Annotated in this window: 60 protein-coding genes, 1 tRNA gene and 1 riboswitch (2 of these 62 cut by a window edge); of the genes, 24 read left to right on the top strand and 37 right to left on the bottom strand. The window is 65.1% G+C overall.

Annotated features, from left to right (window positions below):
• Window positions 1-238, bottom strand: the beginning of a protein-coding gene (ribH, locus tag MFF62_RS19345) for a 6,7-dimethyl-8-ribityllumazine synthase (protein ID WP_238264736.1). The gene continues 272 nt to the left of window position 1, outside the view; only the first 238 of its 510 coding nucleotides appear in the window; its start codon is at window positions 236-238; its stop codon lies beyond the left edge, outside the window.
• Between the two features lie 59 nt (window positions 239-297).
• A complete protein-coding gene (gene ribBA / locus MFF62_RS19340; protein WP_238264735.1) occupies window positions 298-1,413 on the bottom strand; it encodes a bifunctional 3,4-dihydroxy-2-butanone-4-phosphate synthase/GTP cyclohydrolase II in 1,116 nt (371 codons plus the stop codon).
• Window positions 1,414-1,638: 225 nt separating this feature from the next.
• Here ribBA and MFF62_RS19335 point away from each other — a divergent pair, with 225 nt between their 5' ends.
• Window positions 1,639-2,670 carry a CaiB/BaiF CoA transferase family protein gene (locus tag MFF62_RS19335; protein ID WP_238264734.1) on the top strand — a complete coding sequence of 344 codons (1,032 nt, stop codon included), beginning with the start codon at window positions 1,639-1,641 and terminating at the stop codon, window positions 2,668-2,670.
• Window positions 2,671-2,803: 133 nt separating this feature from the next.
• Entirely contained in the window at window positions 2,804-2,992 is a 189-nt protein-coding gene (locus MFF62_RS19330; RefSeq protein WP_238264733.1) for a YjfB family protein, read from the top strand.
• Between the two features lie 60 nt (window positions 2,993-3,052).
• Here the strand turns inward: MFF62_RS19330 and MFF62_RS19325 are convergent, their stop codons facing one another.
• From MFF62_RS19325 to MFF62_RS19310, 5 genes are all read right to left on the bottom strand, one after another.
• Window positions 3,053-3,679, bottom strand: coding sequence for a riboflavin synthase (locus MFF62_RS19325; protein ID WP_238264732.1), 627 nt, complete (start codon window positions 3,677-3,679; stop codon window positions 3,053-3,055).
• 65 nt (window positions 3,680-3,744) lie between these two features.
• Complete coding sequence (gene ribD / locus MFF62_RS19320) at window positions 3,745-4,866, bottom strand: bifunctional diaminohydroxyphosphoribosylaminopyrimidine deaminase/5-amino-6-(5-phosphoribosylamino)uracil reductase RibD (protein WP_238264731.1); 1,122 nt, start codon at window positions 4,864-4,866, stop codon at window positions 3,745-3,747.
• Window positions 4,867-4,944: 78 nt separating this feature from the next.
• A complete protein-coding gene (locus tag MFF62_RS30840; protein ID WP_309295911.1) occupies window positions 4,945-5,211 on the bottom strand; it encodes a hypothetical protein in 267 nt (88 codons plus the stop codon).
• 5 nt (window positions 5,212-5,216) lie between these two features.
• The gene (locus MFF62_RS30835; protein ID WP_309295910.1) at window positions 5,217-5,441 is read right to left on the bottom strand and encodes a hypothetical protein; all 225 of its coding nucleotides are present in this window, start codon (window positions 5,439-5,441) and stop codon (window positions 5,217-5,219) included.
• A 37-nt stretch (window positions 5,442-5,478) separates the two neighbouring features.
• Entirely contained in the window at window positions 5,479-5,913 is a 435-nt protein-coding gene (locus tag MFF62_RS19310) for a type IV pilin protein (protein ID WP_309295912.1), read from the bottom strand.
• An 83-nt stretch (window positions 5,914-5,996) separates the two neighbouring features.
• Between MFF62_RS19310 and MFF62_RS19305 the strand changes: the two genes are divergently transcribed.
• Together MFF62_RS19305 and MFF62_RS19300 are read left to right on the top strand one after the other, a co-directional pair.
• Window positions 5,997-6,206, top strand: coding sequence for a hypothetical protein (locus MFF62_RS19305; protein WP_238264729.1), 210 nt, complete (start codon window positions 5,997-5,999; stop codon window positions 6,204-6,206).
• A gap of 426 nt (window positions 6,207-6,632) precedes the next feature.
• Complete coding sequence (locus MFF62_RS19300) at window positions 6,633-7,049, top strand: hypothetical protein (RefSeq protein WP_238264728.1); 417 nt, start codon at window positions 6,633-6,635, stop codon at window positions 7,047-7,049.
• A 19-nt stretch (window positions 7,050-7,068) separates the two neighbouring features.
• Here MFF62_RS19300 and MFF62_RS19295 read toward each other — a convergent pair whose 3' ends face one another.
• The 12 genes from MFF62_RS19295 to glyA form a co-directional block, all read right to left on the bottom strand.
• The gene (locus MFF62_RS19295; RefSeq protein ID WP_238264727.1) at window positions 7,069-7,248 is read right to left on the bottom strand and encodes a hypothetical protein; all 180 of its coding nucleotides are present in this window, start codon (window positions 7,246-7,248) and stop codon (window positions 7,069-7,071) included.
• Between the two features lie 310 nt (window positions 7,249-7,558).
• A complete protein-coding gene (locus MFF62_RS19290; RefSeq protein ID WP_238264726.1) occupies window positions 7,559-7,828 on the bottom strand; it encodes a pilus assembly protein in 270 nt (89 codons plus the stop codon).
• A 268-nt stretch (window positions 7,829-8,096) separates the two neighbouring features.
• A complete protein-coding gene (locus tag MFF62_RS19285) occupies window positions 8,097-9,026 on the bottom strand; it encodes a PilW family protein (protein ID WP_238264725.1) in 930 nt (309 codons plus the stop codon).
• On the bottom strand, window positions 9,023-9,373 hold the full coding sequence (locus tag MFF62_RS19280) for a hypothetical protein (RefSeq protein ID WP_238264724.1): 351 nt from the start codon (window positions 9,371-9,373) through the stop codon (window positions 9,023-9,025). Before MFF62_RS19280 ends, MFF62_RS19285 begins: the two co-directional genes overlap by 4 nt.
• 209 nt (window positions 9,374-9,582) lie before the next feature.
• Window positions 9,583-10,128 (bottom strand): GspH/FimT family pseudopilin, encoded by a 546-nt coding sequence (locus MFF62_RS19275; protein WP_238264723.1) that lies wholly within the window; start codon window positions 10,126-10,128, stop codon window positions 9,583-9,585.
• A gap of 5 nt (window positions 10,129-10,133) precedes the next feature.
• A complete protein-coding gene (locus MFF62_RS19270) occupies window positions 10,134-10,598 on the bottom strand; it encodes a type IV pilin protein (protein WP_404990785.1) in 465 nt (154 codons plus the stop codon).
• A gap of 5 nt (window positions 10,599-10,603) precedes the next feature.
• Window positions 10,604-14,461: a pilus assembly protein gene (locus MFF62_RS19265; protein WP_238264721.1), complete on the bottom strand. Its 3,858-nt coding sequence runs from the start codon at window positions 14,459-14,461 to the stop codon at window positions 10,604-10,606.
• A gap of 42 nt (window positions 14,462-14,503) precedes the next feature.
• On the bottom strand, window positions 14,504-15,130 hold the full coding sequence (locus tag MFF62_RS19260; protein ID WP_238264720.1) for a pilus assembly PilX family protein: 627 nt from the start codon (window positions 15,128-15,130) through the stop codon (window positions 14,504-14,506).
• Window positions 15,124-16,062: a PilW family protein gene (locus MFF62_RS19255; RefSeq protein WP_238264719.1), complete on the bottom strand. Its 939-nt coding sequence runs from the start codon at window positions 16,060-16,062 to the stop codon at window positions 15,124-15,126. The genes MFF62_RS19260 and MFF62_RS19255 overlap by 7 nt, the downstream gene beginning before the upstream one ends.
• Window positions 16,059-16,676: a type IV pilus modification protein PilV gene (gene pilV, locus MFF62_RS19250; protein WP_238264718.1), complete on the bottom strand. Its 618-nt coding sequence runs from the start codon at window positions 16,674-16,676 to the stop codon at window positions 16,059-16,061. The genes MFF62_RS19255 and pilV overlap by 4 nt, the downstream gene beginning before the upstream one ends.
• A 209-nt stretch (window positions 16,677-16,885) precedes the next feature.
• Window positions 16,886-17,353 (bottom strand): transcriptional regulator NrdR, encoded by a 468-nt coding sequence (gene nrdR, locus MFF62_RS19245; protein ID WP_238264717.1) that lies wholly within the window; start codon window positions 17,351-17,353, stop codon window positions 16,886-16,888.
• 151 nt (window positions 17,354-17,504) lie between these two features.
• Window positions 17,505-18,752, bottom strand: a complete 1,248-nt coding sequence (glyA, locus tag MFF62_RS19240) for a serine hydroxymethyltransferase (RefSeq protein ID WP_238264716.1) — start codon at window positions 18,750-18,752, stop codon at window positions 17,505-17,507.
• Between the two features lie 180 nt (window positions 18,753-18,932).
• A riboswitch (ZMP/ZTP riboswitch) is annotated at window positions 18,933-19,036 on the bottom strand.
• A gap of 169 nt (window positions 19,037-19,205) precedes the next feature.
• Here glyA and ybgC point away from each other — a divergent pair.
• From ybgC to MFF62_RS19180, 12 genes are all read left to right on the top strand, one after another.
• Window positions 19,206-19,610, top strand: coding sequence for a tol-pal system-associated acyl-CoA thioesterase (gene ybgC, locus MFF62_RS19235; protein ID WP_238264715.1), 405 nt, complete (start codon window positions 19,206-19,208; stop codon window positions 19,608-19,610).
• Window positions 19,607-20,290, top strand: a complete 684-nt coding sequence (gene tolQ / locus MFF62_RS19230; protein WP_238264714.1) for a protein TolQ — start codon at window positions 19,607-19,609, stop codon at window positions 20,288-20,290. Before ybgC ends, tolQ begins: the two co-directional genes overlap by 4 nt.
• Window positions 20,291-20,311: 21 nt before the next feature.
• On the top strand, window positions 20,312-20,749 hold the full coding sequence (tolR, locus tag MFF62_RS19225) for a protein TolR (RefSeq protein WP_238264713.1): 438 nt from the start codon (window positions 20,312-20,314) through the stop codon (window positions 20,747-20,749).
• Between the two features lie 18 nt (window positions 20,750-20,767).
• A complete protein-coding gene (gene tolA, locus MFF62_RS19220; protein WP_238264712.1) occupies window positions 20,768-21,835 on the top strand; it encodes a cell envelope integrity protein TolA in 1,068 nt (355 codons plus the stop codon).
• A 212-nt stretch (window positions 21,836-22,047) separates the two neighbouring features.
• Window positions 22,048-23,388 (top strand): Tol-Pal system beta propeller repeat protein TolB, encoded by a 1,341-nt coding sequence (gene tolB / locus MFF62_RS19215; protein ID WP_238264711.1) that lies wholly within the window; start codon window positions 22,048-22,050, stop codon window positions 23,386-23,388.
• A 20-nt stretch (window positions 23,389-23,408) separates the two neighbouring features.
• Complete coding sequence (pal, locus tag MFF62_RS19210) at window positions 23,409-23,918, top strand: peptidoglycan-associated lipoprotein Pal (protein WP_238264710.1); 510 nt, start codon at window positions 23,409-23,411, stop codon at window positions 23,916-23,918.
• A gap of 18 nt (window positions 23,919-23,936) precedes the next feature.
• Window positions 23,937-24,692, top strand: coding sequence for a tol-pal system protein YbgF (gene ybgF / locus MFF62_RS19205; protein ID WP_238264709.1), 756 nt, complete (start codon window positions 23,937-23,939; stop codon window positions 24,690-24,692).
• Between the two features lie 217 nt (window positions 24,693-24,909).
• Complete coding sequence (gene queC, locus MFF62_RS19200; RefSeq protein ID WP_238264708.1) at window positions 24,910-25,593, top strand: 7-cyano-7-deazaguanine synthase QueC; 684 nt, start codon at window positions 24,910-24,912, stop codon at window positions 25,591-25,593.
• A gap of 85 nt (window positions 25,594-25,678) precedes the next feature.
• A complete protein-coding gene (locus MFF62_RS19195) occupies window positions 25,679-26,794 on the top strand; it encodes a YeeE/YedE family protein (protein WP_238264707.1) in 1,116 nt (371 codons plus the stop codon).
• Window positions 26,795-26,854: 60 nt separating this feature from the next.
• A tRNA-Lys gene (locus MFF62_RS19190) sits at window positions 26,855-26,930 on the top strand.
• Between the two features lie 134 nt (window positions 26,931-27,064).
• Window positions 27,065-27,922, top strand: a complete 858-nt coding sequence (locus tag MFF62_RS19185) for a hypothetical protein (RefSeq protein WP_238264706.1) — start codon at window positions 27,065-27,067, stop codon at window positions 27,920-27,922.
• Between the two features lie 127 nt (window positions 27,923-28,049).
• Window positions 28,050-30,062, top strand: coding sequence for a diguanylate cyclase domain-containing protein (locus MFF62_RS19180; protein WP_238264705.1), 2,013 nt, complete (start codon window positions 28,050-28,052; stop codon window positions 30,060-30,062).
• A 13-nt stretch (window positions 30,063-30,075) separates the two neighbouring features.
• On the opposite strand, the gene MFF62_RS19175 is transcribed toward MFF62_RS19180, so the two are convergent.
• The 3 genes from MFF62_RS19175 to MFF62_RS19165 all read right to left on the bottom strand — a co-directional run bounded on the left by MFF62_RS19175 (window position 30,076) and on the right by MFF62_RS19165 (window position 31,421).
• A complete protein-coding gene (locus tag MFF62_RS19175; protein WP_238264704.1) occupies window positions 30,076-30,594 on the bottom strand; it encodes a DUF3318 domain-containing protein in 519 nt (172 codons plus the stop codon).
• Window positions 30,591-30,968, bottom strand: coding sequence for a phage holin family protein (locus tag MFF62_RS19170; RefSeq protein ID WP_238264703.1), 378 nt, complete (start codon window positions 30,966-30,968; stop codon window positions 30,591-30,593). The genes MFF62_RS19175 and MFF62_RS19170 overlap by 4 nt, the downstream gene beginning before the upstream one ends.
• A gap of 177 nt (window positions 30,969-31,145) precedes the next feature.
• On the bottom strand, window positions 31,146-31,421 hold the full coding sequence (locus MFF62_RS19165) for an ElaB/YgaM/YqjD family protein (RefSeq protein ID WP_006162945.1): 276 nt from the start codon (window positions 31,419-31,421) through the stop codon (window positions 31,146-31,148).
• A 342-nt stretch (window positions 31,422-31,763) separates the two neighbouring features.
• Between MFF62_RS19165 and MFF62_RS19160 the strand changes: the two genes are divergently transcribed.
• Entirely contained in the window at window positions 31,764-32,402 is a 639-nt protein-coding gene (locus MFF62_RS19160; RefSeq protein ID WP_238264702.1) for a peroxiredoxin, read from the top strand.
• Between the two features lie 147 nt (window positions 32,403-32,549).
• Here MFF62_RS19160 and MFF62_RS19155 read toward each other — a convergent pair whose 3' ends face one another.
• Window positions 32,550-33,743, bottom strand: coding sequence for an acyl-CoA dehydrogenase (locus MFF62_RS19155; protein WP_238264701.1), 1,194 nt, complete (start codon window positions 33,741-33,743; stop codon window positions 32,550-32,552).
• A gap of 197 nt (window positions 33,744-33,940) precedes the next feature.
• On the opposite strand from MFF62_RS19155, the gene MFF62_RS19150 reads away from it, so the two are divergent.
• Window positions 33,941-34,750: an IclR family transcriptional regulator gene (locus MFF62_RS19150; RefSeq protein ID WP_238264700.1), complete on the top strand. Its 810-nt coding sequence runs from the start codon at window positions 33,941-33,943 to the stop codon at window positions 34,748-34,750.
• Window positions 34,751-34,832: 82 nt separating this feature from the next.
• On the opposite strand, the gene kynA is transcribed toward MFF62_RS19150, so the two are convergent.
• The 3 genes from kynA to kynB are packed head-to-tail and all read right to left on the bottom strand — an operon-like array spanning window position 34,833 to window position 37,654.
• Window positions 34,833-35,699, bottom strand: coding sequence for a tryptophan 2,3-dioxygenase (gene kynA / locus MFF62_RS19145; RefSeq protein ID WP_238264699.1), 867 nt, complete (start codon window positions 35,697-35,699; stop codon window positions 34,833-34,835).
• A gap of 12 nt (window positions 35,700-35,711) precedes the next feature.
• The gene (kynU, locus tag MFF62_RS19140; RefSeq protein WP_238264698.1) at window positions 35,712-36,968 is read right to left on the bottom strand and encodes a kynureninase; all 1,257 of its coding nucleotides are present in this window, start codon (window positions 36,966-36,968) and stop codon (window positions 35,712-35,714) included.
• A gap of 32 nt (window positions 36,969-37,000) precedes the next feature.
• A complete protein-coding gene (kynB, locus tag MFF62_RS19135) occupies window positions 37,001-37,654 on the bottom strand; it encodes an arylformamidase (protein ID WP_238264697.1) in 654 nt (217 codons plus the stop codon).
• A gap of 157 nt (window positions 37,655-37,811) precedes the next feature.
• Here kynB and MFF62_RS19130 point away from each other — a divergent pair, with 157 nt between their 5' ends.
• A complete protein-coding gene (locus tag MFF62_RS19130) occupies window positions 37,812-38,300 on the top strand; it encodes an Lrp/AsnC family transcriptional regulator (protein WP_238264696.1) in 489 nt (162 codons plus the stop codon).
• On the opposite strand, the gene MFF62_RS19125 is transcribed toward MFF62_RS19130, so the two are convergent.
• On the bottom strand, window positions 38,297-38,857 hold the full coding sequence (locus MFF62_RS19125) for a flavin reductase family protein (RefSeq protein WP_238264695.1): 561 nt from the start codon (window positions 38,855-38,857) through the stop codon (window positions 38,297-38,299). The genes MFF62_RS19130 and MFF62_RS19125 overlap by 4 nt on opposite strands.
• A gap of 326 nt (window positions 38,858-39,183) precedes the next feature.
• Here MFF62_RS19125 and msrA point away from each other — a divergent pair, with 326 nt between their 5' ends.
• Complete coding sequence (gene msrA / locus MFF62_RS19120; protein WP_238264694.1) at window positions 39,184-39,726, top strand: peptide-methionine (S)-S-oxide reductase MsrA; 543 nt, start codon at window positions 39,184-39,186, stop codon at window positions 39,724-39,726.
• Between the two features lie 15 nt (window positions 39,727-39,741).
• Here msrA and MFF62_RS19115 read toward each other — a convergent pair whose 3' ends face one another.
• The 5 genes from MFF62_RS19115 to MFF62_RS19095 form a co-directional block, all read right to left on the bottom strand.
• Window positions 39,742-40,800, bottom strand: coding sequence for a DUF72 domain-containing protein (locus MFF62_RS19115; RefSeq protein ID WP_238264693.1), 1,059 nt, complete (start codon window positions 40,798-40,800; stop codon window positions 39,742-39,744).
• Between the two features lie 15 nt (window positions 40,801-40,815).
• Entirely contained in the window at window positions 40,816-42,057 is a 1,242-nt protein-coding gene (locus MFF62_RS19110; protein WP_238264692.1) for an SAM-dependent methyltransferase, read from the bottom strand.
• Between the two features lie 228 nt (window positions 42,058-42,285).
• Window positions 42,286-42,924 (bottom strand): pyridoxamine 5'-phosphate oxidase, encoded by a 639-nt coding sequence (gene pdxH / locus MFF62_RS19105; protein ID WP_238264691.1) that lies wholly within the window; start codon window positions 42,922-42,924, stop codon window positions 42,286-42,288.
• A gap of 121 nt (window positions 42,925-43,045) precedes the next feature.
• Window positions 43,046-44,260, bottom strand: coding sequence for an MFS transporter (locus tag MFF62_RS19100; RefSeq protein WP_238264690.1), 1,215 nt, complete (start codon window positions 44,258-44,260; stop codon window positions 43,046-43,048).
• A gap of 316 nt (window positions 44,261-44,576) precedes the next feature.
• Entirely contained in the window at window positions 44,577-46,910 is a 2,334-nt protein-coding gene (locus tag MFF62_RS19095; RefSeq protein ID WP_238264689.1) for an AsmA family protein, read from the bottom strand.
• 182 nt (window positions 46,911-47,092) lie between these two features.
• Here MFF62_RS19095 and tcdA point away from each other — a divergent pair, with 182 nt between their 5' ends.
• Window positions 47,093-47,944, top strand: coding sequence for a tRNA cyclic N6-threonylcarbamoyladenosine(37) synthase TcdA (gene tcdA / locus MFF62_RS19090; RefSeq protein ID WP_404990784.1), 852 nt, complete (start codon window positions 47,093-47,095; stop codon window positions 47,942-47,944).
• 15 nt (window positions 47,945-47,959) lie between these two features.
• Here the strand turns inward: tcdA and MFF62_RS19085 are convergent, their stop codons facing one another.
• Window positions 47,960-48,538, bottom strand: coding sequence for a P-loop nucleotide/nucleoside kinase family protein (locus tag MFF62_RS19085; protein WP_238264688.1), 579 nt, complete (start codon window positions 48,536-48,538; stop codon window positions 47,960-47,962).
• 117 nt (window positions 48,539-48,655) lie between these two features.
• Between MFF62_RS19085 and MFF62_RS19080 the strand changes: the two genes are divergently transcribed.
• Window positions 48,656-49,129: a bacteriohemerythrin gene (locus tag MFF62_RS19080; RefSeq protein ID WP_238264687.1), complete on the top strand. Its 474-nt coding sequence runs from the start codon at window positions 48,656-48,658 to the stop codon at window positions 49,127-49,129.
• A gap of 47 nt (window positions 49,130-49,176) precedes the next feature.
• Here MFF62_RS19080 and trxA read toward each other — a convergent pair whose 3' ends face one another.
• Window positions 49,177-50,016: a thioredoxin gene (gene trxA, locus MFF62_RS19075; protein ID WP_238264686.1), complete on the bottom strand. Its 840-nt coding sequence runs from the start codon at window positions 50,014-50,016 to the stop codon at window positions 49,177-49,179.
• 267 nt (window positions 50,017-50,283) lie between these two features.
• On the opposite strand from trxA, the gene MFF62_RS19070 reads away from it, so the two are divergent.
• A complete protein-coding gene (locus tag MFF62_RS19070; RefSeq protein WP_238264685.1) occupies window positions 50,284-51,987 on the top strand; it encodes a long-chain fatty acid--CoA ligase in 1,704 nt (567 codons plus the stop codon).
• A 26-nt stretch (window positions 51,988-52,013) separates the two neighbouring features.
• On the opposite strand, the gene MFF62_RS19065 is transcribed toward MFF62_RS19070, so the two are convergent.
• Together MFF62_RS19065 and MFF62_RS19060 are read right to left on the bottom strand one after the other, a co-directional pair.
• Window positions 52,014-52,814, bottom strand: a complete 801-nt coding sequence (locus MFF62_RS19065; RefSeq protein ID WP_238264684.1) for an ankyrin repeat domain-containing protein — start codon at window positions 52,812-52,814, stop codon at window positions 52,014-52,016.
• Between the two features lie 21 nt (window positions 52,815-52,835).
• A complete protein-coding gene (locus MFF62_RS19060) occupies window positions 52,836-53,633 on the bottom strand; it encodes a gamma-glutamylcyclotransferase (protein WP_238264683.1) in 798 nt (265 codons plus the stop codon).
• Window positions 53,634-53,842: 209 nt separating this feature from the next.
• On the opposite strand from MFF62_RS19060, the gene MFF62_RS19055 reads away from it, so the two are divergent.
• Window positions 53,843-54,160, top strand: a complete 318-nt coding sequence (locus tag MFF62_RS19055) for a hypothetical protein (RefSeq protein ID WP_238264682.1) — start codon at window positions 53,843-53,845, stop codon at window positions 54,158-54,160.
• A 67-nt stretch (window positions 54,161-54,227) separates the two neighbouring features.
• On the opposite strand, the gene MFF62_RS19050 is transcribed toward MFF62_RS19055, so the two are convergent.
• Window positions 54,228-54,240, bottom strand: the final stretch of a protein-coding gene (locus tag MFF62_RS19050) for an FKBP-type peptidyl-prolyl cis-trans isomerase (RefSeq protein ID WP_238264681.1). It continues 335 nt past the right edge of the window; the window shows 13 of its 348 coding nt (coding positions 336-348); the start codon falls outside the window, past its right edge; its stop codon occupies window positions 54,228-54,230.

Here is a 54,240-nt window from a genome sequence, read left to right as displayed (position 1 = left end):
GCGCCACCAGGGCGTCGAACTGGCCGCTTTCGGCCATCTTCTGCAGGGCCAGCGGCACTTCCAGTGCGCCGGGCACGGTCACCAGCAACGTGTCTTCACCTTCGACACCCAGCTTTTCCAGTTCCGCCAGGCAAGCCTCGCGCAGTTCGTCGCAGACAGGCTCGTTGAAACGGGCTTGCACAATACCGATGCGCAGGCCTTCACCGTCGAGGTTGCTCTCGTAGAAGCCGTGATCCATTGTCAGTTCTCCATTGTTTCGGTCAGGCACCGGCGAAACACCGATGCCGCTTGATTCGTTCAGTCGCAGCTCGGCTCGCCGTCCATGGGCTGGCAGCCGACGATTTCCAGATCGTAGCCGGTCATGCTCGGCATCTTGCGCGGCGAACCCAGCACGCGCATCTTGCCCACGCCGATATCGCGCAGGATCTGCGCACCCACGCCATAGGTACGCAGGTCGGGCTTGCGGCGCGGACGGTCCTGCGGAGCGTCCAGCGCGGCGAACTGTTCGAACAGTTGGTCGGGAGCGTCGCCGCAGTTCAGCAGCACCATCACGCCCTGATCGGCGCCTTGCAGCACCTCCAGCGCGGCCGACAGGCTCCACGAATGGGTGGTGCGGCCGGCTTCCAGCACGTCCAGCACCGACAGCGGTTCGTGCACGCGCACCAGCGTATCGCGGTCCGGATGCGGCTGCCCCTTGACCAGCGCCAGGTGGGCGCGGCCCGACGGCTTGTCGCGGTACATCACGCTGCGGAACTTGCCCCACGGCGTCTGCATGTCGCGCTCGCCCACCCGTTCGATGATGCTCTCGGTGCGGCTGCGGTAGTGGATCATGTCGGCGATGGTGCCGATCTTGAGATCGTGCTCGCGCGCGAATTCGATCAGGTCCGGCAGGCGCGCCATCGTGCCGTCGTCCTTCATGATTTCGCAGATCACCGCCGCCGGGGTCAGGCCGGCCATCGTGCCCAGGTCGCAGCCGGCTTCGGTGTGGCCGGCACGGATCAGCACGCCGCCGGGCTGGGCCGTCAGCGGAAAGATATGGCCCGGCTGCACCAGGTCGCTGGCGCGCGCGTCGCGGGCCACGGCGGCCTGCACGGTGCGCGAGCGGTCGGCGGCCGAGATGCCGGTGGTCACGCCTTCGGCGGCCTCGATCGACACCGTGAAATTGGTGCCATGCACGGTGCCGTTGCGCGACACCATCGGGTACAGCTCAAGCTGGCGGCAACGCTCGGCCGTCAGCGTCAGGCAGATCAGGCCACGGCCGTACTTGGCCATGAAGTTGATGGCCTCGGGCGTCACGAAGTCGGCAGCCAGGACCAGGTCGCCCTCGTTTTCACGGTCTTCCTCGTCGACGAGGATGACCATGCGGCCGGCGCGGATGTCGGCAATGATGTCTTCAGTACGGGCGATAGTCATGGCTTTGGGGCGGGATGCGGATGCGAGCAATCAGGCGGGCAGGGCCGGCGCGCACGCGCGCGATACCGGCGAAATCAAGGCCGCTATTGTACGCCATGCCGCTCGCGGACGGCCCGGGCCGCCCCCAGGCCGACAGCGGGTTTTTCCGGGTGCCATTAAAGTGTTGATGGCGGCATATCTGACAGATTGCGTCGCCATACGCCACCAGAACCCGGGAGACACCGCATGAAGCCGCCATTGCAGGGCATCCGCATCGTCGAATTCGAGGGCCTCGGGCCGGGGCCGCTGGCCGGCCGGATGCTGGCCGACATGGGCGCCGAGGTGACCGTCATCACCCGCCCGAAACTTGGGGCCGTGGCCGAACAGCTTGGCGGCAGCACGCCCAGCCCACTGCGGCGCGGCAAGACCATCGTGCCGCTGGACCTGAAGCAGCCTGACGGCTTGGCCGAGGCGCTGCGCCTGGTCGGCGCGGCAGAGGGCCTGATCGAAGGCAACCGGCCCGGCGTCATGGAGCGGCTCGGACTGGGCCCGGCCGAATGCGCCGCCCGCAATCCGCGGCTGGTCTACGGCCGCATGACCGGCTGGGGCCAGACCGGGCCGCTGGCGCAGACGGCCGGCCACGACCTGAACTACGTGGCGCTGACCGGCATGTTGTCGCTGTCGGCGCGGCCCGGGCAGGCGCCGATCACCCCGCCGACGGTTCTGGGCGACGCAGGCGGCGCCCTGGGCCTGGCGTTCGGCATGGTCTGCGCCATGCTCGACGCGCGCGCCTCCGGACGCGGCCGCGTGGTCGACGGCGCCATTGTCGACATGGTGACCATGCTGGGCAGCATCGCGCTATGGGTGCGCAACAACGGCCAGCTCGATGGCCCGGCCCCCAGCCCGTTTCATCAGTCGCCGTTCTACGACGTCTATGCGTGCGCCGACGGCGGCTTCATCACGATCGGCGCGCTGGAGCCGCAGTTCTACACGTTGCTGCTGGACAAGCTGGGCCTCGCCGATGTCGATCCGGCCAGCCAATACGACCATGCCGCCTGGCCTGCCCTGAAAGCGCGGCTCACAGCCCTGTTCCTGAGCAAGCCGCGTGCGCATTGGGATGCGTTGCTAGTGGGTACTGACGTCTGCTATGCACCGGTGCTCAGCGTCGCCGAGGCGGCCGCGCATCCGCACAACGTGGCGCGCGGACTGTTCGTGGCGGCAGAGGGCGGCACGCTCGACGTAGCCGGCGCGCCAAGATTCACGGAACTGGGTGATTGATGCAGGTTGATGCGGGGTGACGAAGAGTGATTCCTAAAGCTCTTGAAATCATTGCCGACAACACGGATGCGGCGTCATGGCATGAGCAAGCGCCAAGGCGCCGCGATTCCGATCCACTTTTCAGGCAACTCTTATGGTGACTTCCCTCGTCAGTTCGCTGGGCGCGTCCGATGCTGGCGCCGATCCGGTGGCGCTGCTGATGCTGCGCAAGACGCTGGACCTGCAGGCACAGAGCATGGCCCAGTTGCTCCAGGCGACTCCGGTCGTCTCGGGCGGCAGCAATCCGCCGCACCTCGGCAACAACATCGATATCAAGGTGTAAGCCGGCTGGCGGCCCCCTGCAGGTTTTGCGGGGGCCGCTTTTTCATCGGCGACGGCCGGATTACTTGCCCGTGGCCTCGCCCGACGCCGACAGCATCCGCTCCACATAGCGTGCGATCAGGTCGATTTCCAGGTTCACGGGTTTGCCCGCGGCCAGTTCGTTGAGCGTGGTGACTTCCACGGTGTGCGGGATCAGGTTGATCGAGAACACGCAGCCGTCGGCCTCGTCGCTGACACTGTTGACGGTCAGCGAGACGCCATTGACCACCACCGACCCCTTGTACGACAGATAGCGGCCCAGCTCGCGCGGCGCGCGGATGCGCAGTTCGTGCGATTCGCCCACGGGGGCAAACCGGACCACTTCGCCCAGGCCATCGACGTGGCCCGACACCAGGTGACCACCAAGCCGATCCGCCAGGCGCAGCGCCTTTTCCAGGTTGACGCGGCCGGGCTGGTCCAGGCCGACGGTCTTGTCGAGCGATTCGCGCGACACGTCCACGTCGAAGTGGCCGGCTTCCAGCGTGACCACGGTCATGCAGGCGCCCTGGATGGCGATGCTGTCGCCAATGCCCACGTCGGACAAATCCAGGTCGCCGGCCGCCACGCGCAGGCGCACGCCGGACTGGGCGTCGCCCAGCGGGGAAACGGATTCGATGCGGCCCACTGCCGCCACAATGCCTGTAAACATGCTTGCCTCTGTCTGAATGCTTCGAATGATGTCGATGTCGATGGGAGTAGCGTTCGGATGCGGACTCAGTCCTTGCCGTCGGCCCGGCGCGCGATCAGGCGCAGGTCGTCGCCAATCTGCCGCACCTCGTGCCAGCGGAACTGCGTGGCATCTTCCAGCCTGGCCAGCGGCGGCAGGTTGAACATGCCCTGCGCGTCGCCGAGCAGCCTCGGTGCCATGTAGACCAGCAGTTCGTCGGCGCAATGCTCGCGGATCAGCGATCCATTGAGCTTGAAACCGGCTTCCACGTGAAGTTCATTGATGCCGCGCTGGCCCAGCGCCTCGAGCATGCGGCGCAGTTCCACCTTGCCGTGCCGGTTGGGCAGCACCACGACTTCGGCGCCGCGGTCTTCCAGCGCGCGCTGGCGGGCGCGGTCCTCGACGGCGCAGAACACCAGTACGGGTTTGGCGAAGTCGCCCGTGTCGCGATGCAGGATCTGGGCGTCCAGCGAGACTTCGAGCCGCGAATCGACCAGCACCCGCTGCGGCTGGCGCGGCGTGGAGATGGCGCGCACGGTCAGCGCCGGATTGTCGTCGCGTACCGTGCCGATGCCGGTCAGGATCGCGCATGCGCGGGCCCGCCAGGCGTGGCCGTCGTCGCGCGCGGCCTGGCTCGTGATCCACTGGCTGGTGCCGTCGTGCAGTGCCGTGCCGCCATCGAGCGACGCGGCTACCTTGACGCGCACCCACGGCAACCCGCGCGTCATGCGCGAGACAAAGCCGATATTGAGATCGCGCGCCTCTTTCTCCAGCAGCCCGCAGCGCACGTCGATGCCGGCGTCGCGCAGCCGCTGCAGGCCACGGCCCGACACGCTGGGATTGGGATCTTCCATGGCGGCCACCACCCGTGCAATGCCGGCACGCACCAGCGCATCGGCGCACGGGGGCGTGCGCCCGAAGTGGCTGCATGGCTCCAGCGTGACGTAGGCCGTGGCGCCGGCCGGATCGTGGCCATGCGCCACGGCGTCCTTCATCGCCTGGATTTCCGCGTGGTCCTGCCCGGCGGGTTGGGTGTAGCCCTGGCCGATGACCCGTCCGTCCTTCATCAGGACACAACCCACGCGCGGGTTTGGCGTGGTGGTGAACATGCCCCGCGCGGCAAGCGCGAGTGCCTGTTCCATGGCGGTGTGGTCGGAATCGGAGAACATGGTGTGGCGAGTCGGGCCTGAAAGGGTACGTCCGGTGAGTCGTGAGTGCGTTGGCGGCGATCCGGTGCCCGTGGACGCTCAGTCGCAATCGGCGTCGGTGCCGGGCCGGCAGATCCGGATGCGCCCCTGGGCGCCAAGCCGGACCTGGCGTTGCGCCTTGTGGCAACGCACCTCGAATGTGGCGGCCAGGAAGCCGCCACGCTCAGACCGTGAGTATCCCACAGCTGTCAGGCGCAGGCTTTGCGTGGCGCCGCCGCCTGCGGCACCGCGCAACGTGACCTGCAGGCAGCGATCGTGCAGAGCAACCACCGAGAACGGCGCCGCGTCGGGTCTGCCGTTGTCCACCAGCGTCAGTTGCCAGCCACGATGCAGCCTGGCATGCCCCGGATCGGCCCCAGCCGCACCTCGCCGCGCCGCGCGGACGCCGTCGTGCGTGCCAGCGCCAGCGACGCCGCCAGCCGGTCCGCCGTGTGGCCCGCATGGTGCTCGGCGATCAGCGTGCCAATGGCGGGCCATGCAACCACCGCGAGTAGGGCCGCAATCGCAAGCGACACCAGCAGCTCGGTCAGCGCCATGCCACAGTGCGGCGAGGAGGATGCACAGGCCATCGCGTCAGCACTCCGGCGGCAGCGGCACGGCGTCACCGTTCTGCGTGGGCAGGGAAAGCCACTCGCCACTGCTGCGTAGTACCAGGGTGCCGCATAGCGCGTCGGGCCGGACCGGGGCCACACGCACTTCGACGCAGCGGGACAGGTCGATGCCGCCGCAACTGGTGGCCGTGAGCCAGTGGCGCGTGCGAGACGGTGGCGGCGGCACGGGTTTGGGCCATTCGCCCGCAGGCATCGTGCTGCCGGGCGCTGTTGCGAAGGTCAGGTGCAGCAGCGCGTGCCGTTCGAGCGCCAGCACGGCGGACAACAGCTCGGACCGTGCCTGCATGCGCCAGCCGCGCTTGGCATGGCGCTGCCACGCGGGCACCGCCAGGATCGTCAGGACGGCGGCGATGCTCAGCACGATGAGCAGTTCCACGAGACTGAAGCCCGCGCGCATGACAGCCTGGTGGGAGCGGGGCACGGTCATTGCCCAGCCGTCCGCGACGCTGGTGCCAGCGCGCCTGCTGTTGCAACGTGGCCGTGTTGCCATTCACCTGCCAGAGATCGAGCCCGAACCCGTCGCGCGTCGACGTGCCCGGTGCTGTTGGCGTGCCCATCGCGATGGTCGACTGCACGCCGATGGGCATCACGGTGGTGTCGGTCCGGGGCAGGCCGGTGATGGCGTGGCCGGGTGTGCCCAGGTCGTCGGCAACGACTACCGATTCGCCGCTCGCGGCATCGATCAGATAGCTGCGCTGCAGCCCGTCGGCTGCCACAGTGGTGAAGCCCACATGCACGGCGGTGGCGCCATACAGGGTATCGATGCGTTCGCCTGCGTGGGGTAGCGCAAGGGTCCCGCTGTCGTCGGACGGATTGGCATCGGCTCGCGCCGCACGCAGCACCACGCCATTGCCTTTCGGCATCGCGTCGATGCGGCCGGGCGAGCCCCGGGCGCCGGGGCGGTCGGGTATCGCCGTCAGTTCGTTGCCCGTGCCATAGACCACCAGCGTCCCGATGCCCGATCGCACGACGATGGGTGCTTCCGCACGGTCGACTGCGCTGCGCTGCCGATGCAGGCACGCCGGCGGCTTGGCTTCGGCGCCCGATGATGACAGGTGATCCAGCCCGAAGCGCCACAGCCTGCCCGTCGTATCGGTGGCATAAGCCGCTTGAGCGATGCTGCTGGCGGTGCTGGCAACCGTCACCGCCAATAACCCGACAGCTACGGTGGTGGCATCGCAGCCCGATTCGGGCAATGCCATGCGCCGCACGCGCGTGCCGGCGGACCACGTGTTGGCAGGTCGATCGAGCGGCAGCAGAGCAAGCCCCGCATGTGCGCCGGTCTCGTCGTCAGGCGCGACGGTAGCGACCGCGGCCCAGCGCCGCACGCCATGTTCGATCCACATCGACGCGCCGATGGGGCCGCTTCCAGATAGCGGCAGCGCCTGGCTGGCCGCCACTTCCCACAGCAGGTCAATTGGCGTGCCCGCGTCTGGCGCCGAGACATCGAGCACGAAGACCGCGCCGGTCTGTCTGGATGACGCCGTGTCGCGCGACGGGATGCCGCAGAGCAGCATCGCACGCGGCAGATAGCCGGCGCGTTCGCGGCCGGTCACGGCGTCGAAGCCGTGTAGCAGCCCGTCGTGCGTACCCAGCCATGCCGTGGTGTGCCGTTTGATGTGGCGTTGCCGAGCCGCGTATCGCGTGGGCGCAGCGCGTGGTTCCGCAAGTCGCCACGCAGCCACGACAAGCGCGCCTCGCCGGTATCGGCTGGCGCAATGTCGTCGAGCACCCGCCGCGCGTCATTGTCGATGTGGCGGCCCAGCGCATCGGCACCATCCGGTTGCCGCTGAGGTAGAGATGGCGCGTATCGATGTTCTGACGGTCGAGCCGTTCCCCGGCCTCCCATTGCGTGAGGACGGCTGACGACGATATTGCGGCGGTCTTGAACGCCAGCGCATGGAGACGCCCGGTCCAGGGATAGGCACCGCTGGCGATGCGGTAGCCGAGCGGCAGATCGCCGGGATTCGCAAATCCGCTGGACATCGCGCCCACAGCGACGAACCTCCCCAGTAGCCAACGCATGGCGAGTTTGACAAGCGTCATGGCTGGAACTCCGTCTGCAACAGCACGCGTACCTCGGGGTCACGCTCAGCGCCTGGCGCGACGATACGCATGCGTGGCCACATGCCCGGCGCGGGAGGCTCGTCGCGGATCTCGATCAGGTAGCGCGGCAATGTGGTGGCGCCCACCACGCCGTCCGGCAGCGGCGGCAGCCGCGCGCCCGTGAACGTGCCAAGCGCGATGCCAAGCGCCGGCGCTGCGTCGCCGTCGAGCCACGGCTGCCACACGCGGCGGTCGCCATCTGCCATGCAGAGGCCGCGCTGCGCGCCATCCGCACAGGTACCCGGCGCGGGCCATGCCGCCAGCCGGTCGCCATCGGCGCGGACGGCGGCCAGGATGTCGGCTTCCGCATCGTGCAGCGCTGCCTCGGCCGCGCGGAAGGCGATCTCGCGGTCGAGCGGCTGGCTGGCCCGTTGCCGCCCAGCCAGCAGAAAGTGCGTGGCCGCCGCGCAGATATCAACAGCATCAGCATGCCGACGAAGGCCAGCAGCGCGGCGCCTTGGTTTCTGCGACGGCTCAGCATAGGCTCTCCCGACACGGCGACGGATTGCGCAGGCGAACCGTCGTGGCGAATACGCGACGTCGCAAGTGAGGATCGGTGGCCGGCACGAACACCTGGTCGTCGGCATCGTCAGGGCCGGTTGACGGCAGCAGCGTCAGGCGCTGCGAGGTAGAGGGCGCGACAGTTGGCCGATCTCCACGCACCACCAGTGCAATCTGCACGGCACGCACGCGATGCCAGCCGGCCGACCCTTGCGTATGCCAGGCACGCGCCGGCACGAAGCGATCGATGCGGCCGTCATCGTCGACGTCGACGCCGTAGCGCAACTGCATCGTCTCCACGCCTCTTACTAGCGTGCCGGCGGTCTGCGTGGCCGCGTTCACACGCCCGCCCAGACGGCTCGGATATCGGCACAGCAGTTGCGGCACACCGTCGCTGGCCCGGCCGATGTAGAAGAAGTTGGTCGACGCATGGAAGGGCAGGGCTGCGTCGCCGTGCCGAGCGGCACGCGCCGGCAGCGCATAGCCGCCACAGTCGCTCATGGTGCCGTCCGACAACGTCGGGTCCGCGGCCAAGCCGCTTCCCGACATGCGGACCAGCAATGCATCGCTCCTCAGCACACCGGCGCGCGCGCACTGCATGTGCGTGCGGAACGTCGGCTGCGCGCAGTCGTCGCGGCCTTCCAGCGGCGGCGCGGGCGTGGGATGAGCCGGCGCCAGCGCGACATGGGCCGGAATCCAACCAGCTTGGCGGATGGCGTGGGCCAGCACCGACAGAGCGCGCTGGCCAAGCTCCTCGATCAGCATGCCATCTACCACGTTGGCATACGCGTCGCGCATGAGCTGGAAGCTGGTCAGCGCGGCCAGCGTGGCGATCAACCCCAGCGCGATCCCCACCATCGTGCCGGCCAGCGTGAAGCCTCCATGGCGGCGGGACCGAATCATGGCCGGTCCCATAGCGCGATGTGCGAGATCGGCAATACGCCGTCGGGTTGCAATGACACTGGCATGGGCGGAAGACTGGCCAGTGCGATGCGATCGCCCGGCACGCACACGCCTCCGGCGGCGACGGCATCGCACCGTACCGCGCGCGTCGCGTCAGCGCCGATTGGCTGCCGGTCGTCGCCGCCTGCCTCGGCCCGCTCGGCGGCCAGCCGCAGTGTGCCGTTCAGCCGCTCGTGCTGCCCGCCCCAGCGCAACCAGCCACTGCCGAGTACTTCCAGTGGAATCGCGCCCAGGCCATGATGGCGATGCAGACCAGAGATTCGACAAGCACGTCGCCACGTGCCCATCGGCGCGATGCGCCATGGGCAGGTACTAGACGACGACAAGGGATAGGAAAAACTGCGGGAGGCATGGTGCATCGGTTCGAAGTGAACGGATGCCCACGATAGCGGCGGAAAGGACGTTAAAACGTGTCCAGATGTTGCGGAGTTGCGTCAATGTGTGTCCGATTGGGCGTCGGAGGATGCCGACGCCCGATCGGAGGGGGCTACCTGCTTCAGGGCATCACACAGGTCGACGCCTCGACGTCGGGGTTGCAGACGCGAGCGCGGCCCAGCAAGCCAATCTCCACGACGCGTTTCGATACACCGATCTGGAAGCCGACCGACATCGCCATCTGCTTCTTGTCCATCGATTGCGAATAGCCTACCGGCGAGAAAGAAATGTACTGGAGACCCTCTGGGATAGTGGTCGACGTGATCGTGACGTCCGATGGCAGCTTTTCTGATTCGACAATCAGGTTGTCGTTGTCCGTGTTGTACTCGCCATTCGGCGCTGCATGTTCATTGAACACCTGCCAGCCGTTCTGCCAGTTGCCGTCGATCGGCGCCACCGTCACATAGCTATTGGTCGCCGCTGCAATGGTCCTGGCTTTGCTGACAGCGGAGTTGAAGCTGTCGGCCGCCGTCATGACACGATTGCTTCGCATGAACGCAGACATGCTCGGAACCGCGAAGCCCACCAGCACGATACCCACTGCCATGGTGGTAAGCAATTCGAGCAGCGTAAAGCCGCCAGTGCGGCGAGGAGCGGTCCTGGGCATGTCGGTTACCAGCAGTTTGCGGTTTGCGAATAGGTGCTGCCGTTGGTCATGTTGGCCTTCTGACCATTGGTTCGCAGCACCAGCGTGCCGCACGTGGCATCGGCACGATTGGGAATCGCCTGCAGCTCGATACATTGCCCGTCAGTGGCTGCGTTCGGGCACCGTGCGGCGCGGATCGTATAGCTGCTGCCTGTGGCGCTGTCTCCCGAGTAAGTCTTGAAGCTGGGCCAGATCGTCGCGTCGGTGCTTGAGGTGTTGTACGTGTTGACCTGCGAGTAGTGCCGTTCGAACAACTGCATATTCCCCATCAACGCCGACTTTGCCTCGGTGCGTCGTCCCTTGAGAACGAACTCCTGATAGGACGGATAAGCGAACGTACTCAGGATGGCGATGATGGCCACCGTGACCATGAGTTCGGCAAGGGTGAAGCCGTACTGGCGTCGACGTGGGAATCGGTTCATGGTTGCCATCCAGGTCAGTTCGACATCTTGAAGTTCCGGACTTCGCGCCAGCTCATGCGACCGGTCGGGCCGACCGTGTCGATCGGCGGCATTGTGGTGGCAGCTCCGGAGGTGCCGAACGAGATGACCTGTGTTCGGGTCGTTTGTTGTATGCCGCCAATCGAATCGCGATCACCCGACGTCACGTTCGTGATGATGATCGACGGTGCGCCCAGCATGCCGGTGCTCGACTGGAAGCCCGAGATGCCGGTGGTAGGTGCGCCAGTCAGCGAATTGAGCGCGTAGCTGCGGCTGCCGCCGGCCGTGCCGCATGTGCCCGTCGCGGTGTAGATCGAGTTGAAGTACACGAGGCCGTTCGATACCACCGCTGCCGTGATCTGTCGCTCCGACGTATCGAGAAAGTCCATTACCCAGCCCGGCTTGCGAGGAGCGTTGTACCCCGGCGCGGCGGCATTGCCCGTGTACTGGATCGACTTGTCACCATCGATCAGGCTCATCTTCAATTGATTGAGCTTGCTGCGGTCGGATACGTAGTTGGTGCCGCCTCCATCGTAGATGCCGTAGAACGACTGGGTCTGCGACGCGGTGGTGTCCGCCAGTTCGTAGTACTTGCCCGTGCCGAACAACACCATGTAGCCGCCCGGCGCGTACACGACCTGAGGCTGCATCGTGATCGGCTGGCGCGGCCCGTTGTTCGGCGACGTCGCAACGAACATCGGCCTGCCCGGCGTACCGCCAAAGGCCGGCAAGGCGTCAGCCGCATTCCACGTCTCGGGCAGTCCGGAGAGACTGAATTTCCACAGATTGCCTTGCAGGTCGCCGGCGTACATGGCCAGACCGGCACCGCTGGCCTGGTTGATCAGTGCAGGGGTGCTCAGGCCGTTGGCCAGCGTGGCAGTGGAAGGGGAGGGGGTGACGATCTTCCAGTAGTTGCCATTGAGCGTCCATCCCGTGCCGGCCGTCTTGTCGAGCGACAGGATGAACAGCACGCCCGGCGCGTTGGTATTGGCGGAGCCGTCGGCCTGGTTGGCGTTCAGGCCGTTGCCGACGACCACATACCACTTGTAGACCGGCAGCTTCTTGCTGTCGTACCCGCTCAGCAGCTTGACGATCACCGGCGTACCCATGACGTTGCCCATGTCGGCATCGTCCTTGTCGGTGAACTCCCACAGCACGTTGGAGGCATTGAACGCGGCGCCGCTCTTGCCGCCGTCCGGATCGGTCACGTCGAGCGCATAGACGCCTTGCGCGCCGCCACCGAAGCCGCCAGTCAGCACGGACTTCCAGCTGCCATTCACCTGGGCTTCCGCAACAACTGGTGTGGCATCCACGTAGGCGCGGTGGTTGTAAGTGGTCGACGTGAGCTGGTTGAGGCTGCCCATGACCGCGTTGGGCACATACGCGAAGACTTCGTTGCCGGTGTTGGCATCGAATCCATGCAGCATGCCGTCATTTGCCCCCACATAGACCATCGGGGTGCGCAGCAGATACTTTGCGTAGAAAGTGGTGTAGTCCGTGCCGGTGCGCGAGGCCGATGGCGGGCCGACGTAGACCGGCCCCGAATTGATGATGTCGCCGAAGACCGTCTTGCGGCCGCGGAAGATGCCGCCATTGCTTCCCTGGCTGTCGGCTTCCAGGCTGCGGTCGCCACGCAGGTAATCAAGGCGCTGCTGACCGCGGCCGTCGCTCGTGTTGGTGGCCGGGTTCAGGTTCAGCAAGTCCTGCTGGGTCTTGGCCAGGCCAATCCAGTTGAAGGGGGCACCAGCGCCGCTGGATGCGTTCAGCGTGAAGAGCGAGCGCGCGGCGAACGCACGCGTCGTGAGCTTCGAGCCAGCTTCCCAGACCGGGGTGTTCGAGATCGATACCGAGCCGTCCGTACCCTTGGTCAGTGGGTAGGCCGTCAGCTTGCCGTTCCATTGCTGGTCGAAGCCGGGCGTGTACACGTTGCCGTTGTCGACGATGCGGGTGCTGCTCAGGGCCACGCCAGACAGTGTGCCGGCCGAACTCGTGATCTGCGTGAAGATCTGCTTGATTGCGCTGATCATCTGCGTCGGCTGGCTCGCCAGGAACCAGTTAGACGGAAGGTTGGACCCTGTCGGCGCGGCTTCCCATTCGGTATTGTTGGTGACGATGGTGCCGCCGGCGCCCAGCGTCTTGAAGGGATTGCCGTCCTTGTTGCCGCCGTCCAGGGTTTCTTCCTTGAAGCCGCCGTACTTGGCGGCCAGATAGATCTGGCTCTGCCGCTGGGTGCTGCCCACCGTGCCGTTTCCGTTTTCGTTCACGTCGATGCCGAACGTGGTTACGCGGGCGTTGGGCATGGTCGGGCGGAACGCGGAGGTGTGCGCCCAGTAGGCGACGCCGGCCATGTAGTAGGTCGACCAGTTCGAAGTCGGGTGATTCTTGGTGCCGAGATTCGTGAACGACGAGTCGAGCGGGTTCGAATTGCCGGCTGCCGGGCTATTCGTCTCCAGCGCGCCGACCTTGTTGGTCCAGTCCACGACGTTGAAGTTGCTCCAACTGTCCGCAGAACGGGCCGGATCCCCCTGGTTCGAGATGCCATTGCCAGGAATGTAGTGATCCTGGTGGGTGTTGATATCGCCGATGGTCAGCACATAGTTGCGCTGGCAGCTGTTCAGCAGCGGATCGGACCAAGATGTGTAGTACGCGAAGTTGTCCGCATAGGCTGTCGTGACGTTGCTGACCGCCTCGGGCGTCGGGCCGTTCGGGTGGTTCTGCAGGTAGCGGATGCTCTCGTAGTACAGCTCGCCCAGCGGGTCATACGTCTTGTAGTTGCCGACCGGGTTGTCCGTGGGCTTGCCCAGGTCCGTCACGAGGGTTCGGCCAAACTTGTTCAGATAGTTGATGACACCGCTGTTGCCCGACGCATCGTTGAGCGGGTTGGCGACCAGCACGCCATACGAATCCCATTCCTTCGTCGGATTGGTGATCGTGTTCAGCGAGCTGTTCACGGCGTTGTCGCCAAGGTACTTCATCGGCGCCCGCAACACACCGCCATAGCGTTCGTTCTGCGGGCCGCTCGAATTGTTCGTGGGATCGTTCAGGTAACCGAACGCGGCAAAGCGCACGCGGTCGGCGTTACGCTGCATCTGGCCCACCGGCTTGTAGTTCGTACCATCGTAGCTGTAGCAAAGGTCGCCGCGGGTGCTGGCTTCGGCGCTGTCGCAAACCTGCACCTGCACGCGATATCCGCGCCGTTCGGTCACAGATCCATTCTTGGTGACATCGGCGTACTTGCCCAGGCTCGAGCAGCTCGCCTTGGAATCGTCGGCATCCGAAAAGTAGATGTGATTGCCGCACGATGCCATGTACAAGGTGCCGTAGCTGAACGGCGTCACCTTGTTGGGTGCGCTGTTGGTGCCGCTGCCGTTGATGCTCTTGAGCGGAAAATAGCTGCCGCTCTTGAAGAAGTCGGCACGCAACATGGCGCGCTGCAGTACGGTCTGTGTGCGGCTGTCGACCACGCGATCGCCACCGGTCATGGCCAGACGCAGTTCGTCGATAGCCGATGCCGATGCCCAGTTCATGAAGTTGCCGCTGAATGCGCTCGAGCACTCATGGACGCTCGTGGCGGCACCGGAAATCGTGAAATAGCCTGAAGTCGCGTTGTACGTGTAGCACTTCGTGTTGTTGAAGTAGCCGACATAGTCCTGCGACTTGTCGTAGGTGCCACGGTACGCGGCGCCGGTCGTCGGAAATTCGACGGACAGCGTCAGCATCAGGTTCGGATGGATGTTCTGCGACTGGCCATAGAGCGGTGTGCTCGAGATGGAGACGGTCGGAACGGTCGCGGCGGACAGTAGCGAGCACCAGAGCATGGCGCAGGCGGCGAGTAGGCGGTGTTGGATCTTCATGAATGCGTTCCCGGATGGATGGGGGCAGACGAAGTTTCTGAATCAGGACTCGGACTTGCGGTAGACCGACTGCACGATGGCGCGCGTGGTGTCGGAGGGGCCGAAGCCGATGGCTGTGATGCGGTACTTGTATTGCGGCGTCGGCGTGCTTGCCGACTTGCCGTTTTCGTTGTCCTGCAGGATCTCGATCAGGTAGCGAGGCTTGCGCGCGGGCGTCAGGCCGCTGCCGGTCGGGAACGAGCGGCCGGTGAACGTGCCGTACTCCACGGTCTTGTTGTCGATGGCCGCGGTCCAGTCGATCGTGTTCCAGATGGGCTCGCCCGTGCGGTCGGCGGTGTTGCACATACCCAGGAATGCGGACGGCATGGTCGTGCCGGTATTGCAGTCCCCGTCAAGAAATCCGGCGGTGCTGGTTGGCAGGAACAGGCTGGAGCGCTTGATGGCTTCGCCAATGTCGAGTTCGGCGTCATACAGGGCGGCTTCGGCCGCCTGGTAGGCAATCTCGAGGTCGCGCTGGTTGCGGGTGGACCGCTTGGTATCGAGCGCCAGCCGGGCGCCACCCAGCGCCAGCAAGGTAATCACCAGCAGCATGATTACCGAGGTAATCAACGCGATACCGCGGACGTGCTGCGCGCGGCGAAGCCGGGCGGTATGGGTAATCTTTAGCACGACATACCTCCGCAAGTCTGGTAGTTACGAATCTGGATGGTCGCGTAATACAGCTTGCGCGCCGATTTGACGTCGACAGTGGGTGTGTAGGTGGCGTTGTCCCCGCTGTACAGCGGGCCGAACAGCGAGATTGCAGCCGGGGCGCCGGCGTCCGCGCTAGTGGAATCGGCACGGACAATCATGGCGACCTTGACCGTCTTGACGTTGCGCCAGTCCGCGTCGGTCGTGATGCCCGTTCCGGTGACGTACTTGTCCGGCACGTCGTCGCCATTGGTGCTCATGCCGTAGAGCAGTTGCAGGTTCTCTACCCCGGGTACCAGTTCTTGCGTCTGGTACGTGTCCGTGGTCTCCACGCCGCTGGCGGCACGTTCGCGGTACTTGCACATCAGCGATGGCTTGCCGTTGGCACCGTTGCCGATGTACAGGATCGACAACCCCCGCTGCGAGGCGGCCTTGTCGCTGTCCGTGTAGCTTGCAACGCCCTGGCCAGAACAGTCGACAACAGACTCATCGGGCTTGCTCTGGTCCGCCTGCTGGCCGACGCCAAAATAACGGACGATGATGGCGTCGCTGGCGTTGATGCCGCCACCAGCGCCACATGCCAGTGTTTCGCTGTTGTTGGGATTCGAGCAGTTGTCGATGCCGACAATCATCGGGTCTGGCACGTACATCATGCCGCCGGTGTTGGGCACAACCGGGACGTACGCGGTCTGGCGCATGAGCCGCGTCACGATGGACAGTGCGAAGTTGCCGCGCTCCTCGAGGTTGGCGCTGTCGTTGATCGTTTCGTAGCTGCTGCGGCTCATCATGTAGAAGGAGAGGCCGGCCATCAGCACGAGCAGGCTGATCACCAGCGTCACCATCAGTTCGACGAGCGTAAAGCCCGCGTCGCGACGATGTGCCAGATGTGGGGCGTTCGGACGAGTCTTCACTTGTCGACTCCCGGTGAGACGACGACGACAAGCTGGACCTTGGCCGAGCCATCGGCCAGGTTGCCATCGGCGGTACCGGTATCGCTGTCGTCGTTGAAACGTGACAGCCAGCCGATTTTCACCACGAGCGGGGTATCTTTCTGAGACCCGGTCCCACCTGGCACGGCCTTGCAGTCCCACGTGTAGCCGGTGCCTTGCGTCCAGGTGTTGGAGTCGCGGCAGATAACGGCCCGGCCGCTTGGCAGGCTCGTGATGACCCTGTGCGACCATTCCGCGAGATCGAATACCGCCGAGATGGGTCCGCAGGTTGCCGTCGAGCCTGTGCACGGGGTCTTGAAGAGATTGGTCCCGTCCGCGATCTGCGGAACGCCCTGCTTCGTATCGAAGTTGTCGAACGTGCCGGCGATAATCTGCGCGCCGTTGGCACGCATGCGATCCGAGATATCGTTGGCCAGTTGCAGGGCCACGACGTCATAAGAGGATTGCTGCGCGAAGCGGAATGACTTGATGAGAAGGTTGGCCACCGCCAGCACGCCGAAGGCGAGCACGACAATGGCGACCAATGCTTCAAGCATGGTGAAGCCAGCTGCCTCCCGGCAGCGAGATTGACCCATTTGTGACTCCCGTCCAAAAAACGACAGTTCTTTTTTCTTCTTTGCGCGGCGCGCTGGAATTCTGTGTGCGTCCGGGCCTCTGCTGGGTCCGGTTCCGCTGGCGGCTTCCTTGTATCTGCGATGCCTTGCGATTAAAACGCGCGCTCGCTCGCCGGCCTCCATACCCGAAGGAGGCTAGTGCAGATTAGACAGCTTTTTTCAGGAAGTGGCTACCCCTTTCGTGGGGTGGGGGTGGAAAACTCGTCGAGTACGTCGCGGAATTCAGACACATCCTCGAAGCTTCGATAGACGGAAGCAAAGCGGATATAGGCAATCTTGTCGAGCTTGCGCAGTTCGCGCATGACCAGTTCACCCACCTGGCTGCTGGGGATTTCCTTTTCGCCCAGTGCCAGCAGCTTTTCCTCGATGCGCAGGATGGCCTCGTCGATGGCCTCGGCCGACACCGGCCGCTTGCGGAGCGCCAGCCGCATCGAATCCTTGAGCTTGGCGCGGGTGTAGTCCACGCGGGAGCCGTTCTTCTTGACGATGGCCGGGAAGAACAGCTCGATGCGTTCGTAGGTGGTAAAGCGGCGGTCGCAGGCCTCGCAACGCCGGCGGCGACGCACGGCTTCGCCGTCCTCGGACACGCGACTATCAAGGACCTGGGTATTGGAATGACCGCAGAAGGGGCATTTCATGCCTGACCACCCGAAGAAATTTGCCAGCCCGCATTTTGCATCTTTGAATTCTGCCGCGGGGTTGTGGCGGATCAACCGGCGCCGCCACCGTGGGGGTGGCGGCGCCGTTGGTGCGTACTAACTATAGCTACGCTTCAGATCGCGTGCGCAATCAGCCGTACACCGGGAAGCGGCGCGTCAGCGCTGCCACCTGCTCGCGAACGCGGGCGATGTTGGCTTCGTCGTGCGGGTTGTCCAGCACGTCGGCGATCAGGTTGGCCACCTGGCGGGCTTCGTCTTCCTTGAAGCCGCGCGTGGTCATGGCCGGCGAGCCCAGGCGGATGCCCGAGGTCACGAACGGCTTTTCCGGATCGTTCGGGATGGCGTTCTTGTTGACCGTGATATGCGCGTCGCCCAGGATCTTCTCGGCTTCCTTGCCGGTGATCTGCTTGGCGCGCAGGTCCACCAGCATCACGTGGCTTTCGGTCCGGCCCGACACGATGCGCAGGCCGCGCGAGATCAGCGTCTCGGCCAGCACGGCGGCGTTCTTGGCCACTTGCTGCTGGTAGACCTTGAACTCGGGCTGCAGGGCTTCCTTGAAGGCCACGGCCTTGGCGGCGATCACGTGCATCAGCGGGCCGCCCTGGATACCCGGGAAGATGGCCGAGTTGATGGCCTTTTCGTGCTCGGCCTTCATCAGGATCACGCCACCACGCGGGCCGCGCAGGCTCTTGTGGGTGGTGGTGGTCACGAAGTCGGCGTGCGGCACCGGGTTCGGGTACACACCGGCGGCGATCAGGCCGGCGTAGTGGGCCATGTCCACCATGAAGTAGGCGCCAACTGCCTTGGCAACCTTGGCGATGCGTTCGAAGTCGATGCGCAGAGCAAAGGCCGAGGCGCCGGCGATGATCATCTTCGGCTTGGTTTCGTGGGCCTTCTTTTCCAGCGCGTCGTAGTCGATGTCTTCCTGGGCGTTCAGGCCGTAGCTGACCACGTTGAACCACTTGCCGCTCATGTTCAGCGCCATGCCGTGCGTCAGGTGACCGCCTTCGGCCAGGCTCATGCCCATGATCGTGTCGCCCGGCTTGAGCATGGCGAAGAACACGCCCTGGTTGGCCTGCGAGCCCGAATTCGGCTGCACGTTGGCGGCATCGGCGCCGTACAGCTGCTTCACGCGGTCGATGGCCAGTTGCTCCACGACGTCGACGTACTCGCAGCCGCCGTAGTAGCGCTTGCCGGGATAGCCCTCGGCGTACTTGTTGGTCAGTTGCGAGCCCTGCGCGGCCATCACGGCCGGCGAGGTGTAGTTCTCGGAGGCGATCAGCTCGATATGGTCTTCCTGGCGCTGGTCTTCCTTCTGGATCGCGGCGAAGACTTCGGGGTCGATCTGCTCGATGGTGAAACGGCTACGTTCAAACATGGCGTGACTCGTCTGTAAAAAGGAAAGCGGACGGCAAAATCGATATGAAGATCGGTTGCGGGTCGGCGCTTTTCGGATTGGAACGGGAATACATCGCGGGTAGGGCGCGCGGGGAAGTCAATGGCGTCCAGCACCGGTCTGCCGAATACGGCCTCCGGTGCAGGGCGCACCCTGCTTCCCATTCGCTGCCCAGGCGAGCGGCAGGCGCTTTCGAACTTCACGCCCAAAGATCTTGCGCTTCCTCGTGGTAGTACCCACTGACTTCGCCAGTCGCGCAAGGTGGAATGGTTGCGGCAGAGTTTATGCGAACGCGCCGCTTGCTGCAAGCCGGGGGCACGGGTGCCGGATGGGGCAGACGCCCTGTGCGGTCAAGGGCCTGTGGCGCATGGCTCGCAACTTGCTGTTGCAAAGTCGGCTACGGGTTAACCAGTGCGCTCCGTTACAATGCCGCCCATGCCAAATTTCGTGTGGCCGCTGCGCGTGTATTGGGAAGACACAGACGCTGGCGGCGTGGTGTTCTACGCCAACTACCTCAAGTTCTTCGAACGGGCCCGGACCGAATGGCTGCGCTCGCTCGGCATCGAACAACAGACCCTTGCCGATATGTCTGGCGTGGTCTTCGTCGTACGCAGTACCGCTGTGGAATACAATGCGCCCGCCCGGCTGGATGACCAACTGGAGATCCGTACGCGTATCGAACGGGTCGGGCCCGCGTCGGTCCAATTCGCCCAGGAAGCCTGGCGAGGTGATCTGCTGCTGGCCAGCGGCAATATCCGTGTGGGATGTGTCGATAAAAGCACGTTCCGTCCGGCCCCGATTCCTGCCCCTGTTCTTGCCACTATTAAAAACGCTCGATGAATCCGGTGACCGTCACACAAGACCTGTCGATCATTTCGCTGGTCCTTCACGCCAGCCTGCTGGCACAGGCCGTCATGGCGCTGCTGCTGGTGATGTCCCTGTTCTCGTGGACCTATATTTTCCGCAAGCACCTGGCGCTGCGCGCCGCGCGCACGCAGACCGAGGTCTTCGAGCGCGATTTCTGGGCGGGCGGCGACCTGCAGGCGCTCTATAACAGCGCCGTGAACAACCGCCACAACACCGGCGCGCTGGAACGCATCTTCGAGTCGGGCATGGGTGAATTCCTGAAGGCCCGCGAGCGCAGCAACGACGCGGGCGCCCTGCTGGACGCGGCCCGCCGCGCCATGCGCGCTGCGTACCAGCGCGAGATGGACGTGCTGGAGTCGCACCTGCCGTTCCTGGCGTCGGTGGGCTCGGTCAGCCCCTACATCGGCCTGTTCGGCACGGTCTGGGGGATCATGAACGCGTTCCGTGGCCTTTCGAATGTGCAGCAGGCGACGCTTGCATCGGTGGCGCCCGGTATTGCCGAAGCGCTGGTCGCCACGGCGATCGGCCTGTTCGCCGCCATTCCGGCCGTGATTGCCTACAACCGCTACGCCACGGAGATCGACCGCCTGGCCATCCGGTTCGAGAGCTTCATGGAAGAATTCCTGAATATCCTGCAGCGCCAGACGCGCTAACCAGACAGGGGGAGCACAGACATGGCAGCCATCCAGCGCCGTGGCGGTTCGCGCCGCCGCGCCAGCGCAGAAATCAACGTCGTGCCGTACATCGACGTGATGCTCGTGCTGCTCGTCATCTTCATGGTGGCGGCACCTATCGTGAACCCGGCCGTGGTGGACCTGCCGTCGGTGGCCAACGCCACGCCGCAGCAGCAGACCCCGCCGATCATCGTGACCGTGCATGAGGACGGCCAGTTGACCGCGCGCGGCAAGGACCAGTCGGGCGGATCGTTCGAGCGCAAGCTCGACAAGCGTGGCCTGACTGATTTCGTGCACCAGCGCCAGAACGAGAATCCGGACCAGCCGGTGGTGATTGCCGCCGACAAGGCCGTGAAATACGAAGCCGTGCTGGACGTCATGTCCGTGCTCAAGGCCGATGGCGTGAAGCGCGTCGGCCTGATGGTCAAGTCCAAGTAAGCGTTATCGCCTCCTAAAGTGGCCAGCCTCTCGTCACGTCATCCGCACCAACGGCCTTCGCGCGCGAAAGCCGCCGCCTATCCGTATCAGCCGGTTAAGGAACGCGGCACGACGCGGTCGTTCCTGCTCGCGCTGCTGATGCACCTGTTGCTCGGCATCGTGCTGTATTACGGCGTGCACTGGCAGAGCAGCACGCCGGTTGGCGCCGAGGCCGAACTCTGGGAAGAAATCCCCGACGTCACGCCCACGCCGCCGCCGCGCCCGGTGGAGCAGCCCGTACCGCAGCCGCCACAGCCCGTGGTGCGCAGCAAGGTCGAGGACGCCGCCGATATCGCGCTGGAACAGAAGAAGCGCAAGCAGGCCGAGGAAGCCGCCGCCCGCGAGGAAGCCGCGCGCCGCGAGCGCGAGCGCAAGGAGCAGGAACAGAAGGAAGCGCAGCGCAAGGAAGAGCAGCGCCAGCAGCAGCTCGACGCGCAGCGCAAGGAAGACGCGAAGAAGAAGGCGGAGAAGGACAAGGCAGACAAGGACAAGGCCACTCAGCTCGCGAAGGAAAAGGAAAAGGCCGAGCAGGAACGCAAGGACGCGCAGGCCAAGGCCGACGCGGACAAGCAGGCCAAGGCCAAGGCTGATGCCGAGAAGCAGGCCAAGGCGAAGGCCGATGCCGACGCCAAGGCCAAGCGCGAGGCTGCGGCCAATGCGCAGCGCAAGAGCGAGCTGGCCCGTCTGCAGGCGCTGGCCGGTGGCGGCAATGCGTCGTCGAGCGGTGGTGGCATCGGCAATGCGGCCGGTTCGGGCGCGGGCTCGGGCGGCAAGGCGTCGCCGGGCTATTCCGACCGCGTGCGTCGCAAGGTGAAGCCGAACATCATCTTCAACGGCGACGTGCAGGGCAATCCGTCGGCCGTGGTGGCCGTGAGGCTGGCTCCGGACGGCTCGATCCTGTCCAAGCGGCTGGCCAAGTCCAGCGGCGATTCGGACTGGGACAACGCCGTGCTGCGCGCCGTGGAGCGCTCGGACCCTCTGCCGCGTGACGAGGACGGCAAGGCGCCTTCGTTCGAATTCACGATCACGTTCCGCCCCAAGGACTGAGGACGGAGTGTCGAGAGCGCCATGATTTGCAACATAATGCAACCTTCATCGTTGGCCGCCAGTCCGATCGCTACCATGAACGGTTGCCTGACGCGGCCGGCAGTGTGCAAGACGCATGCACGACGGAATGCGCCAAGCCGCATGTCATGTCGTGCTGCCGTACCTGCTGTGCCCGCCGTACCGATGAAACCTGAAATCGACTGAGGAGCAGCATGCGAAAGCTTTGGGCCCCCAACTGGCTGTCTCGACGCCAGACCACCAAGATCACCCGCGAACAGGGCCGTCACGCGCTGATGGCCTGGCTGGCCGCGGCGCTGATGTCCGCCGGCGTGGCGCACGCGCAATTGAACGTGGAAATCACCGGCGTGGGCTCGAACCAGTTCCCGGTGGCCACGGCCAACTTCCAGGGCGAAGGCCAGGGCGCGCAGAATCTGACCGCCGTCATCCGTGCCGACCTGACCAACAGCGGCCGTTTCCGCAATGTCGATCCCGCCGGCGCCACGGTGGCCGAATCGGCCCAGGTGGATCTGGGAAGTTGGAAGGCCAAGGGCGCCGATGCGTTCGTTGCCGGTAGCGTGACCCCCAGCGGCAATGGCCAGTACGAGGTGCGTTTCCGCCTGTACGACACGGTCAAGGGCCAGAGCCTGGGCGGGCTGGCGTTCAATGTGTCGCAAGGCCAGTTGCGCGTGACCGCGCACAAGATCGCCGACTACATCTACGAGAAGCTGCTGGGCGAGCGCGGCGTGTTTGCCACGCGCCTGTCGTATGTGTCGAAGGTGGGCAACCGCTACCAGCTGCTGATTTCCGATTCGGATGGCCAGAACGCCCAGGTGGCGCTGTCCAGCAGCGAGCCGATCATCTCGCCGTCGTGGTCGCCCGATGGCCGCCGCGTGGCCTACGTCTCGTTCGAAGCCAAGAAGCCGGTGGTCTATGTGCATGACCTGGCCACGGGCAAGCGCACGCTGGTGTCGAACCAGAAGGGCAACAACAGCGCGCCGTCGTGGTCGCCGGACGGCCAGCGCCTGGCCGTGGCGCTCTCGCGCGACGGCAACACCCAGATCTACCTGGTCAACGCCGACGGCAGCGGCCTGCGCCGCATCACGCGCAGCAGCGCCATCGACACCGAGCCGCAATTTGCGCCGGACGGCCGCAGCATCTATTTCACCAGCGATCGCGGCGGTGCGCCGCAGATCTACCGTATGCCGGCCTCTGGCGAGGAATCCGGCGCAGCGCAGCGCGTGACCTTCAAGGGCAACTACAACGTCAGCCCGCGCGTTTCGCCGGACGGCAAGTACCTGGCCTTCATCTCGCGTACGGGCGGCTTCCGCCTGCAGCTGCAGGACCTGTCCAACGGTGACGTGACTTCTCTCACGGATACGTCGAACGACGAAGCCCCGAGCTTCGCCGCCAACGGTAAATACATCCTGTACGCCACCCGCGTGGGCGGCCGCTCGGTACTGGCGGCAGTCTCCACGGACGGCCGAACGAAACAGGTTCTGTCACTCCAGTCCGGCGAAGTTCGCGAGCCGTCCTGGGGTCCTTTCATGCAGTAGAAAAAGAGGAGTCTCTCGCCATGTCCCAAATGATGACCAAATCGCTCGCCCTGGCCGCACTGCTGGCCCTGGGCGCCTGCAGTTCCGGCGTGAAGCTGGACGACGCTTCGAAGGCCGGCACCGGCACGGGCGGCGCACAGACCGATCCGCGCGCCGTGGCGCCGGTGGTTGCCGCCGACCCGCTGAACGACCCGAACAGCCCGCTGGCCAAGCGCAGCGTGTACTTCGACTTCGACAGCTACTCGGTCAAGTCGGAATACCAGGGCACGCTGCAGACGCACGCGCAGTACCTGTCGTCCAACAAGAGCCGCAAGATCCTGATCCAGGGCAACACCGACGAACGCGGTACCAGCGAATACAACCTGGCCCTGGGCCAGAAGCGTGCTGAAGCCGTGCGTCGCTCGATGTCGTCGCTGGGCGTGCCCGAGTCGCAAATGGAAGCTGTGAGCCTGGGCAAGGAAAAGCCGAAGGCCACCGGTCACGACGAAGCGTCGTGGGCTGAAAACCGTCGCGCCGACATCGTCTACTGATCCACGGAATAATCCTTCATGAATTCTCGCGTTTCCACCCTGCTGTGGCTGGCCGCTGTCTCCGGCGGCATGCTGGCAGCCAATTCGGCCGCCGCCGGCGTCTTTGACGACGACGAGGCGCGCAAGGCGGTGATCCAGCTGCGGGACCAGTTCAACGGTTTCCAGGCCACGGCATCGCAACGGATTGACCAGAACAGCCGTCAACAACTCGACATGCAGAACCAGCTTGAAGGTCTGCGTCAGGAAGTGGCGCGGCTGCGCGGTCAGAACGAGGTGTTGCAAAACACGGTGGACACGCTGCAGAAGCAGCAGAAGGATTACTACGCCGACCTCGATGCGCGCCTGAAGAAGTTCGAGCCGCAACAGGTGACCGTGGACGGCAAGGAAGGGCTGGCACAGCCTTCCGAGAAGCCCGAGTACGACGCCGCGCTGAAGCAGTTCCAGTCGGGCGACTTCAAGGGCGCGGGCAATGCCTTCTCGGCGTTTGCGAAGAAGTATCCGCAAAGCCCGTACCTGCCGCTGGCGCAGTTCTGGCTCGGCAATTCGCTCTACGCGCAGCGTGACTACAAGGGTTCGACCTTCGTGCTGCAAAACATGGTGAACCAATTCCCGACGCATGCGAAGGTACCGGACGCCATGATCGCCATCGCCAACAACCAGATGGAATCTGGCCAGAAAGCCCAGGCCAAGAAGACGCTGGAAACGGTGGTGTCGAAATATCCGGGCACCGAAGGCGCCCAGGCCGCCAGCAACCGGCTGAAGACGCTGAAGTAACCGGATACCGGCAGTACGCAAGTCAGGAGAGAGCCCGCGATGTATGCGGGTTTTTTCTTTTTTGGGGAAGGCGATTTCCCGTTTGTTTTCTTCCCTCTCCCGCAAGGCGGGAGAGGGAAGCCAAGAACCGCCGGCGTACCAAGGCAACCGCGCTAAAATACGCGATTCGCCCATCGAGGCGTGACTACCAGCGCGCTTGTTCCGCGCGCAACCCATCATGACCAAACGCGCAATCGTCCTGTTATCCGGCGGTCTGGATTCCGCCACCGTGCTTGCCATGGCCAATGCGGCCGGCTTTGAAACCTACGCCTTGTCGATGCGCTACGGCCAGCGGCATTCTTCCGAACTGGAAGCGGCGAAGCAGGTGGCCGCGGCACTGGGCGCCAAGCGCCACGAAATCATCGACCTGGACCTGCGCCGCTTTGGCGGTTCGGCACTGACCGACGATGCGCTGGACGTGCCGACCGATGGCGCCACCGGCGGCATCCCGATTACCTACGTTCCGGCACGCAATACGATCATGCTGTCGCTGGCGCTCGGGTGGGCCGAGGCTGTTGGCGGCCGCGACCTGTTCTTCGGCGCCAACGCGGTGGACTACTCCGGCTACCCGGATTGCCGCCCCGAATACGTGTCGGCCTACGAGGCACTGGCCAACCTGGCCACCAAGGCCGGTGTCGAAGGCGACCGCTTTCACGTGCATGCGCCGATCATCGACATGACCAAGGCCGAGATCATCCGTGCCGGCGTGAAGCTGGGCGTTGACTATGGTCTGACGGTGTCGTGCTACAAGGCCGACGACGAAGGCCGCGCCTGCGGGGTGTGCGATTCGTGCCGCATCCGTCGCGCCGGTTTCGAGCAGGCCGGCGTTGCCGATCCCACGCGCTACCAGACGCCTGCCTGACGCGACGAGCGATACACCAAGAAGAGAGGGGCGCCGACGAGTGCCCCCGTTCACGAGCAGAAATTCCTAGAGCCACCCCCGAGACATGCCCGACATTGACATCCCCGCACTCACGCACACCGTACTGCTGAGTACCTTCGTCCTGACCTTCTTGTTCGGCGCCGTGCTGCAGCGCACGCATTTCTGCACGATGGGCGCCATCTCGGACATCGTCAACATTGGCGACTGGAGCCGCATGCGCATGTGGGTGCTGGCCATCGGCGTGGCGATGATCGGTACCGGCGTGCTGGCGTGGGCCGGCCTGATCGATCCGACCAAGACCATCTACACGTCGGCCAAGCTGGGCTGGCTGTCGGCGGCCGTGGGCGGGCTGATGTTCGGCTTTGGCATGGTGCTGGCATCGGGCTGCGGCAGCAAGACGCTGGTGCGCATTGGCGCGGGCAACCTGAAGTCGCTGGTGGTGTTCGTGTTCCTGGGCCTGTCGGCGTACATGACGCTACGCGGCCTGTTCGGCGTGGTGCGCGTGAACACCGTGGATGCCGTGGCGGTGACGCTGCCGTCGACGCAGGACTTGCCGTCGGTGGTGGCGCAGGCCACCGGCATGGCGCGCGGCATGCTGCAACTGGTGCTGGGCGTGGCTATCGGCGCGGTGCTGGTGGTCTGGGCGCTGATCGGCAACGGTTTCCGCACGTTCGACAACCTGCTGGGCGGCCTGGCGGTCGGGCTGATCATCGTGGGCATGTGGTACGTGTCGGGCCATCTCGGCTATGTGTCGGAAGACCCGAACACGCTCGAAGAGCTGTTCGTCGCCACCAACAGCGGCCGCATGGAAAGCCTGAGCTTCGTGGCGCCGTACGCCTACACGCTGGACTGGCTGATGATGTTCAGCGACAAGAGCAAGGTGTTGACGCTGGGCATCGTCAGCGTGATCGGCGTGATTGGCGGCGCGGCGGCCTATGCGCTGGTCTCGCGCACGTTCCGCTGGGAAGGTTTCGGCAATGCCGAGGACGTGGCCAACCACATGGTCGGCGGCATCCTGATGGGCGCCGGCGGCGTGACCGCGCTGGGCTGCACGATCGGGCAGGGGCTGTCCGGCGTGTCGACGCTGGCCATCGGTTCGTTCATCGTGTTTGCGACGATTCTGGTCGGCGCAGTGCTGGCTTTCAAGTACCAGATGTGGCGTCTGGAGCGTATGGCCTGACCGGCGCCCACCCTTGACACTCCATAGGGGTCTCCCTATAATCGCGGATTCAGTTTTTCCGGGTCGTTAGCTCAGTCGGTAGAGCAGCGGACTTTTAATCCGTTGGTCGCGTGTTCGAGTCACGCACGACCCACCAGGATGATCAGAAGGGCCTGTGGCGCAAGTCACAGGCCCTTTTGTTTTGTCCGCACGGTAACAGATCCGGCAACGTGCGGCATGGCTGCCTAGAATGAATGTCCCGCGTTCATGAATGGTTGATGCGCACACACCATGCACCGGATTGGCCGCCTGGCTTTCTTCCTTGTCCTGGCATTGTGGATCGCCGACGTGGCCTGGGCCTCGGATATTGCGTGCCCGCAGGCGTTTCGGGGGCGTTGTGACGTCTCGGCGCCGGCGACGGCGTCATGCGCGGAATCGCCGCGCCTGCGGCCGCATGGCCGGCAGTTGATCTGCGAATACGCGATGCTGCACGAGTCCTACGAGGACATCTACGCCGACCAGCAGCGCAGGCGCAACGCCGGCACATTGCGCAAGAGCGATCTGGATGCCTGGCGCAAGAGGCGCGATGCCTGCACGTCCGTACGATGCCTGGACCAGTTGTTCGCAAGCTGGCGCAGCGTGCCTCATTCGCCGGCGGTGCGCGAAGCATCGACCAGGCCGCCTGTGGTGGCCGACAACAAGGCGTCGCGGCGCGCGATGCCACCGCCCGTGGCGACGTCCACCGCGACGACCGGCAATCTGTTCGGCACCCCGTCCGGCGATCCCGATCCGGTGGTGCCCATCTTCGAACCGGTACAGCGATCGCTGCGTGATTCCTTGCAGCCGCTGCCACCAATGCCACCACGGCCCACGCGCGCCGGTGGCAGTCCCATGGCGACATCGGCGCTTGCCTGGTTGCCCTGGCTGGTTGGGCTGCTGGCGGCGGGCGGCACCTTCTACTGGCTGGTCATGCGCAAGCGGGCCACGCGCTATCTCGACGCCACCTACGCGTCGGTCTCTGCCGGGCTGGCCTGGCTGAAAACCTTGCCGATGCTGGTCTTCATCCTCACCGGACTGGCCTTGTTGAATGGCGTGCTGCTCGTTGTTCTGCTAGGCGGTTGGGGGGTGCATCTTCCCGGGATCAATTAACCAGTCTGAGGTAGAGACGCCCCGCGACGCCTCATTGACAATACAACCAGACACGGCTGGCCTGGCATGGCGGCCGTGGCGCATTCATCGACAGGGCCGGGAACCTGCCCGGCGCGGGAAGTCTCATATGCAGCAAGCTGGTGGCGGCGATAGCCTGCCGGCCAATGAGCACGTACTGCGTGTTGTCTGGCCGTTTGTTCCGGTGGTTCTGGCGCTGGCGGTGTTCTGCCTGGCCAGCGTGGACGTGATGTCCGCCGCGCGCGGCTTCGTGGCCGGTGAAAGCCTCTGGACCAAGGGGCAGAAGGCGGCGGTGCTGCATCTGCTGCGGTACGCCAACACGCGCGACGAAGCCGACTTCGAAGCCTACCAGGCCGCGATTGCCCTGCCACTCGGCGACCATCAGGCTCGCCTCGAACTCGAAAAGCGCGACTACAACCGCGACCGCGCGGTAGATGGCCTGCTGGTCGGCGGCAATCATCCGGCCGACATCCCTAGCATGATCCGACTCTACCGCTACTTCCGGCATGTGACCGAGATCGATGAAGCGATTTCGATCTGGGCTGCCGCGGATGTGGAAATCGCGCGGCTCGACGCCATGGCGCGGCGGCTGCGCGACCGCGTTGCTACCCACGGCTGCGACGCCGCCTGCGTGGCGCCGCTGCAGCGCGAGATCGCCGATATCGATGCACTGCTCACACCGATGGAAGAAGCGTTCTCGGGCGCGCTGGGCAAGGCGTCGCGGCGCGTGCGCGTGCTGCTGACGTGGTGCTCGGTGGGGCTGGCAGTGCTGTTGCTCGGCTGTGCCATCTGGATGTCGACCCGGGTCATGGCGCGCCAGCGGCAACTGCGGCATGCGTTGAAGGTCAGCGAAGAACGGTTGCAGCTGGCCGTGGCCGGCAGTACCGATGGCCTGTGGGACTGGCATCCGCACCGGGGAGAGTTGTATTTCTCGCCGCGCTGCGCCGAGATGCTCGGTTATGGTCCCCATGAGTTGCCCCATGCGCGCGAAACCCTGCTGGCCCTGATGCATCCGGCCGACATGGCCGAATTCGACCGCCGCCTGGTCGGCCACGTGCGCAAGGGTGCGCCGTACGACGTGGAGCTGCGGCTGCGCCGCAAGAGCGGCGGATATCTGTGGGTGCGGGCAAGAGGGCGCATGGTGCGCGACGCCGTGGGCAAGGCCATGCGCATGGCCGGTTCGCTGAGCGATATTTCCGATCGCAAGCGGTCCGAGGCGCAACTGTTCGCCGAAAAGGAGCGCGCGCAAGTCACGTTGCAGGCGATTGGCGAGGCGGTGATCACCACAGACGTCTGGGGACGCATCCAGTCGCTCAACCCCGTGGCCGAGTGCATGACCGGGTGGACCGATGCCGAGGCCGCCGGCTGTTTCCTGCAGCAGGTCTGCTGTCTGCACGAGGAAGCCACGCGCGAGCCGGTCACCGACCTGGTGCCGCGCGCGCTGGCCGGAACCTGGCCCAGCCAGACGGCGATGCTGCTGATGCGCCGGCAAGCCGACGATCCTGACGCGACGCTCGCGGTCAAGCCATCGGTGGCACTGATCCGCGACAAGGGCGGTCAGGCCATCGGCATTGTCGTCGTGCTGCACGACGTGAGCCTGGAGCGCGCGCATGCCGCGCAACTGGCGTACGAGGCGAGCCACGATCCACTGACCGGGCTCGTCAACCGTCCCGAATTCGAGCGACGCCTGGAAGCGGCCGTGGGCCGGGCGCACCATGAAGGCTGCACGCACACGCTGATGTTCATGGATCTGGACCGCTTCAAAGCGGTCAACGATACCTGCGGACATGCCGCGGGCGACGAGCTGCTATGCCAGATCGCCGATGTCATGCGCCACCAGCTCAGGCGCAGCGATACGCTGGCACGGCTTGGCGGCGATGAATTCGCGGTGCTGCTGGAATATTGCGCTGCCTCGGATGGCGAGCGGGTGGCCGAGGCCCTGCGCAGTGCCATCGCGTCCTATCGGTACCTGTGCCGTGGTCAGGAATTCTCGATCGGCATCAGTATCGGCCTGGTCAGGGTCGACGAATGGACGGTCAAACGCGAGGACGCCATCGATGCGGCCGACGGGGCCTGCTACCAGGCCAAGCGTAACGGCCGCAACCGGGTGCAGGTTGGTTGATCAGGTCGGCTGATCAGGGTTCTGATGCCGGGGGCGTGGTCGGCGGCGACGGCACGAGCGGGTCGCGAAAGCCCGTATCCACCGGCCGGCCCGGCTCGGCTGCCCGGCCATTGCGTACCGGCGGCTTCGATGTGTTCCAGGTCTTGTAGGCCATGTAACCGGCGCCACCAATCATGCCCAGCTTCGACAGCTTCCAGGCCACGCGGCCAATCGGCGTCTTGCGCAGCAGGGGCAGGGCCAGCGTGATGGCCGTGCTCAGCATCGGGTAGTCACGCGTGACGCCAAACAGCTTGAGCCAGCCGGACGGCCGGGTCACGCGCGGCAGCCATGCGCCGAGGTTGGTCATGCGGCGGGCGCCGCCCTTGACCTGCCGCAACGCCTGGACGGCGTCGTAGCGTTCCAGCGCGGCGCGGGTGATCAGCAATTCCTTGCGGACTTCGAGCGGCAACCGCACCTCCCGCGTGAAGCGGACCGGGCGCGGATGCTCGTGGCGCGGATGGCTGTCGATCGAATCGTCTTCGGGCTTGGTCATTGGCGCAGCATCTCCCGGTCTTTATCAAGCTCGGCGAGCGTGGATTCGAACAGTGGCGGGGCGTTCTTTACCTTGTTGCGGGCCACCAGCAGGCAGGCCGCGGCACACACCAGGTAGAACACGACAATGGCGCCAATGGCCTGCCAGCGATAGGTTTCCCAGAACAGGATGGCCACGAGCAGCGTGAAGGTCATCAGCGCCATGCTGAAGAACACCAGCCCGAAGCAGGCCAGCAGCGCCACCTTCATCAGCCGCGTGCGTTCCTCGGCCAGTTCCACGCTGGCCAGTTCCAGGCGCGTCTGCAGCATCGACACCACGGAACCGACGAGGTTGCGAAGGGACTCCAGGAACTTGGGGGAATGGGATTCGCTCATGCGGCTCCGGCGATAAAGCGATGCGCCGGCATGGGCGGCATCTGCGAGGGAGGGGCTGGCGCGGCAGGATGGGGCCGCGCCAGTCCGGTCTTCGGTACAACATGCACCCGGCGCAGATGCGCAGCCGGGGCTTGGGCATGCGATGCGGGCGAGGGCTGCTGCCTGCTCGCCCTGTGCTTACTTGCGGTTCAGCAGCAGGCCGATCAGCAGGCCCACGCCGGCTGCCACGCCTACGGCGCGCCACGGGTGGTCGTGCACATAATCGTCGGTGGCGCGGGCGGCCGCCTTGCTCTTGGTCACGACAGCGTCTTGCAAGTCCTGGGCCTTCTCTTTGGCCTGCTTCAGCAAGCCCATGCCGCGCTCGCGCAGTTCGGCAGCTTTCTCGCCGGTGGTCGAGGCCGCTTGCTTAAGCAGTTCTTCGGCGTCGGACAGAACGGTCTTGACATCGCTCATCAGTTTCTCCTGTTTGCGGGCGGTTAGGTTCAAGTGGGTGACATTTTGCCTTGCCCGCTCGGGCTTGTGGCATTTCTTGTCTTCCACGTAGCATATGTGGCGGCCGGCCATCGTTTCAAGCTCGCCAGCACATGCAATATCCATGTCACGCTACGGGCCGGTGAAACGACGGTTTCTTGCCCCCGAAAATGGGGATCCAGGCCCGATCACCACGGTCTTTATGACTTCGAGTGATTTTGTAGTGACTTTATATTCGTTTGGGTTGGAAGGCAATCCAGCTAGGCTGGTTCCCCTGCATATACCTTTTCTTACTTCCGTAAAGTTTTTCTGGAGATTTCTTTCATGGCACTGCGTCTTGGCGATATCGCACCGGACTTCGAGCAAGAATCGAGCGAGGGCCGCATCGGCTTCCACGCCTGGCTCGGCGACAGCTGGGGCGTCCTGTTCTCGCACCCGGCCGACTACACGCCGGTCTGCACCACCGAACTGGGCCTGACCGCCAAGCTCAAGGAAGAATTCGGCAAGCGCAACGTGAAGGCCATCGCCCTGTCGGTGGACAGCGTGGAGTCGCATAAAGGCTGGATCAGCGATATCAACGAGACGCAGTCCACGTCGGTGAATTTCCCGATCCTGGCCGACAGCGACCGCAAGGTGTCCGAGCTTTACGACATGATTCATCCGAACGCGAATGAGACGCTGACCGTGCGCTCGCTGTTCGTGATCGATCCGAAGAAGAAGGTGCGGCTGATCATTACCTATCCTGCAAGTACCGGTAGAAATTTCAATGAAATCTTGCGCGTTATCGATTCGCTGCAGCTGACCGACAATCACAGCGTGGCCACGCCGGGCAACTGGCAGGATGGCGATGACGTGGTCATCGTGCCGTCGCTGAAGGACGAAGAGGTGATCCGCCAGAAATTCCCGAAGGGCTACAAGGCGGTGCGTCCGTACCTGCGCCTGACGCCGCAGCCGAACAAGTAAAGAAAAGCCGGGCGCGGGGCTTGGGGCCCCGGCCCGGCTCAGTACTGCTTTACCGTTGTCGTAAAACGGCGGGGTCGTGCCCGTCGTCTCCTTGGTAGTGTGCTTCCGCCCGGCTTTCCAGCCGGGCGTTTTTCTTTGCGCGTCCGCTCAGAAGAAGGCTTGCAGGCCAGTCTGGGCGCGGCCCAGGATCAGCGCGTGGATGTCGTGCGTGCCTTCGTAGGTGTTGACCACTTCCAGGTTCACCACGTGGCGAATCACGCCGAATTCATCCGAAATACCGTTGCCGCCCAGCATGTCGCGTGCAACACGGGCGATGTCCAGCGACTTGCCGCACGAATTGCGCTTCATGATCGAGGTAATTTCCACCGCGGCGGTACCTTCGTCCTTCATGCGGCCCAGGCGCAGGCAGCCTTGCAGGCCCAGCACGATCTCGGTCTGCATGTCGGCCAGCTTCTTCTGCACCAGCTGCGTGGCGGCCAGCGGGCGGCCAAACTGCTTGCGGTCCAGCGTGTACTGGCGGGCGGTGTGCCAGCAGAATTCCGCCGCACCCAGCGCGCCCCAGGCGATGCCGTAGCGGGCCGAATTCAGGCAGGTGAACGGACCCTTCAGGCCGCTCACGCCCGGCATCAGGTTTTCTTCCGGCACGAAGACCTGGTCCAGCACGATTTCGCCGGTGATCGACGTACGCAGACCCACCTTGCCGTGGATGGCCGGCGCGGTCAGGCCCTTCCAGCCCTTTTCCAGGATGAAGCCGCGGATGGCGTCCTTGCCATCTTCGCCCATGAGCTTAGCCCAGACCACGAACACGTCGGCGATCGGTGAGTTGGTGATCCACATCTTGGCGCCGCTCAGCTCGTAGCCGCCGTCCACCTTCTTGGCGCGGGTGATCATCGAGCCTGGATCGGAGCCATGGTTCGGCTCGGTCAGGCCAAAGCAGCCGATCCATTCGCCGGTGGCCAGCTTGGGCAGGTACTTCTGCTTCTGGGCTTCGCTGCCGAATTCGTTGATCGGCACCATCACCAGCGACGACTGCACGCTCATCATCGAGCGGTAGCCGGAATCCACACGTTCCACCTCGCGGGCGATCAGGCCGTAGCTGACGTAGTTCAGGCCCGGGCCGCCGTACTGTTCGGGGATGGTCGGGCCCAGCAGGCCCAGTTCGCCCATCTCGCGGAAGATCTCCACGTCGGTCTTCTCGTTCCGGAACGACTGCAGCACGCGCGGCATGAGCTTGTCCTGGCAATAGGCCGCGGCGGCGTCACGGATCATGCGCTCGTCATCGGTCAGTTGCTGGTCCAGCAGCAGGGGGTCGGCCCAGTGGAATTCGGCATTGGCAGCCATGGAGGTCTCCTTCTTTGGTGGCGCGGCGAAGGCGTCTCGTGCCTTCGTGGATACGGTCGATCAAAAAATCTTGGTTCCGCATTGCGGAACTTTGTTCCGATGAGCTAGTATAGCTGAACCGGTTCGCGCTGCAACAGGGGAAATCCGCGCCCCCACGTTTTGCGTTCGGCAATCGACCAACTATCAGGAGTTTCCTCTTGGCCACATCCACCGCCGCTGCCGCTGAACCGGTGCAGAAAGAGCGCGAAAGCGATCCGAATTTCGTCACCGCCCTGGCGCGCGGGCTGGAACTGCTGCGCTGCTTTCGTACGGGCGAGGCCATGCTCGGCAACCAGGATTTCGTGCGCCGCACCGGTTTCCCGAAAGCCACCGTCAGCCGGCTGGCCGGCACGCTGGTGCAGCTTGGCTACCTGCGCTATGACGACAGCCTGGGCAAGTACGCGCTCGACGCCGGGGTGCTGGCGCTTGGGTTCTCGTACCTGGCCGCGTCCGATGTGGTGGCGCTGGCGCGTCCGCACATGCTGGCGTTCGCGCAGTCCTACGGGGTGTCGGTGTCGCTGGGCAAGCGCGAGCGGCTGGAAGTCATCTATATGGAATCGATCCGGAACGATGCCGGCGTGATGCTGGGGCTGGGCGTCGGGTCGCGCCTGTCGCTGGTGTCCAGTTCGATGGGGCGCGCCTACCTTGCCGCCTTGCCGTCAGCCAAGCGCGACCGCGTGCTGGCCGAGTTCGCGCAGGCGTACCCTGAACAATGGAAGCAGCAGGAGGCCCCCACGCGCGCCGCGCTGGCCCAGGCCGAGCGCGACGGCTATGCCGCCTCGTTCCGCGACTGGCATCCGGCCATCCATGCTTGTGCGGTGGCGTTCCGGCCGGTCGGGGAGAAGGATCTGCATTTGCTTAGCTGCAGTGCTTCGTATGGGGCGGTCAGCGAGGAGACGTTCCGGGAAAAGCTGGCGCCGGCGTTGCAGGCGCTGGGGGCGAGGTTGTCGGATCCGGTGGGGCGCTAGCCGTCTTTCCTATCCCAATTGTTTTCTCCCCTCTCCCGCAACGCGGGAGAGGGGAGAAAACCAAGGGGGCGAGTCATTGCGTTCAAAGATCCGTCCGCAGCTTCCACAACTCCGGAAACAGCACCACATCCAGCATCCTGCGCAAATAGCTGACGCCTTCGGTCCCGCCGGTCCCCCGCTTGAAGCCGATCACGCGTTCCACCGTCGTGACATGGCGGAAGCGCCATTGCCGGAACGCGTCTTCCAGGTCGACGAACTTCTCGCCCAGTTCGTACAGTTCCCAATGCGCCGACGGATTGCGATAGACCTCCAGCCAGGCGGCCTCCACTGACGCGTTGTACTGCGTGGGCTGGGTCCAGTCGCGTTCCACCACGTCGGCGTCGATGCTGAAGCCACGGCGGGCCATCAGCCGGATGGCCTCGTCATACATCGACGGCGTGCGCAGCGCGTTTTCCACCAGTTCCAGGTGCTCGGTGCGGTGCGAGTGCGGCCGCAGCATGGCGGCATTCTTGTTGCCGAGGATGAATTCGATCTCGCGGTACTGGTATGACTGGAAGCCGGACGACGCGCCCAGGTAGGGGCGCATTGCCGAATACTCCGGCGGCGTCATCGTGGCCAGCACGTTCCACGCCTGCACCAGCTGGTCCATGATGCGCGACACGCGCGCCAGCATCTTGAATGCGGGGCGTAGCTGATCGTTCTTCACGCCGTCGCGGGCGGCGCGCAGTTCGTGCAGCATCAGCTTCATCCACAGTTCGGTGGTCTGGTGCTGGACGATGAACAGCATCTCGTTGTGGTCTGGCGACAGCGGGTGCTGGGCGTTCAGGATCTGGTCCAGGCCCAGGTAGTCGCCGTAGCTCATGTCGCCCGAGAAATCCATCTGTGCGCCATGCCATCGCGCGTCGTCGCCGGCGCCGTGCCCCATCGGGCATCCCTTCGATTCGCTCATGATGCCCTCCGCTCAGGTCACCGCGGTCCGCACGGCAAAGCGCGCGTCCCGGTAGGCGCCGCTGTCCAGCACGTCGCGCATGATTTCCACGGCGTCCCAGACCTCGGTGAAGCTCGTGTAGAGCGGCGTGAAACCGAAACGGGCGATGCCGGGCTCGCGATAGTCGCCGATCACGCCGCGCTCGATCAATGCGGCCACCAGGCCGTAGCCATTGGGATGGGCGAAGCTGACCTGGCTGCCGCGCTTGGCATGCGCGCGCGGCGTGACCAGCGTCAGCGGGTGCTTGTCGCAGCGTGCTTCCACCAGTTCGATGAACAGGTCGGTGAGCTTCAGCGACTTCGCGCGCAGCGCGGTCATGCTGGTCTGCGCGAAGATGTCGAGGCCGCATTCCACCATCGCCAGCGACGTCACCGGTTGCGTGCCGCACAGGAAGCGGCCGATACCTTTGGCCGGGGCGTATTGCGACGACATCGCGAACGGCGCGCCATGGCCCCACCAGCCCGACAGCGGCTGCCAGAACTGGTCGCGCAACGCGGGCGCGGCCCAGACAAAGGCCGGCGATCCCGGGCCGCCGTTCAGGTACTTGTACGTGCAGCCAATGGCGTAGTCGGCCTTGGCGGCGGTCAGGTCCACGGGCACGGCACCAGCCGAGTGGGCCAGGTCCCAGACGGTCAGCACGCCACGGGCGTGGGCCAGCTCGGTCAGGCTGGCCATGTCGAGCATCTCGCCGGTCTTGTAGTTGACGTGGGTCAGCATCAGCACGGCGGTATCGGCGCCGACGGCGGTGTCGATCTCGTCGGGGCTGTTCACCAGGCGCACTTCGTAGCCTTGCTGCAGCAGGTCGGCCAGGCCTTGGGCGATGTAGAGATCGGTCGGGAAGTTGCTGGCCTCGGACACGATCACGCGGCGCGCCGGATCACGTTGCTGCTGCACGCGCAGCGCGGCGGCCAGCACCTTGAACAGGTTGATCGACGTGGTATCGGTGACCACCACTTCATCGTGCCCGGCACCGATCAGCGGCGCCAGCAGATTGCCCAGCCGGCCGGGCATGTCGAACCAGCCTGCGGTATTCCAGCTACGGATCAGGCCATCGCCCCATTCGCTGCTGACCACCTCGGCGGCACGCGCGGCGGCGGCACGCGGGCGGGCGCCCAGCGAATTGCCGTCGAGGTAGATCACGCCCTGGGGCAGGGCAAATTGTTCGCGCAGCGCGCGGAGCGGGTCGTCCCGGTCCAGCGCCTGGCACCGTTCGCGTGTCAGGTTGGTCATGCTTTGTCGTCTTGTCAGGTGTTCGGAAGAAATCAGAGTTCGCGCAGCACCGCGCGCACCGGGCTGGCGTCCAGCGTGGCCAGTCGCAGCGGCAGCGCAATCAGTTCGTAGTCGCCGGCCGGCACGTCGTCCAGCACGATGCCTTCGAGAATGGCCAGCCGGTGGTCGCGCACCGCGTGGTGGGCATCCATCGTCTTGGAGGTTTCGGGGTCGAGCGACGGCGTGTCGATGCCGATCAGCTTCACGCCCAGGCGCGCCAGCAGCGCGATGGTCTCGGGCGCCACGGCGCAGAACGACGAATCCCAGTTCGCCAGCGGCACGCGCTGGTAGGTACGCAGCAGCACGCGCGGCGGCACGTCGGCCAGCGCCGGTTCGATGTGGTGCGGCTCCACGCGCGGCGCGGCGCCGATGCAGTGAATGACGCGGCAGGGGCCCAGATAGGCGTCCAGCGGCACGTCGCCAATCGGCGCGCCATCGGCCGCGTAGTGCAACGGGGCATCGGCATGAGCGCCCGTATGCGGGGACATTGTGATACGGCCGACGTTGACCGGACAGTGTTCGTCCAGCTGCCAGGCGGGCTCGTGCCGGAAGGGCGTGTCGCCAGGCCATACGGGCGTGGCATTCGACACCGGCGGGGTGATATCCCAGATGCGGCGCGAAGGGGTGGAAACGGGGGCGTTCTGCATGGTGACTTTCGATCTCCGGGGCGCGTTTCTGAAGACGCGGTGCGTGTGGGGATCATAGTCAAAACCTCAAAAAAGAGGCTTGCGAAATGACCTGTGGATGGCGGCATCTTTCGCATAAAATTGTGTGGGCAAGACAAAAAACCGTGGATTCTGCGAAATGACCCTCGATCCGATTGATTTGCGCATCCTGACCGCCCTTCAGGAGAACGGCCGCATCAGTAACCAGGACCTGGCCGATCGTGTGGCGTTATCGCCATCCGCGTGTCTGCGACGGGTACGCTTGCTGGAGGAAAACGGGGTGATTGGCGGCTACAAGGCGTGGTTCGATGCCGAGCAGCTAGGGCTGGAGATCGAGGCGATCGTGCAGGTGTCGATGCGGCACGACGTGGAGGGCTGGCATGACACGTTCAACGCGGTCGTGCAGACCTGGCCCGAAGTGCTGACGGCCTATGTGATCACGGGCGACAGCAACTACATCCTGCGGGTGCAGGCGCGCAACCTGAAGCACTACTCCGATTTCATCGTGAACCGGCTGTATCGCACGCCCGGTGTGATGGATATCCGCTCCAACATCGTGCTGCAGCGGATCAAGACGGACGGATCGCCGCTGGCGATCCTGAAAGAGGCAGGGACGCCGGCCGCTTAGTCGAGGGGCTGGAGCGTCGAGAACGCGGCGCCGTGGAAGACCAGTGGCTGGCCCCCAGCGTCGAGGATGCCGCAGCGCTCCACTTCGCCGACGAAGATCACGTGGTCGCCTTCGTCGTAGCGGCTGCGGTTGTGGCATTCGAACCAGGCCAGCGCGTTGGCCAGGATGGGCAGGCCGGTCTCGGACAGCCGGTAGTCGACCCCCGCGAAGCGGTCGCCCTTGAGCGTGGCAAAGCGCTTGCACAGGTCGAGCTGCGACGCCGCCAGCACGTTGATGATGTAGTGCGAGCCGTTGCGGAACATCGGCAGGCTGTTGGTGCGCGTGCCCATGCTCCACAGCACCAGCGGCGGGTCCAGCGATACCGAATTGAACGAACTGGCCGTGATGCCGCAGAACGGAGCGCCGTTGGCATTGGGATGCCCGTCCGTGCGCGTGGTGATCACCGTCACGCCGGTGGCGAATTGCGACAGCGCGCGCCTGAAGTGCTCGTTGTCGAAATCGGGGGCGGCGGCTTTGCGCCTGGCCTTGGCCAGGTCCTTGGCCTCAAGCATGCCCATGTCTTGGGCTCCACATAAATCCATGATCTTCATATCGGGATGGCCTGCGCGCATTCAATTGGCCAAACCTATGCCACGGGCGCGGCAATTTCGGTGCCTTGGCACACACACGGTGCGTGCTGCCGGTCACGCGCTGATTGCGCGATTGTAGCGGACTTATGACATGGCGCCCCTGAGTGGCGCATGCGGCTCTCATGAGGGATTCTTGATAGCGCTTGTTTCATTTTTGACGGCAGCACGCGCGGGCATTGCTTATGCTGGAAATTCGATGCCCGCACGAGCCGGCGCGGCATTGGACATCCCTGAATGGGAAAAGGAGCGAGCAGATGGATCGTGAACTCGAAATCGCCACGCTTGGCGGCGGGTGCTTCTGGTGCCTGGAAGCGGTATTCCAGCAGGTAGACGGCGTGCGCGCCGTGGAGTCGGGGTACACCGGCGGCCATGTCAGCCACCCCACATATCGGCAGATTTGCGAAGGAGACACGGGACACGCCGAAGTGGTGCGGGTGACGTTCGACCCGGCCACGATCACGTTCCGCGAGATCCTCGAGATCTTCTTTTCGATCCACGACCCCACGCAGCTCAATCGCCAGGGCAACGACGTGGGCACCCAGTATCGCTCCATCGTCTTCACGCATTCCGAGGCGCAGCGCGCCGTGGCCGAGTACGTGATTGGCGAGTTGGTGGCCAACAAGGTGTTCGATGCCCCGATCGTCACGCAGCTGGAGCCCGCGCAGCCGTACTGGCGGGCCGAGGCGAGCCATCAAAACTATTTCCAGGAGCATCCGGCACAGGAATATTGCGCGTTTGTGATCACACCCAAGCTGGCGAAATTCCGCCGCGATTACGCGCACCGCATGCGACGCTAGGCCGGGCGCGCTGGCTTAGAGCCGGTCGGCAATGGCTGCGGCCAGCCGCGCGATGCTGAGCGGCGCGCAGCCTTCTGCATTGTTGCTGACGATGACGTAGGCCGGCTGGCCTGTGCGCAGCGTGCGGGCCACCACGTCGGCGATGGCGTCACGCGTCTCGTCGTCGGGGTCCGCGAGCTTGTCGAAGGGCATGAACGCCTTTTCGGCCATCGCATAGGAGCGGCCCTCGCGCAGCATCCAGCGCAGCACCAGCGGGCCCGGCGCGCCGTCGTCCATCAATGACTGGGCCTGCGCCTGGCGCGGCACGGGCGGCAGGCGGTCGCGCGCGGCCAGGCAGAAGCGCACGCCGCGTTCGCGCAGCAGGCGGATATAGCGCGGTGTCAGCAGCGCCGAATCGCGCATTTCCACGGCATAGCAGGCGTACGGCGTCAACGCCGGGTCCAGTGGCGGCAGCGCGGCCAGGAAGGCGTCGAGCCGGGCGAAAAACGACGGGCCGTCGTCGGCCACGCTTTGCAGCGGCGACAACTGGAACAGCAGCGGGCCGCAGCGTTGGCCCAGCCCGCTCGTGGCTGGCACCACAAAATCGCGGATGGCGATCTCGGGGTCGAGGAACGCCGCATTGGCCAGGCGTCCCGCGCCATCGGGGCCGCGCAGCCATGCATCGCACACGCTGGCCGGTGCCTTGACCAGGAAGCGGAAGCCTTCGGGCACCTGCGACGCGTAGTTCATGTAGTCGGCAATCGGGATCGGGCCATAGAAGCCCCGGTCGATGCCTGCCGCGCGCAGCAGCGGATGCCGGGCGCAGGCGCGCAGACCCTTGCGGGACAGCAGGCTCTCGGTGTACTGGCCGTCATAGACCAGGCCGTGCCAGCCCGGATACGACCACGAGGATGTGCCGAAGTACAGGTTCGCCGGCAGGCTTTGCCCAAGCGCCGTCAGCGTGGCATCTGCCGTCCAGGGCTGGACGACCTTGCCAACGGGCTGCTTCTTTTCGGGATGGCCAGCCGCGGCGGGCCGGGGCGGGGTTTCCGGCGATGCCGTGGCATCGCCGAACAGGTCAAGGGTGTCAGTCAAGCTTCAAGCGTCAGGTCACTCGGCGTTGCCGATCGGAGAGGCGTAAATATAGCGCCGCGAGATCGGGAATGTATCGGCGTTGCGATCGGCTTTCTGGCACACCACCTGGTGCAACGACATGATGCTATTGGTGAACGCATGCTCGCAACCGGCCAGGTACACGCGCCAGATGCGATATTTCTTCTCGCCCACCACGGCCCGGATGGCGTCGGCATTGGTCTCGAAGTTGTCGGCCCAGTGCCGCAGCGTCTGGGCATAGTGCCGGCGCATCAGCTCGACGTCGAACGCTTCCAGCCCGCCCTTGGCCATCGTGTTGAGGACCATGCTGATGTGCGGCAGCTCGCCCTGCGGGAACACGTAGCGGTCCATGAAGCCCGAACCGTCCAGCGGCACCTCGCCGCTGTCGGGGTCGGTGGCCGTGATGCCGTGGTTCATGGCCACGCCGTCGTCCTTGAGCAGGTCGTGGATGCGCCCGAAGTAGTCCACCAGGTTGTCCTTGCCCACATGCTCGAACATGCCAACGCTGGTGATGCGGTCGAACTGGCCCTGGATGTCGCGGTAGTCCTGCAGGCGAACCTCGATGCGATCCTGCAGTCCGGCTTCCTTCACGCGCTCGGTGGCCAGGTCGAACTGGTTCTGGCTCAGCGTGATGCCCACGCAGTGCGCGCCATACTTCTGCGCGGCGCGGATGACCAGCGCACCCCAGCCGCAGCCGATATCGAGCAGGGTCTGCCCGGGCTGCACGCGGATCTTGGTCAGGATGTGGTCGATTTTCTTGAGCTGCGCGGTGGCCAGGTCCTCGGTGCCGTCCTCGAAGTAAGCGCAGGAGTAGACCATGCGCGGGTCGAGCCAGAACTGGTAGAACTCGTTGGACACGTCGTAGTGGTACTGGATCGACGCCTTGTCCTCGGCCTTGCTATGAGTGAATTGCTGCGCCACCTTGGCCAGCGCGCCACCGGCGCTGCGTGCGGCGGCGGTGGACATGCCGTAGCCCACCTTGATGATGTCCGTCAGGCGGCCATCGAAGTCGATCTTTTCCTGGACGTACGCTTCGCCCAGGTTATCCAGGCTTGGCATCAGCAGCAGGGGCAGGGCGGACGCCTCGCGTACCGTCAGCGTGACTTCGGGCTTTTCGAAATTGCCCAGCTGGTATTCCTTGCCGTTCCAGAGACGAATCTTGACCGGCAGGTTGGCATGCTGGCGCAGATCGGAAATCCAGCTGTCGAGTTGTTTGTCGATGGCTTGCTTGAAGAACATGCGGCTTTCTCCCGATTGGTTGTTTTTCCTCTCGAATGAAATGCCCCACGGTCGGCTGCGCATACTGCGTGACGAACCGCAGCACTGGCCTGGGGGCGCACCGATGCATGGCCGGTGCGGCGACTCAACAACTTTACGCCAAAATACGCAATTGTGCAGTGCAGGTCCCCGTACCCCTGCACTTCACGGATTCAGCCATGCCGACAGAAACTGACGCGAGACGCCGGCTCAGGGCGACAGGCGCACGATCTGCCAGCTACCGTCGGCCTGCTGGCGGAACCCGATGCGGTCGTGCAGGCGCGACGGGCGGCCTTGCCAGAATTCGATCCAGGTAGGTCGCACGCGATAGCCGCCCCAATGCGGCGGACGCGGCGGATTCTCGCCGAAGCGGTTGCGGAAGTCGGCCTCGCGCGCCTCCAGCACGTCGCGGCCGGCCACTTCGCGGCTCTGCTCCGACGCCCAGGCGCCCAGGCGCGAACCCAGCGGACGCGACGCGAAATAGGCATCGCTCTCGGCATCGGGCACCTTCTCGACCACGCCTTCGACGCGGACCTGGCGTTCGAGCTGTACCCAGTGGAACAGCAACGCGGCGCGCGGGTTGGCGTCCAGATCCAGGCCCTTGCGGCTTTCGTAGTTGGTGAAGAACGTGAAACCGTTCTCGTCCATGCCCTTGAGCAGCACGATGCGCGCGGACGGCTGACCGTCAGCGCCAACCGTGGCCAGCGTCATGGCGTTCGGTTCGGGCAGCTTGGCCTGCATGGCCTCGTCGAACCAGGTCTGGAACTGGCGGATCGGATCACCCGCCACATCGGTTTCGGATAGCGCGCTCAGCATGTAGTTGCGGCGCAGGTCGGCGAGTTGGGTCATATCGCATGTCGAAGAGTCGGTCCGCATGCAGGGCCGCATGCGGACGGGGATGCTTCGAGTATAGCGAATGCGCCGCACAGCGCATTTGCGCCAAGGCAATGCGGAATGGCCGTTTTACGGGTTAGTGGCCGCTTGCCGAATCGGTCAGTTCGGGCGCGGCGACCTTGCGTGTCTGCCGGCGCGAATAGTAGTTGGCCATGCCCATCGCGCCGGCCATCGACAGGAAGATGGGCAGCATGCCCAGCGCGGTGCCGACCACGCCGAACGTGAGCGGCCAGACCACCTGGCTCGTATTGAGTACGGCCGAACGCAGTCCCAGCGCCTCGCCGGCGCGGCCCGACGGCGACACCGTGTGCAGGATGTTCATCACGTTGGGCTGGGCGCTGCCCAGGGCCAGGCCCAGCACGAATGCCAGGCCGCACATCAGCCAGAAATGCGACACGAACGGATAGACCAGGTACGCCAGCGCGCCCACCAGCAGGGCCAGGCGGATGATCTTCCATTCGGAGAAATGGCGCGACACCATCGGCATGGCCACCCGGATGGCCAGCGTGGCGATGGAGAAGGCCCCCAGCACCCAGCCGATCATCGACGGCGACAGCCCGATGCGCGTGCCCTGGATTGGAATCAGGAACGCGTGCAGGTCCCATGCTGCCGACAGCACCGCGCTGGCGACGAACACGGCGCGCAGTTCGGGGTGCTGCAGCAGGTCCAGCGTGGAATGGCGCGTGCCGTCGTCAATGGCGATGCGCCCGGCATTGCCGCCGACGGCCGGCAGGCGGGGCCGCACGTACTGCAGGCCGGCCTGGCCCAGCAGCGCCACGCCCACCAGGATGCAGAACGCCGCGCGGAATCCGGCGTGCTCGATCGTGTAACCCATGGCCACGGGGCCAAGCGTGCCCGAGATCGATAGCCCGAGCGCATGCCACGTGTAGTTGCGCAGCCGGGTCTCGTTGGTGGAGACCTGGCCGATCAGCAGTTGCATGGCCACCTGCACGAGCATGAAGCCGACCCCGATCAGCGCGCAGGCCGCGTACAGCGAAGAAATGTCGTGCCAGACGGCGGGCAGCAGCGTGCCGGCCAGCACCATCAGTGACCCCGCCGTCATCGGCAGGCGCGGTCCGATCTCGTCGATGCGCTTGCCCGCGCGAATCGCCAGGAACATCGGCAGCAGCGCGTAGAGCGACATCAGGATGCCCAGCGTGACCGTGGACGCCTTGAGCGAGATGGCAAATAGGGAAACGACGACACGACTGGCGTTGAACGCCACGTGATTGCACACCGTCAGCGCGATCAGCCAACTGATCGGGGGGACGGCGGCATAAGGCAACGTCATGGCAGGGGGCGGGGCTGGGAGTGGTTCGCGCCGCCGGCAAGGGTCTCCGATCCGGACGATAAGACGCGCGAAAAAGAAAATCAGTGCGGCCGAAGCCGCACCTTACAAGGCACCGGCGGCTCAAAAAGCCAGCCGCTGATGGCGTTGCGTGTCGTTGTTCATTAATTGCTTGCTTAATCAACGACCAGTCGATTATGCGACTGGCAGTGGAAGATGCACAACATCGGCGTGGGAGGGGCGTGCCAAATCCGCAACACTGTGGGAGAAGTGTTGCGGATCTGCCAGCGAAGGCGGGGCTTGCGGGGAAGGGCGGACGTCAGCCGCCCTGGTAGAGCTGTTTGTCGTTGTTCGGACGCGACGGATTCTGCTGCACCGTCGGCGCCGGAATCCGTGGCCTGGTGGGCGGCGGGGCGGGCTCGCCGCGTGCCGCGTCGGACTTCGTCGGCGATTCGGGCACGGCCGGCCCCGCCTGCTGCTGGCCCTTCGGGGCGTTCGGCCCCTGGTAGGTCTTGCCGGGCGGCGGCGCGGTGGGGCGCTTCTTGAGTTCGGCCAGCAGGGTGGCGCACTGGCTCTCGTCGCCACCGGGCGAAATGTCGAGCAGCGGCACCACCAGCGCCACCGGGGCCGTCAGCGCCAGCGCCAGCGCGCCGCCGGCCCGTAGCGCGAGGATGGCGATGTTGGGGCTGACCGACGGGTTCTTGAACGTGCCGCCCACATAGAGCGGCGAGCGCAGCGAGATGATGCGCAGCCCCTTGGAGTCGGGGTGGATCGTCAGCGCCAGGCGTTCGTCCTTGAAATCGACGGCGCCTTCGGTGGTGATGACGGCGTCCTGGGTATCGAGTACGAACGTCTGGGCGCGCGCAATGCCGTTCTGGATGCCGAACGCGCTGACGCCGCAGTTGATCTGCACGGGTTTGTCGCCGAACAGCTTCGAGATCACCACGCTGCCCACGTTCAGCCCGATGGCTTCGAGAATGAACTTGCTGACGGTGCCGTTTTCGACCAGCAGCTTGGTTTCGCCGTTGGACGAACCCAGCAGCGCCGCCACCGAGTTGCCCGTGGCCGACAGCTTGGCGCTGCCATTCACCTCACCGATGCTGGCGCGCGCGCTTTCCACCTTCGGGAACAACTGCTTGATCTTCAGGTGCCGCGCGGTCATGTCGACCATGGCGCCCATCGGTTCGCGCTTGCCGTCGAGCCTGATCGTGGACACCAGGTTGCCCCCGGCCACGCCGAAGTTGAGCGGATCGAGCAGCAATACGCCATCGTTGAGCTTCAGATGAGTGGTCAGGTCAGTGATCGGCAGATCCTCGTCGCGCACGATGCGCTTGCCCGTGAACTTCACGTCGGCGTCGATCTCGTCCCAGCGTTCGGTACGGAACGGCGCCACCGGCAGGGCCTTGTTGGCCGGCTGCTTGACCGGGCTGTCCTTGGCGGCCTGTCCCGGCTTGGCCCCGCCGCCAATCAGCGGCGCCAGGTCGGCGAACAGCAGTTGCCTGGACACCAGTTCGCCCGACAGCAACGGACGCGGCGAGCGCTGCGCGAACGTGAGCGTGCCGCCGATGTCACTGCCGCCCACCTTGCCACTGAAGTCGCGATAGGTGTACGTCGACGCCCCCTTCTTCAGCGTGGCCACCAGCCGGCCGCGCGTTTCATACGGCGGCGTCGACGGCAGCACGATGCCGGTCAGGTTGTAGAGCGACGCCATGCTGTCGCCGGCCAGCGTCAGGTGCACGTCGAGCGCGCCTAAGTGCGCGGGATTGGTCAGCGTGCCCTCGATGGTTGCCCGCGTGGCACCGACGCGTACATCGGCCTGCACCGGGTAGGGCGTGTTCGCGTCGCGCAGGCTCAGCACCGTGCCGGCCTTGCCGTTGGCGTTGATGGTGGCCTGGTTGTAGTGCCCCACGGCTTTCCAGCGGATGCCGTAGCGGTCGTCGTTGTTTGCTTTGGTACTGGCCTTGTTGTCGCGCGCATTGGCGTCCGGCGCCGACGCGGCGGCCAAGCCCTGCGACGCCGCCACCGCCGAGGCGTCCGACGGCATCAGCACGCCGTCGCGCGCCTTGTCGTACAGGGCCTGGTCGCCGACGGTGTCCAGCGTGGCTTGCAGTTCGATCTTCTCCGCGGCGTCACTGACCGACAGGTTGCCGCGCTGAAGCACCACCTCGCCCACATCGAGATGCCATTTCGACTGGCCCGAGTCGGTCTTTTCGCCCATGTCGAAAGTCCAGTTGTTGCGCTTGTCGGCCAGCCGTTCGAGCCACACGGCCGGGCTGTCGACGACGATGGTGGGCACGCTGATCTCGTGGGCCAGCAGCGGCAGCGGACGCAGGATGAAGATCAGTTCGCGGATCGAACCCATGTTGGGCGCCTTGGCCCAGTCGGGGTTGCCCACCGTGATGTCCTTGGCGGACAGGCGCGGCCAGGGCACGAACGTACGCCAGCCCCTTTCGCCCTGGGCTTTTTTCCATGTGACCGTCAGGTCGCCGTTGATGGCGAACGGGCGGCCAATGGATTCCGACACCTTGTCGTTGAGCCACGGCTTGAGCCGGTTCCAATCGAAGGTCAGGATGAGGATGACAAGTAGCGCGATCAGCGCCAGTGGCGTGAACACGCTCCAGAAGACGACTTTCTGGCGACGCGAGGCGGGCATGAGGGGTGAACTCCTGTTGGCGGCCGTGCGGCGGATCGACCACTGCATTGGTATTGTAGAAATGGCAGCGGCGTGCCGTTGTCGGCCTCCGGCTGACATTGCGGTCGTCGTGAAACCTATTTTTCCGTCCTGAAGGATGCCGGCCGCTGGCATAGAATGCCGGCAGTTTCCAGAAATCCACCATGACCACCACGCCCATGCCCCTGGCAGAGCAGGACCTGCCCGCACCGCTGTCTCACGAAAGCCCCGCCGACGACGACTACCATCGCCGCTTTGGCGGCGTGGCCCGTCTCTATGGCGCACACGGCCTGGCCCGGCTGGAGGCCGCCAACGTGTGCGTGATCGGTATCGGCGGCGTGGGTAGCTGGGCGGCCGAGGCGCTGGCACGCAATGCGGTGGGCCACATCACATTGATCGACCTCGATCACATCGCGGCATCGAATACCAACCGGCAGATCCATGCGCTGGGCGACGCCTATGGCCGCGCCAAGGTCGACGCCATGGCCGAGCGGATCGGCGACATCAACCCGCGCTGCGTGGTGACGGCCGTTGACGACTTCGTGACCGAGGAGAACGTGGCCGGCATGCTGTCCGGCTTCGACTACGTGATCGATGCCATCGACGCCGTCAAGGTCAAGACCGCGATCCTGGGCTGGGCGCGCGGTGCGGGCGTCAACGTCATCACGTGCGGCGGCGCGGGCGGGCAGCTCGACCCGACGCGCGTGCGCATCGAGGACCTGGCCCGCACGATCCAGGACCCGCTGCTGGCCAAGGTGCGCGGCAACCTGCGCCGGCAGTTTGGCTTTCCGCGCGACCCGAAGAAGAAGTTCGGCATCCAGGCCGTGTATTCCGACGAACCGCTGCGCTACCCCGAGCCCGAGCAGCAGGCGTGCGAGATCGACGAGATCCCGCCCGCGCCGCGTCCCGGTCCGCAGGGTCTGGCGTGTGCCGGGTTTGGCTCGTCGGTGGCCGTGACGGCAGTGTTCGGCTTCGTGGCCGCGTCGGCCGTGATCAGCGCGCTCGCGGCGGGCTGAGGTCAGCGGCCGGGGTTAGCCCGCCAGCTTGCGCAGCAGGCCGTCGATGGCGGCATCGTCGGGCGCCCGGTTGTCGAAGAAGATCAGCTCGGGATAGTCGGCCGGGTCCGGCACGAAACGGCGCGCACGGTAGGCGTCCCAGTGGGTGAGCTTGTACGCATCGTTGGGATTGCCGCGCGCGATGATGCGCGCGTGCGCCTCGTCCTCGGGAAGATGAACCCAGAGGATCTGCGTGCTGGTGCCCGCCGGTACATTCAGCCAGTGCGGATCGGTCAGCAGGTGCGCGCGGATTTCACGCGACAGCGGGCCGATGACGATCACGCTGATGCCCAGCATCAGGTTCTCGCGCGCGGTGTCCAGCAAGCCCTCGTATTCGGGATCGCGCAGGTTGTCCAGATAGGCGGGGCTGTCGCGGTCGTTGGGGTCGCCAGTGATGGCCCGCATGGCGGCGGCACTGTAGCGGCCGTAGAGCGTGTCCTTGTCGAGCAGGCAGAACGGTTCGCCGGTGGCCTGCATCAGCGGCCCGATCAGCCGGTGCGCAAGTGTGGTTTTGCCGGTGCCGGCGTGGCCGCAGAAGAAAATCAGTCGGGGCATGGCAGGCTCTGCTGAAGGCATGAGCGTCAAAGCATACCGTTCTTTGCGGAAAATCAGATCGACCTGTCGTGAAATCGGTATCCTTGCCGCTTATCTCAAAGAAAAACTTCCAGATCCATGTCTGCTGCACGGAACCCCTACGAAGGTCTTTCCTCGGAAGGCTTGCCCGACGAACTTCGCCTGGACGAGCCCGTCACCGATGCCACGCATGCAGAGTTCCTGCAATTGCTGGACGTGGTGGCAAAGGCCGACGACGCGAACTTCCTGGCCGCGTACGACGCGTGGATCGACCACACGCGCCATCATTTCGAGCAGGAAGAGCAGTGGATGGAGGCGATGCAGTTCGGGCCGCGCTTCTGCCATACCAACGAGCACAAGGGTGTGTTGCAGGTGGTGCAGGCCGTGCGCGACAAGATCGCGCAGGAAATGGAAGATCCGGAGGGGCCGGGCAAGGGCGGACTGTCGCTGGGCCGCCGCCTCGTCGATGAACTGTCAGGCTGGTTCGACAATCACGTGAAGTCGATGGACGCGATGATGGTCGAACACATGAAGGCCAACGGGTTCTCGCTGGTCGAAGCACCCGCTGCCTGATACCTGATGCCTGGCGGCGGCGGGCACATCCCGCCGCCATGCGCGGGTCAGTTCAGCGCCGTGCTGAGTTGCCGGCGCCATTTCGACACCACTTCTGGCGAATCCGCCATCAACTCGAATACCGACAGCATGGTCTTGCGACCGATGTCGTCTTCAAAGCCGCGATCGCGGCGCACGATCTCCATCAACTGCACCAGCGCCGGTTCGTATTCGCGGCGCGCGATCAGCACCTTGGCCAGGTCCAGTCGCACGGCCACATTGGCCGGATCGGCCTCCACCTGGGCCTTCAGCTCGGCGCCATCGGGCAGCGCGTCCAGGCCCTTCATCGCGTCCAGGCGCGTGCGCAGCGGCGCGTAGGCGTCTTCCTGCGGTGCGCGCGGCGTCAGGCGGCCAAACTCGGCTTCCGCTGCGTCGATCAGGTCGCCGTCGAGCAGGAAGCTGATATACGCCAGCCGTTCCTCATCGTTTTCCGGATCGAGTTCCAGCGCCGCTTGCCAGGCTGCCCGCGCACCGTCGTGGTCACCAGCGGCGGCCAGTTCACGGGCGTTCAATACGGCCACCTCGCCATCGGTGGGGCCCAGCGTGGCGATGAAATCGCGCAGTTGCGACTCAGGCAGCACACCGATGAACTGGTTGACGGCCTGTCCCCCGGCAATAGCCACCACGTGGGGAATGCTGCGCACGCCGAAGTGGGCGGCCAGCTCCTGGTTCTCGTCGACGTTGACCTTGACGAGCTTCCACGTGCCACCGTCCTCGGCTTCCAGCTTTTCCAGCATCGGCCCCAGCGTGCGGCACGGCCCGCACCAGGGCGCCCAGAAATCCACCAGGACGGGTACGGGACTGTTGATGACTTCGGCCTCGAAGTTCTGAAGGGTAACGTCGCTCATGTTCTGCACCTCGGAATTGAATGACCAGCGGATGACCAGTGGATGACCAGCGGGATGACCAGCGTAGTGGCCGGAATGACCTATTGTGAGGGCGAAGTCCCAATTTGCAACCAGCCGCGTCCGGGCCCCCCCTGCGATGGGCGGGAAAACCTCCGGTTGAAAATAGAACGGTCGTTCAGTTATATTGCCTGACCACTACGCGGGCCAACCCGCGAATCCAGCGCTTTCCAGAATCTGGTCCTTTGAAGACCGTCCGCAGGAGACACCATGACCACCAAGCCCGCGCGCCCGCATTTCCAGTTTTGGCCCAAGCGAGTGCCGACCGAAATCGTGCTGCCAGAGACCTCGCTCTGGTACAACCTCGAAGTGTCGGCGCGCCGCTTCGCGGACAAGGCAGCCATTCGCTATTTCGGCAATGCCGTCACGTTCCGTGAGCTCGAAGCCCAGGCCACCGCGCTGGCGGGCTGGCTGCAGCAGAAGGCGGGCGTGAAGAAGGGCGACCGCGTGCTGCTGTACATGCAGAACTGCCCGCAGTTCATCGTCAGCTACTACGCCATCCTGCGCGCTGATGCGGTGGTGGTGCCGGTCAATCCGATGAACCGCGCCGAGGAATTCAAGCACTACGTCACCGATGCGGGCGCTCGCGTGGCCATCTGCACGGCAGACCTGGCCGCCGGCGCGATGCAGGCCGATGGCGAGCTGCCGGCCGAATCGCGTCTGCAGCATCTGCTGGTGACGCAATACGCCGACGCACTGCCGCCGGTCCACGAATTTCCCGAGGACGCCCCGCCGGCCTGGCTCACCGCGCAGCATCCGCTGCCGGGCAACGCCACGCCGTGGGCCGAGGCGCTGGGCGCCGGGCTGCAGCCGGGGCCGCATACCGCTGGCCCCGACGACATGGCCGTGATGCCGTACACGTCGGGCACCACGGGCTTCCCGAAGGGCTGCATCCACACCCATCGCTCGGTCATGCACAACGTGATCGGCGGGGCCACGTGGTCGGGCAGCGGCTCGGAATCGGTGATCCTGTCGGTGCTGCCGCTGTTCCACGTGACCGGCATGCAGTACGGCATGAACGGCCCGATCTACACGGGCGCCACCGTGGTGATGCTGCCGCGCTGGGACCGCGAAGTGGCCGGACGCCTGATCTCGCGCTACCAGGTCACGCACTGGACCAACATCCCGACCATGGTCATTGACTTCCTGGGCAGCCCGAACCTGGCATCGTTCGACGTCACCAGCCTGCGCTACATCGGCGGCGGCGGCGCGGCCATGCCGCAGGCGGTGGCCGAGCGCCTGAAGACGCAGTTCGGCCTGAGCTACCTGGAAGGCTATGGCCTGTCCGAGACCATGGCGCCGACCCACAGCAATCCGACCGACCGGGCCAAGCTGCAATGCCTGGGCGTGCCGACGTTCAACACCGACGCGCGCGTGGTTGACCCGGTGACGCTGCAGGAACTGCCGCCCAATGAAGTGGGCGAGATCATCGTGCGCGGGCCGCAGGTGTTCAAGGGCTACTGGGGCAAGGAAGACGCCACGCGCGACGCGTTCATCGAGTTTGAAGGCCACACCTATTTCCGTACCGGCGACCTGGGCCGCATGGACGAGGAGGGCTACTACTTCATCACTGACCGCCTCAAGCGCATGATCAATGCGTCGGGCTTCAAGGTGTGGCCGGCCGAGGTGGAGAACCTGCTCTACAAGCATCCGGCCGTGCAGGAGGCCTGCATCATCGGCACGCGCGACACGTATCGCGGCGAGACGGTGAAGGCGGTGGTGGTGCTGCGCGCCGATGCCAAGGGCAAGACCACGCCCGAGGACATCATCGAGTGGGCCAAGGAAAACATGGCCGCCTACAAGTACCCGCGCGTGGTGGAATTTGTCGATGCGCTGCCCAAGTCGGGCACGGGCAAGGTGATGTGGCGCCAGCTGCAGGAATCCGAGAACGCCAAGCAAGCCACTGCGGCCTGACGAACGGCGGGTGCGGCGCCAGGGGGTCAGTGCCCCCTGGCGCGCATCAGAATTTTGACTATCGTCTTATAGCCGCGCTCGCGCGCATGCCGTGACGGCGTGATGCCTTCGCGGTCTGCCAGGTTGGCGTCGGCGCCGGCGTCCAGCAGCAATTGCACCACCTCTTCATAGCGCGGGCTGCCGTCGCCCAGGATGATCGCTTCCAGCAGCGCGGTCCAGCCGAGCTGGTTGACGCGATCCACCGGCACGCCGGCCTTCAGCAGCAGCTTCACCACTTCCACGTTGCCGTGCTGGCTGGCGGCAATCAGCGCCGTGCCGTCATAGCGGTCTGTGCTGCGCACATCGGCGCCATGCGACAGCGTGTGCCGCACGACTTCGAGCTGGTTGGTAGCCGACGCCAGCAGGAACGCGCTGTTCGATTCCCCATCCTTCTGGTTCACATCGGCGCCGGCCATGATCAGCGCGCGTGCCACGTCGCCGCGGCGGTTATACACGGCTGCCAGCAGCGCCGAGCGGCCACGCTCGTCGGTGGCGTGCAGCGAGGCCCCGGCCTTGACCAGCCGGTTCACCAGGTCGAGGTCACCGATGCTGGCGGCCGTGATCAGGTTCTGGTCGAGCGCGGAGCCGCCGTCGATGCGTGACGGCGTCGTGGGTGTGTAGGGGCGCGGCGCCGGCGTAGGGGCCGAGGCGTCGCGCATGCCACCGATCGAACGCGCCAGCGTCTGGCCGCCCTGGCCGGCCAGCAGGCCGCCTCCCATCAACAACCCCATCAACCCGAGCATTTCGGCCAGTGCCTGGCGGCGGGGACGTATCTGGGAGCGCGTCATGATGATCGGCGGTGGCTTCGGTCAGACGGTTTCGTGTGGATGGACGGTGGCTGCCACGGCGTCATCGGGGCACGTGGCCACCGACGCCGACGTCGCCACCGGCATGGCCACGGCGCAGGCGTCGCCCGTGGCCTCGGCCGCATCGCTTTCCTGCAACTGGCGCCACAGGCGGCCCAGGTAGGGATCGTCGACGCCATGCGTGGCCAGCCCCAGCAGGGTCTGCTGCAGATACTCGCGCGCCGGGCCGTACAGGCCACAGGCGTGGCGCAGGCAGGCCACCACGCGCGCATCGGGCAGCCGGCCCGCATAGCCCGCATGCGCACGGTTCATCACGAAAGCGAGTGCCCGCTGTTCGGGGGCGTCGGGCGTGGCGTCCAGCTTCACGCGCAGCCAGCGCGGGTGGTAGGCGCCCGTCATCATCTCGCGGCGCCACAGCACGCGGAATTCCTGTTCCACGACATGGCGCGGGATGCGGAAGACCATGCCCGTGCAGCTGCCGCCCCGGTCCAGCCCGAGTACGAGCCCGGGGTTGTCCCAGGTGCCGCGATTGATCTTGGAATAGAGATAGAAGCCGCGGTGATAGCCGTGCACCGTCGCCAGGCGACTTTCGGTGTGCACCACCATCGGATTCCAGATGAGCGAGCCGTAGCCGAACACCCAGACGTCGCCATCGAGGCCGGTGCTGTCGGGACGGCAGGCCAGGGTCTGGCAGAGCGAACGCTCCACGTCGGCTTCGGGCAACAGAGACGACGCGACCGGTGAACTGCACAACGTCGTGCGCAGCCTGTTCGCTTCGAGGTCCTGTCTTGTAATGGCCATGGCTAAGAGAATAATCCAAAGCGCATTGACACGTCGCAAGCAAACCACAGATTGAATGGAAGGTGTGTGCAGCAGGCAACGGTTGGGGCACCGGCTGGCGTCGTGCCGGTTGGCCCGACCGGGCGCCAAGTCACTACAATAGGGGCCCTAACGGAAGCAATCTGGAAGCAACCTTCGCTCAACCTTGGGCGATCCTCGGAGAACCGGACATGGCGCATACCCTGACCGTGGTGTTTGGCAGCGGCAAGGAATTTGAATTCACGATTGGAGACAATGAGCTCGCGGCAGTGACCGAGGACGCCGCCTGGCGCTGGTTCGATCGCGAATATGCCGAACTCGACTGCCAGGCATCGAGCCCGGTTGGCAAGGTGCTTGTGATCGACAAGATCCTTAACGTGGCCAAGTTCTCGGGCGAGAACCGCTTTGCCAACGCGGAATGGGCGCAGGACTTCGCCCGCCACGCCGGCCGCCTGCTGGACCGCGACAAGGTTCGGATCGACGTCGGCAACGCCGCCATCGGCTTCTGAGCGCGGGACAGGCAATAAAAAAACGGACGCCAGGGCGTCCGTTTTTTATTTTGTGATCGAGCTGGGCTCAGACCGACAGC

Origin of the sequence: Cupriavidus pauculus (genome assembly GCF_022179805.1) — a bacterium.
Lineage (GTDB): Bacteria > Pseudomonadota > Gammaproteobacteria > Burkholderiales > Burkholderiaceae > Cupriavidus > Cupriavidus pauculus_E.
The sequence above is the reverse complement of the archived record's forward strand: the minus strand, read 5'-3'. Positions and strand labels throughout refer to the sequence as shown.

What these genes read in the sequence shown, in the direction of transcription:
- ribBA (WP_238264735.1), bottom strand. Translation starts at nt 1,413, where the DNA reads ATGACTATCGCCCGTACTGAAGACATCATTGCCGACATCCGCGCCGGC.
- MFF62_RS19335 (WP_238264734.1), top strand. Translation starts at nt 1,639, where the DNA reads ATGAAGCCGCCATTGCAGGGCATCCGCATCGTCGAATTCGAGGGCCTC.
- MFF62_RS19330 (WP_238264733.1), top strand. Translation starts at nt 2,804, where the DNA reads ATGGTGACTTCCCTCGTCAGTTCGCTGGGCGCGTCCGATGCTGGCGCC.
- MFF62_RS19325 (WP_238264732.1), bottom strand. Translation starts at nt 3,679, where the DNA reads ATGTTTACAGGCATTGTGGCGGCAGTGGGCCGCATCGAATCCGTTTCC.
- ribD (WP_238264731.1), bottom strand. Translation starts at nt 4,866, where the DNA reads ATGTTCTCCGATTCCGACCACACCGCCATGGAACAGGCACTCGCGCTT.
- MFF62_RS30835 (WP_309295910.1), bottom strand. Translation starts at nt 5,441, where the DNA reads ATGGCGCTGACCGAGCTGCTGGTGTCGCTTGCGATTGCGGCCCTACTC.
- MFF62_RS19310 (WP_309295912.1), bottom strand. Translation starts at nt 5,913, where the DNA reads ATGCGCGCGGGCTTCAGTCTCGTGGAACTGCTCATCGTGCTGAGCATC.
- MFF62_RS19300 (WP_238264728.1), top strand. Translation starts at nt 6,633, where the DNA reads ATGCTGCTGGCGGTGCTGGCAACCGTCACCGCCAATAACCCGACAGCT.
- MFF62_RS19290 (WP_238264726.1), bottom strand. Translation starts at nt 7,828, where the DNA reads ATGGCAGATGGCGACCGCCGCGTGTGGCAGCCGTGGCTCGACGGCGAC.
- MFF62_RS19285 (WP_238264725.1), bottom strand. Translation starts at nt 9,026, where the DNA reads ATGATTCGGTCCCGCCGCCATGGAGGCTTCACGCTGGCCGGCACGATG.
- MFF62_RS19280 (WP_238264724.1), bottom strand. Translation starts at nt 9,373, where the DNA reads ATGGGCACGTGGCGACGTGCTTGTCGAATCTCTGGTCTGCATCGCCAT.
- MFF62_RS19275 (WP_238264723.1), bottom strand. Translation starts at nt 10,128, where the DNA reads ATGCCCAGGACCGCTCCTCGCCGCACTGGCGGCTTTACGCTGCTCGAA.
- MFF62_RS19270 (WP_404990785.1), bottom strand. Translation starts at nt 10,598, where the DNA reads ATGGCAACCATGAACCGATTCCCACGTCGACGCCAGTACGGCTTCACC.
- MFF62_RS19265 (WP_238264721.1), bottom strand. Translation starts at nt 14,461, where the DNA reads ATGAAGATCCAACACCGCCTACTCGCCGCCTGCGCCATGCTCTGGTGC.
- pilV (WP_238264718.1), bottom strand. Translation starts at nt 16,676, where the DNA reads ATGGGTCAATCTCGCTGCCGGGAGGCAGCTGGCTTCACCATGCTTGAA.
- nrdR (WP_238264717.1), bottom strand. Translation starts at nt 17,353, where the DNA reads ATGAAATGCCCCTTCTGCGGTCATTCCAATACCCAGGTCCTTGATAGT.
- glyA (WP_238264716.1), bottom strand. Translation starts at nt 18,752, where the DNA reads ATGTTTGAACGTAGCCGTTTCACCATCGAGCAGATCGACCCCGAAGTC.
- ybgC (WP_238264715.1), top strand. Translation starts at nt 19,206, where the DNA reads ATGCCAAATTTCGTGTGGCCGCTGCGCGTGTATTGGGAAGACACAGAC.
- tolQ (WP_238264714.1), top strand. Translation starts at nt 19,607, where the DNA reads ATGAATCCGGTGACCGTCACACAAGACCTGTCGATCATTTCGCTGGTC.
- tolR (WP_238264713.1), top strand. Translation starts at nt 20,312, where the DNA reads ATGGCAGCCATCCAGCGCCGTGGCGGTTCGCGCCGCCGCGCCAGCGCA.
- tolB (WP_238264711.1), top strand. Translation starts at nt 22,048, where the DNA reads ATGCGAAAGCTTTGGGCCCCCAACTGGCTGTCTCGACGCCAGACCACC.
- pal (WP_238264710.1), top strand. Translation starts at nt 23,409, where the DNA reads ATGTCCCAAATGATGACCAAATCGCTCGCCCTGGCCGCACTGCTGGCC.
- ybgF (WP_238264709.1), top strand. Translation starts at nt 23,937, where the DNA reads ATGAATTCTCGCGTTTCCACCCTGCTGTGGCTGGCCGCTGTCTCCGGC.
- queC (WP_238264708.1), top strand. Translation starts at nt 24,910, where the DNA reads ATGACCAAACGCGCAATCGTCCTGTTATCCGGCGGTCTGGATTCCGCC.
- MFF62_RS19195 (WP_238264707.1), top strand. Translation starts at nt 25,679, where the DNA reads ATGCCCGACATTGACATCCCCGCACTCACGCACACCGTACTGCTGAGT.
- MFF62_RS19185 (WP_238264706.1), top strand. Translation starts at nt 27,065, where the DNA reads ATGCACCGGATTGGCCGCCTGGCTTTCTTCCTTGTCCTGGCATTGTGG.
- MFF62_RS19180 (WP_238264705.1), top strand. Translation starts at nt 28,050, where the DNA reads ATGCAGCAAGCTGGTGGCGGCGATAGCCTGCCGGCCAATGAGCACGTA.
- MFF62_RS19175 (WP_238264704.1), bottom strand. Translation starts at nt 30,594, where the DNA reads ATGACCAAGCCCGAAGACGATTCGATCGACAGCCATCCGCGCCACGAG.
- MFF62_RS19170 (WP_238264703.1), bottom strand. Translation starts at nt 30,968, where the DNA reads ATGAGCGAATCCCATTCCCCCAAGTTCCTGGAGTCCCTTCGCAACCTC.
- MFF62_RS19165 (WP_006162945.1), bottom strand. Translation starts at nt 31,421, where the DNA reads ATGAGCGATGTCAAGACCGTTCTGTCCGACGCCGAAGAACTGCTTAAG.
- MFF62_RS19160 (WP_238264702.1), top strand. Translation starts at nt 31,764, where the DNA reads ATGGCACTGCGTCTTGGCGATATCGCACCGGACTTCGAGCAAGAATCG.
- MFF62_RS19155 (WP_238264701.1), bottom strand. Translation starts at nt 33,743, where the DNA reads ATGGCTGCCAATGCCGAATTCCACTGGGCCGACCCCCTGCTGCTGGAC.
- kynA (WP_238264699.1), bottom strand. Translation starts at nt 35,699, where the DNA reads ATGAGCGAATCGAAGGGATGCCCGATGGGGCACGGCGCCGGCGACGAC.
- kynU (WP_238264698.1), bottom strand. Translation starts at nt 36,968, where the DNA reads ATGACCAACCTGACACGCGAACGGTGCCAGGCGCTGGACCGGGACGAC.
- kynB (WP_238264697.1), bottom strand. Translation starts at nt 37,654, where the DNA reads ATGCAGAACGCCCCCGTTTCCACCCCTTCGCGCCGCATCTGGGATATC.
- MFF62_RS19130 (WP_238264696.1), top strand. Translation starts at nt 37,812, where the DNA reads ATGACCCTCGATCCGATTGATTTGCGCATCCTGACCGCCCTTCAGGAG.
- MFF62_RS19125 (WP_238264695.1), bottom strand. Translation starts at nt 38,857, where the DNA reads ATGGGCATGCTTGAGGCCAAGGACCTGGCCAAGGCCAGGCGCAAAGCC.
- msrA (WP_238264694.1), top strand. Translation starts at nt 39,184, where the DNA reads ATGGATCGTGAACTCGAAATCGCCACGCTTGGCGGCGGGTGCTTCTGG.
- MFF62_RS19110 (WP_238264692.1), bottom strand. Translation starts at nt 42,057, where the DNA reads ATGTTCTTCAAGCAAGCCATCGACAAACAACTCGACAGCTGGATTTCC.
- pdxH (WP_238264691.1), bottom strand. Translation starts at nt 42,924, where the DNA reads ATGACCCAACTCGCCGACCTGCGCCGCAACTACATGCTGAGCGCGCTA.
- MFF62_RS19100 (WP_238264690.1), bottom strand. Translation starts at nt 44,260, where the DNA reads ATGACGTTGCCTTATGCCGCCGTCCCCCCGATCAGTTGGCTGATCGCG.
- MFF62_RS19095 (WP_238264689.1), bottom strand. Translation starts at nt 46,910, where the DNA reads ATGCCCGCCTCGCGTCGCCAGAAAGTCGTCTTCTGGAGCGTGTTCACG.
- tcdA (WP_404990784.1), top strand. Translation starts at nt 47,093, where the DNA reads ATGACCACCACGCCCATGCCCCTGGCAGAGCAGGACCTGCCCGCACCG.
- MFF62_RS19085 (WP_238264688.1), bottom strand. Translation starts at nt 48,538, where the DNA reads ATGCCCCGACTGATTTTCTTCTGCGGCCACGCCGGCACCGGCAAAACC.
- MFF62_RS19080 (WP_238264687.1), top strand. Translation starts at nt 48,656, where the DNA reads ATGTCTGCTGCACGGAACCCCTACGAAGGTCTTTCCTCGGAAGGCTTG.
- trxA (WP_238264686.1), bottom strand. Translation starts at nt 50,016, where the DNA reads ATGAGCGACGTTACCCTTCAGAACTTCGAGGCCGAAGTCATCAACAGT.
- MFF62_RS19070 (WP_238264685.1), top strand. Translation starts at nt 50,284, where the DNA reads ATGACCACCAAGCCCGCGCGCCCGCATTTCCAGTTTTGGCCCAAGCGA.
- MFF62_RS19065 (WP_238264684.1), bottom strand. Translation starts at nt 52,814, where the DNA reads ATGACGCGCTCCCAGATACGTCCCCGCCGCCAGGCACTGGCCGAAATG.
- MFF62_RS19060 (WP_238264683.1), bottom strand. Translation starts at nt 53,633, where the DNA reads ATGGCCATTACAAGACAGGACCTCGAAGCGAACAGGCTGCGCACGACG.
- MFF62_RS19055 (WP_238264682.1), top strand. Translation starts at nt 53,843, where the DNA reads ATGGCGCATACCCTGACCGTGGTGTTTGGCAGCGGCAAGGAATTTGAA.